Genomic DNA, 57,671 nt, shown 5'->3' on the forward strand with positions numbered 1-57,671 from the left:
TTTACACTATCAATTGTTCTTCAATACTAACGTTCTTAGGCTTGGCCGATAATGCGAACTTCTGGTTCTAAACGGACACCTGAATGAGCCTCGACTGCTTCAATGACATAAGCGATCAAATCTTCATAGTCCTTAGCTGTTCCATTGTCCACATTGACCATAAAGCCAGCATGCTTTTCAGAGACTTCAACACCACCGATTCGATAGCCTTTTAGTCCTGCTTCACTAATCAACTGACCAGCGAAATGGCCTACTGGACGCTTAAAGACCGATCCACAAGAAGGGTATTCAAGAGGTTGCTTGAGCTGACGAAGATGGGTCAAACGCTCCATCTCCTGTTTGATTTGCTCATGATTACCTGGAGACAAAGCAAATTTGGCAGAGATGACGACAGCACCTGTCTCTTGAATCTTTGAGTGACGATAGCCAAAAGCCAACTCTTTCGCCGACAAGGTTTCAATTTCCCCTTCCTTGGTCAAGACCTTACAAGATACCAGAACATGAGCAATCTCTCCCCCATAAGCTCCAGCATTCATAAAAACAGCCCCACCGACACTTCCTGGGATACCACTTGCAAACTCAAATCCCTTTAAACTATGGTACAGGGCTACATGAGTCGTTTCGATGAGTTTTGCACCTGCTTCTGCTTCGATCACATAGCCATCTACACTAATGTCCCTCAAGCGATCAAACATAATAACAAAACCAGGAATGCCCCCATCTCGGACAATAATATTAGAAGAATTCCCCAGGACCATCCATGGAATATTCTCCTGGTTCGCAAAGCGTACAATGCGTTTTAATTCGTATTGATTGCGAGGAAAGGCCAGAAATTCAGCATTTCCCCCAACCTTTGTATAGGTATAATGTTTTAATGGTTCTTGAAAACGGATATCAATCCCTTCAAGAATTTGGTTCATTTTTTCGATCATCTTTCAATATGTTCTCTCTCTATAAAATACAAACTATTATACCAAATTTTTGACTTTTTTTCGACCCCCAATAAAGAAAGAGGCTGGTAAATTCACCAGCCTCTTCAAGCCAATTTAAAAAGTATTGGACGCACTCACTACTAGGAAATAGCAAAAGCTGGACACGGCCTGCCCAGCTTTTTTCTTTTCTAATAAATTAGGCAATTTTACGTGCGATGGCACGATTCTTTTTCCCTTCCAGAGCTGATTGAACTGAAATCCAAGCACCACCAAGAGTGAAGACAGCTAACAAGCCTAGATTCAAATAAAAGTTATCTGGGACGTCCCCTTGGAATGTCGCTTCATTGAGAAGCGTCCAGGTCATATCAAATGGCAAATCCAGTTCACTCATAAGCGCCAAAGTATAATCTAATTGGTTGACCAAAAAGACCGTCAAGACCATTAAAATTGCTGAAACTACCACACCTTTTTTAGTCAATTTTTTACCAAGAATCTCATAACCCTTGATGGTACAAAAACCGAGGGCTGCACCTGCCAAAACAGATACATAGCCGAGACGCGCTACTAAGAGGGCAACTGCTCCACCGATGATCACACCGATTACGGCCCCAACTATCCCCAAAAGGAAGTTTTCTTTCCGATCGTCGTATGCTTGAACCGTATCTTGAACCTCTGCATGGTAGTCCTGGAAGGTAGCATCATCGATTAAATAGATGGTATCACCGATTTGATACAGACCAATTGGTTCTTCCTCACCCGTTGCCGCATTGACTTGCACGAATTGGTGGTTGAGCAAGAAATCGACAATATCTTGGATGGCTGTCCACAAGGTTTCGACAGCCTTCCCTTTGGTCATCCCACCTTTGACGACGACAGTTGTTAGATAATCATTGAAGGAAATCGCATGAATGGCTTTTGATTGTGTTTTTAAGTCATCCCAGATGTCTTTTCCCTCTTCGATCAAATCTCCCTCTGATCCTTGCTTAGCACTGAATGAAATGTTAAAAACATTTTTGGTTTCCGTTCCTTCAATGACTAATAAAAATCCCTCGCGCTCTCCATACATGACACGCGCTTCACTATCAAACTGCAGACCAAGATCTGTAGCAATATTATGTAAATATTCTGGTTTCATTTTTCCCCCTACATGATTGGGAAAGCTTGAGCATTTCCCCATACAGTTCCTTATTCTACCATAGGATCAAGAAAAAGGACATATACAAATGTATACATCCTTTTTTCAATTGTGTTACATTTAGTCTTATTTCTCGACACGAACGCCAAATGTGTCGATTTTAAGTTGGAAAATCTGACCATCTAGCCCAAGTGCTGTGAGAGCTGCTACAAAGGATGCGGTATACTCCGGTGCCAAAAGGTTCATGATCGTTGGCCCTGCACCAGAAAGGTAAGTGGCATAAGCATCGTGTTGATGCGCAACTTCTTTCACCTGAGGGAACTCTGCAACCAACTGTTGGCGGTAGCGTTCATGGAAGCGATCCGCTTCGATAGCTTTTCCTGCGACTCTCAAGTCTCCCTTAGCAAGGGCAGCAATGGCCACGTTTGCAATTGAACTAGCTGCCACAGCTTCCTTATACGTCCACTCACTAGGAAGGACATTTCGGCTATCACTGGTCTTAAGTTCGTAATTGGGAACAAAGGCTACCAAGTCACACTCAGGGAATGGAAGGACCAAATGATTGGTCTGCTGATCCACATAGCTAGCTACGACCAGATTTCCAAAAATAGCTGGGGCTACGTTATCAGGATGACCTTCGATTTTTGTCGCAATTTCTAGTTTATCTTCATCACTTAGAGCTAGCTTACCCAGTTGATTGGCCAACTCAATCCCCGCTACGATAACAGAGCTAGAAGAACCAAGTCCACGCGCCAAAGGAACTTCACTGGTCATCTTGAGACGATGAGGAGGCAAATCGGCTGCGACTTTGAGAGCCGTTTGAAGCAAGAGATTCTCTTCATCGCTTGGAATCTCCTCTCCTAAATCGTGTTCAATCCACCAGTTTTCTTGCGCTTCTAACACATCAATGGTCAAATACTTAGAAACAGCGATACCAACAGAATCAAATCCGGGCCCTACATTGGCACTGGTTGCTGGAACAATAATCTTCATGCTTATTCTCCCAAGACCTTAAAGGTATTCAAGAGTTCGAAATTCGGCTCTGAATCCAGTTTTTCAACCAAGTTCTTGAATTGTGTCTGGTTGACTTGGTGGGTAATGATGACCACACTTGCATAGTGACCATCTGTGTCTTCTTGAAGGATTTGTTTGAAGGAAGCTCCTTCTGCATTAAAGATCTCCGCGAGACGCAAGATTTGACCAGTCGCATCTGGTGCCTTAATTGAGAAGTAATAATTGTTCTTCACATCTTCAGGCTTAGCCAATTGAAGAGGACGACTGTATTCATTGAAGGCTTTACCGATCGTTCCTTCTTTTAGACGACGGACAATACGAACGATATCGGCAACGACACTTGTCGCAGTTGGTTTTTGGCCAGCACCAGGTCCATAGTACATAGACTCACCAATCCCGATGGATTCCACATAGACCGCATTCATGACATCGTTCACACCAGCAAGTGGGTGTTGTTTTGGAAGGAAGGTTGGCGTCACCTCTGCTGCAATCCCTGAATGCGTTTCAACGATCGAGCCGACCAGTTTGATCACATAACCAAGGCTTTGAGCAACAGAGACATCTTGAGGAGTGATCTGGCTGATCCCTTTGTGACCTACTTGGTCAAATTGGATGTTCATCCCAAAGGCAAATTGACTCAAAATCACCATCTTGTAGGCAGCATCGATCCCTTCGACGTCATTGGTTGGGTCACTTTCAGCGTAACCAAGGCGTTGCGCTTCTGCTAAAGCATCTTCATAAGTCCAGCCTTCTTCCACCATTTTGGTCATCATGAAGTTAGATGTTCCATTGACCACACCGAGCACTTTGGTCACCTTGTCAGAAGCCAAGGAATTCACCAAAGTTCGAAGGATTGGGATCCCACCCGCTACGGCCGCTTCATAATAAAGAGCTACTTGATGTTTTTGAGCAACCTCTAACAATTCACTTCCATGAACAGCTAGAAGGTCTTTGTTAGCAGAAACGACATGCTTACCTGCTTCAAGAGCACGGGTGATAAAGGTCTTCGCTGGCTCAATCCGGCCCATCAATTCAACCACGATGACAATCTCTTTATCTTCAATGATCTCATCGACATTGGTCACAAAGTTATAGTCATGACCAGCAGCTTGCAAGCTTTGCTTTTCCGCATCATCGCGAACCAATACCTTAGCAATCTCGATTTCATCTTGAGCTGCCTGGGTAATTTTTTCATGGTTTTCTTTTAATAAAAATGGTACGCCACTAGCAACAGTACCAAATCCTAGTAAGGCAATCTTAACAGACATCCTATGGGTCTCCTTGAATTTTCTATAATAGGTCCATTATAACAAAAACTTGGGCTTTTGACAGCCAATTGCCTTAAAAAGTCTGAATTCTCATGACAGAATCTGCCTGTAGTAAGTTCTGGAAAAAAACATAGAATTTGTGGTACAATAAAGAAAACAATGAAAGCGGTGACACCATGAGTAAACGAAGAGTCCCTAAAAAAATCAAAATCCTCCTTGGGATCAATGCCCTTCTTTTGGTCTCTATCTTTATTTGTAGCTTTCTTCTGATCAAGCGCATCACTCAGCCGAGTGACAGAAATACAAGTAACACTGCCATGACGCGCTCACTAGATGAACAAAGCTCCTCTATCGAGTGGACCCGAGTAAAAAAGCCGGTCAAACTGCCCATCCTCATGTACCACTCTGTACATAATATGGCTGAGTCCGAAGCTGCCAATGCCAATCTGATAGTTGATCCAGAAACCTTTGAAAGCCAACTGAAGGCCCTGAAAAAAGCGGGTTACTACACACTGACCCCTGAGGAGGCCTATCGGATCCTCGCAAAGAACGAAGTTCCAAAAGGAAAGAAATATGTCTGGTTGACCTTTGATGATGGCGTCGAGGATTTCTATACCATTGTCTTTCCACTTCTTAAGAAATACAAGATGACAGCCACCAACAATATCATCACGGACTTTACCCAACAGGAAAAAGAAAATGTCCTGACCTTTGACCAAATCAAAGAGATGAAACATGCTGGCTTAACCTTTGAAAGCCATACGGTCAATCATCCAGACCTAGCCAATTCCAGCCTTGAGACCCAAAAGAATGAGCTCGTCGCTTCTAAACGCCTGCTGGATAAGGTGCTGGATCAAAATACTAGCGTTATCGTCTACCCATCTGGTCGCTACAGCCAGGTCACAATCGACCAAGCCAAGAAAGCCGACTACAAACTAGGCCTCACCACTAAAAATGGACTCGCCAGCTCCGCTGATGGCCTCTATTCCCTCAAACGAGTTCGGATCCTTCCAACCACTACAGGAGAGGATCTCCTAGCCATGATCCAAGAATAAAGAAAGACCCCTGTCTGAGATCATTTCAGACAGGGGGTTTTTGTTACTTCCTTATAAACAATTCCTTTTTAAACCGTCGGTTTATAAACTATAATAGGATTCAAAAATTCCTAAAAAAGCTTCATCATTGATTAGCTATCGTCTTTGACTTTCTTGTATAAATGATTAAAACAATTGCAAATGACAACAACTGCCACAGAAGAATTCTTACTATCTGCAAACTATCCCCTTCAGAATTTGAGACAACATGAACCAGATTTGAAGCTAGATTGTTGAAAAGATGGTCTCCTAATCCTAGCCACAAGGAACCTGTCATTTTGTAGAGTAAGGACCATTTGATGCTCATCATTCCCGATAGGATGACATAACCAATTCCCATAACAATAAGATTTGTGAGGGAAGATTCTCCTTGAAGATAATCTCTGAACGGCATTGCCAAGTGCCATATTCCAAATAGGAAGGCTATAAAGAATAGACTCTTACGGTAAGAAATCCCTTCAAGAATTTTGGTGAAAAGGCCACGAAAAACTCCTTCTTCCATCCACACGTTTATCAGGTTAAATAAGACACTTAACAAGATAAACAAGATGCCTGCTTGTGTTCCTTTTTCATCAGTCAAAGAGAAACCACTCGCATAAAATGATAAGTGAACATTGCCATGAAGAAACAAGAGAACAATACACTCAACTGTATATGCAAAGATGGAGCACACTAAACCAAAGATCAGGCCATTTCCTATACCACTTATAATTCCGTTTCGTGTAAAACCAATATCTATCCATCATAATTTGCTAATTGAAAGAATTCCCCACAATAAAAGTATTCCAAATAGCTTGTGTAGAAAATTCTCCGATAAAAAAGTTTCATCTGTCCTTATATAGAAGTATTCGAATAGCCTTGCTGCTGAGCAGATAACAAATATCATTGAACAACTTAAAATAGGGCTTTTTAATAGTCTATTTAGCATATCTTCCTTTCAAATAAGTCTTTTATAAAAGTTAATTTCAATATTTTACTCAGTCCAATTATCTATTTTTCAGATTTCGAGAGAACGAACGACCCTATTTTTTTGATAACTGCTACTACGACTAAAACCATCGCATACAATAAAAACGGCGGAATTAAAAGAAGTGCGAGTTTCCAGCCTTTGAAAAAAGCAAGCCCTTTTGTGGATTTAGCAGATTTAGATGGTTTCACTTCTATCAGCTTCATTCGCAATAGTTTCACAGTGACTTCTTCTTGTCTTTCATCAAGTGAAACACTCTTTTCTCCCGAGTTTTCACTATCTAGATAGGCCTGAGCCATTCGGACCAGATACAATCCCTCATCTTCTTTCGCAATGGTACGAAATAGCTCCATTGCCTTATTTCTATTCCCTTTGAGGTACTCATTGACTGCCTTCAGATACATAGATTCCAATTGTGAGAACTTGTTGTTTGTCACTTCCTTTAGAACGGCATCATTGGGCTCTTTTTTGACCAGTAGATCATAGCGAGCTCTGTATGCCATCTTGAGTGGTTCAACATCTGCTAAATAGTCAGAGAGCAATTCCTCGAACTCATCTTCCTTCAAATCAGGTCTAGAAAATAGGTACGCATTTAATAAAATTTCGTTTAATTTTACTTGTTCAGCATCTGTAAACTTTTGATTCTTTTTGAGTTCGTCTACAACCGCTTCAATGGATCCAAAGTCACCAATCCTATAGAAATAGAAAATAGTGGCAACCTGTACACGCGCTTTAATAGTTTTGATACTCTTTCTTTTTTGGTTCAGAATATAGCTTGCCATCAAGTCAAGATTTATTCCCTTATAGATAAGACTATTCAACTTTTTGATTAAAAGAGTATCTTTAATGATAACTAGAATCAGCTCCATCAGTAAGTAAATCAAAAAACAAATGGTCGCGATCCTTTTACTTTGGGTCACTTGCACGATATATAAAAATGGTAGAGCTAGAATAAGCAGAATGACTATCGCTGGAATATTGTAACGTCTTCTTAGTTCTTTATAATCTTTCACCATAAATCTCCTTAGTTAGTAGCTTGTTGTGATTTAGCATTTGTTTACTCTGTCTTAAAATAAATCACTTAAAAGTCCAACTTAATGGTTTAACTTTACAAGTTAACTCTTACCATGATACCGAAATTTTGCGACTGGGGCAACTTCCTCACTAGTTGGAAATAGTTGCAAGAAAAAACCACCTCTCGGTGGTTCTTACTTCTTCTTTTGTGGAAAGAGGGGGAGCCCTAGAGTCGCGATCTTCTCAGCGGGGATCTTCATGCCATCCTTGATCCACTTGGAGATGACAGAGACGATGGCGGAGCTCCAGAAAGAATTGAGGTAGCTGCCAGCGCCATTTGAGGAGCTGCCATTTCGTTTTTCTAGAAAATCATAGACTGCCTTGGTCAAGAGTCGCTCAAAATTATAATCAATGGCTAGGCTAATGATTTTGGCTTCTTTCTTGACTTCCTTAAAGAGGTAGACCCAGACCTGGTAGAGGTCTGTCTTAAGGTTGTAGCCATCTAAAGACTTGGTAATCTTTGCGATACTAGATTGAAAGATGGACTCTAGAATCTCTTCTTTTGATCCATAATTGCGGTAAAAGGCCGCGCGAGAGACACCTGCACGCTGAACCAGCTCAGAGATGGTGATCTTTTTCAGATCTTTTTTCTCCAACAATTGCAGGAGAGAGATTTCGATGGATTCTCGTGTAATCGCATTGTTTTCTTGGTTAAATCGTTTGAGATTTTCCAAGGATTTCTCAGATATTTTTCTTTCTGCCATAACATTTACTTTCTATCTGTCTCACCTGATGATATCTGCTTGGATAGCATTGTACTTCATGATATAATTGTAAAAGAAGACATACTACTTGTCAATGTACATTTTTATATAACTATGAGGTAATTACTAATGAAATGGAAAATTATTGCGGATTCAGGCTGCGACTACCGCTCTTTGGACAATCTGGCACCAGATACAGAGTTTATCAGTGTTCCATTGACCATCCAAGTGGGCGAGACCATCTATACAGATGACGCCCACCTCAATATCGATCAGATGATGGAAGAGATGTATGCGACTGCGACTGCTTCTAAATCTGCCTGTCCAAGTCCAGATGACTATATGAAGTCTTTTGAAGGGGCGGATAATATCTTCGTTGTTACCATCACAGGTACCCTTTCTGGTAGTTACAATAGTGCTGAGGTGGCCAAGAAAATTTATCTGGAAGAGCATCCGAATACCAATATTCACGTCATTAATAGCTTGTCAGCTGGGGGCGAGGTGGACCTAATCGTTCGCAAGCTCAATCAGTTGGTCGCTGAAGGTCTCGATTTTGATCAAGTGGTCGAAGTCATCACCAAATATCAAGAAAAAACCAAGTTGCTCTTTGTTTTGGCCAAGGTTGATAATCTGGTCAAAAATGGGCGTCTCAGCAAATTGATTGGAACGGTTGTCGGGCTCCTCAATATCCGTATGGTTGGGGAAGCTAGTAAGACGGGTACCCTCGAGTTGCTTCAAAAAGCACGGGGCCAAAAGAAAGCGATCAAGGCTGCTTTTGATGAATTAATCAAGGCAGGCTATAATGGCGGGCATATTACCATCGCCCACCGCAACAATGAAAAATTTATCGAGCAATTCTCTGAATTGGTTCGTGAAAAATTTGCCCGTGCAAACATCGAAGTTCTTCCTACTTCCGGACTTTGTAGTTTCTACGCCGAAGAAGGCGGCCTCCTCATGGGCTATGAGATCTAAGTTACCACTAAAAAGAGGCTAGGACTTTTGTCCTAGCCTCTCAATTGTTTTTGGATTGTCGAGCAAGACGCAGTGGTTGAGTGGGCTCTACTACGCTGATTTCATCAGCTGTTACAGCCCTACTCAACTGTGCGGAGGTGGAACGACGAAATCGAATTCTAACGAATGACCGATTTCTGTCCCACTCTCTCTTTTTATTCTCCGATCTCTTGGTAGAGAGTGCGGATTTTTTTGCGGTAGATGCTATAGCTGATTCCTGCTCCGATTAGCAGGATGATACTATAAAGTATCACAGCCAGGAGGGTGCTGACGGAATGATAGGTCCAAATGAAGCTGCCAATGATTAAGAGAAACATCACAAAGAGAAAGACAATCAAGAGAATAGACTGAAGAGCTGCATTCCCACGATGACGGGTCATCAACTCCGTGATATTGGTCCAATTGGTGCTAAAATTTTGAAAATCTTTAACATAGTCTCGAATGCAGATCGGAATAGTCGTTACGACCCAGATCAGCAACATGGCTAGGATGGCTAATGGATGGACGCCAAAATAGAGACAAACACCAACCAGAAGAATGACAGGAAGAATGGATTGCACTAGATAGAGCAACCAAAACTTCATGAAGAGATAGCGTTTGAAATCAATAGGGAGCGATCTCAAATACTCAAAGTTTTCACGCTCCAGCGAGATACCGATACTGGTCAAGCCTCCAAAACTATTGAAAACACCGATCAAGAAGGCAACGAGAGCCAGTGGCACCAAATACTGGGGCGTCAAGTAAGGACTGAGGCCTCCTATATTTTTCGATGCTCCTGCTGCTCCACTGAGTAGGAAAATATAAGGCAGAATGCTCATCATCAAGAGTACTTGCACCATAAGGGTTCCATCAAGCAAGAGTCTGCGATGATACTGAATGACAAATCGTCTAAAGGAGTCTTTCTGACCAACATGGAGCACTCTTACGCGCTCTTTGACAGTTTGGTTGGTCGCAACTGCAAGGGCTGCATCATAGAATTGTGGGATCACGATTTTGCGAACTAGGCCGATCAAGACCAACAGCACCGCTATCCAGCCCAGAAGGCCAAGGATCGCTCCACCATCAAAAGGATGGAGAATGAACTGATGAAAGGCCGTAAAAGGTGGAAATAGAATGGGAATCTCTGCGCCACCCGTCACTTCTACCCGGTGAGTTTGGACTAGATTTAGATAAAGATAAGCCCCTAAACTCAAGAGGGAGCCGATTCCGACCATGAGATTAGAGACCAAGGTCGTGTGTTTTTTGAAAAAGAGGGTCTTGGTGATCAGATGGGATAGGATGATCGTCGCTAAAAAGAGAACGGCTAAGAGAATCAAAGCACAAAAGAGACCTAGTAGGATCCCTAACGGATTAAAGCCACCTGCCTGTACAGGGAGGATCAGAAAATAGCTGATCAAGGGAAGGATAGCCATGAGAAGAGTCAGGATGACTGAGATGCTCTTTCCTGCTATGACTTCTGCATCTGAGAAAGCATAGGGCCGGTAAAACTGCAGGTCCTTGCTTTCATAAAAGACATTGTAAAAGCTCATAAAACCTTGGGAAATGGTCATCAAGGAAAAAAGGGCCACTATGTTGACAAAGAAGGCTGGTTGATGGACAAAATCATAGATACTAAAGAGCAAACCAAACAAGACGAAATAGAAAAACCCTAAAGAGAGATAGTTCAATACCGATCTTCGGGCAACATTGAGTTTGACGTCCGGTCTTTTGGCCTGTTTGGCACGTAATTTTGCGATCTGAGCTGGCTGGCTGGCATAGATGATATTGACATTGACCAACTGTTGGATGATCTTAAGACGCATGATCGCCACCTTCTTCCTTCCGCCCCGCTAGACTGAGATAGATACTTTCCAGGCTTTGTTCTGGATGTTGTCCCTTCAATTCCTCGATCGTCCCATAGAAAATGAGATTGCCTTTTTTGAGAATGGCGATCTTATCACAGAGTTGTTCAGCTACTTCTAAGACGTGGGTAGAGAAAATAACCGTCTTTCCGCGATCCGCATGCTGCCGCATCATTTGTTTTAAATCATAGGAAGCCTGTGGGTCCAACCCGGTCATCGGTTCGTCCAAGACCCAGATATCTGGATCTGATAAGAGGGCTGCAATGACGAAGACCTTCTGGCGCATCCCATGTGAAAAGGATTCAATCACTTCATAGCGGTGACTCTGAAAATCAAAGATCCTGAGAAGCTCTTCCAAGCGTTGATCACAGTCCTTCTGACTCATATCATAAGAGGTCGCAACCAGCTCCCAGAATTCATTAGCTGTGAGACGCAAGAATAGATCCGGTGAATCTGCCACATAACCGATCTTCTTTTTGACCGCTAGCCGATGGCTATAAAGGTCCTGACCATCTACCTCAATGGTCCCAGTGGTTGGGGTGATGACACTGACCAAACTCTTGATGGTTGTCGACTTGCCGGCTCCGTTGTGGCCAATCAGGCCGACAATTTGCCCATCTTCGATGGTCAGATCCAAGTGGTTGAGGGCAATGTGCCCATCGTAATCTTTGGTAACTCCGTGAAATGTAATCATGCTAACTCCTTGTGCGATCCTCATTGGGATCGTGTTTGTTTTCTATTGTCATTAGAGATCATCGAAATGATAGAGCAAATCTAGCAGGTAGGTTGGAATGGTCGCCAAGAAATCTTCTTGGTAAACCCGCTCTCCTCGCTTATGCAATTCTTTGCCCCAGGGCCCGAGATTGATCGCTGGAACCTGAATTCGAGCAATTTTTTCCAGATCCAGATCATAAATTTGAGCCGGAGTGGCTAGGCTGTCAAGGACGACTTGGTAAGAGGCCACATCCTTTTCCAAGGCACAATAGCTGGTGTCGTTAATCCCCATAAAGTATTCTTCGACTTTTAAGGTATAACCCTTTTGGTCCAGATACTGGCGGTAATCCTCGATCAAGGACTCGATTTTGAGTTCTGAATTGTCCAAAAAGCGACAATTCATAGAAGGATAATATGGGGGCGCAAAACCAATGACCACCATTGGATCCTTATCTCCGAGAAACTCTAGCAGTCGCTGGATTTGCTGGATGGCAAGGCTCTGGTAGCTGGTCCCATTACGAAAATCGTGTTCCGCTTTTTGGTTAGAAGCTTCCCTAAAGGCTTGGTAACCCTCTAAGGCTTGGCATCGTCCCTCTAGCTCTTGGTAGGTGATGACTCTTGGCCTTGCAATCATATGGTCTTGGCCAGCCCGATCCTGCAAGTGCTCATACTTCTTGTAAAAGGCATCCAAGGCCTCCTGACTAAGCTCATAGATTCGTTGCAAGAGCTCTTGGGGTGTTTTCTTCAAATGCAGCACACTGAAATAACCAGCCGCATAGAGTACTGTCGATACATCGTACTGCTCCTTCAAATCTCTGAGATAGGACCAAGAAGGAAGGGGAGACGTTTCTCCCAGCGCCTGATCTGCCATATCGGGATGAAGATCTAGCTGGCTTGCGATGGCCACTAAGAGCGACAAGGCATTGATCCCTTTAAGAGGCTCCTTCATATGGGATAAGACGCCTTGCGCCACAACGACTGGCATGAGTTTACCCACTGTGCCAATGTGAAGGACTTTTTCTTTTTCTAGATCCGATTCAAAGGGCTCCGAATCTACTGCTAATACATAATCCAGATCAAACTTTTCCTGCAAATCTGTCAGGAGCCCCAAAGCTCCCCGCATCCCACGTGAATAGGATTCCTCGTCTCCAACAGAGAGATAGAGCAGATTGACCTGACCTCCTGAGGGATCCGCCGCATAGGCTTCAAGAACCCCTAATTGAAGGGCCAAGGCTGCTTTCATATCGCAAGATCCTCTGCCAAATTTCCAATCCCCAGAAGCTAAATCAGCCTGCATATCTGGTCGCATATCTAGTGTTTTCAAGGCTGCTGCTACTTTATCAGAATCGAGCGCTATTTCCGACAAATGTCCATAGTCTTCTAGATCGACTGTATCATGGTGGTGAAACAAGATAAGAGTTTTTTTCTTGCCTTTATCGACCAAGGCCCAATTGACCGACCGATGCAAATGATCCTGTGGCACCTGATAGCGCCCAAAGTGGTCCGGATGTTCCTTAAAATAGGGGATTTGGGCAATCCGTTGATCCAGGAAGGCTTCGATTCCTTGCTCTGTCTCCGTGTTGGTGAAGCTTGGAATCGCCAAGGCTTGGGTAAAAATCGCTTTGATGCTCTCTCTATTGGTTCCTTTCACTTTTAAAACCACCCTTCTTTGCTACTATAATATAAATAAAATAATGGATATCCCTACTATCAGACTTCTATGTCTCTGTGGCCAACAGGTAACCCTGACTCTATGCCATTATCTCCCGACTTCACTTCTTTCCTGTATGCGATTTCTTTTCTAGAAAGGGCTTGCTTCCAGTGCAAACGTTTGTCGCATCCAACTATTTTTGGTAAAATAGGAACATTCACATGAAAGAAGAAATAACAATGGAAAATCAAACCTTAATGCAATATTTTGAGTGGTACCTGCCAGCTGATGGCAACCACTGGACGCGTCTTGCAGAAGATGCGCAACACTTAGCAGACTTGGGTATTCGTAAAGTCTGGATGCCACCTGCCTTTAAAGCTACTTCTAACAATGACGTTGGTTACGGTGTCTATGACCTCTTTGATTTGGGAGAGTTCGACCAAAAAGGGACGATTCGTACCAAATATGGCTTCAAAGAAGATTATCTGCAAGCCATTCAAGCCCTCAAAGCTGTGGGTATTCAACCAATGGCTGATGTCGTTCTTAACCACAAAGCTGCAGCAGATGGTCTAGAGGAGTTCGAGGTCGTTGAGGTCGATCCCATGGATCGAAACAACATCCTCACTGAGCCCTTCACCATTCAAGGATGGACTAAATTTACCTTTGATGGCCGAAATGGAGCCTATAATGACTTCCACTGGCATTGGTACCACTTCACCGGTACTGACTACGATGCTTCTCGTAATAAGAATGGGATCTACCAAATCCAAGGAGACAACAAAGGTTGGGCTCATGGGGATCTGGTGGACAAGGAGAATGGAAACTACGATTACCTCATGTACGCCGATATCGATTTCAAACACCCTGAGGTTGTAGAAAATCTCGATCAGTGGGCTGAATGGTTTATCGAAACGACTGGTGTAGAAGGTTTCCGTCTGGATGCCGTCAAACACATCGACTCCTTCTTTATGAAGAATTTCATCCACAATATCACTAAAAAATTTGGAGAAGATTTCTACGTCTTTGGCGAGTTTTGGAATGGGGATAAAGAGACCAACGATGAGTATTTGGAAAGTATTGATTACTTGTATGACCTGGTCGACGTAGCTCTCCACCAAAACCTCTTCAGAGCTAGCCAAGAGGGTGAAAATTTCGACCTGCGAACCATTTTTGATGGAACACTGGCCCTAAATCATCCGGAACAGGCTGTAACCTTTGTGGACAACCATGATACCCAGAGAGGGCAAGCCTTGGAGTCTACCATTGAAGAATGGTTCAAGCCTGCAGCCTATGCCTTGATTTTACTTCGTGAAGCTGGTTTGCCTTGTGTCTTCTATGGAGACTACTACGGTATCGAGGGCAAATTTGCGCAAGAAAGTTTCCAAGAGGTTCTCGATCGTCTCTTATGGGTTCGTAAAGATCTGGCCTACGGGGAAGAAACGGACTACTTCGATGATCCAAATTGCATCGGTTGGACACGCTCAGGAAGAGAAGATTCCGCACCAATTGCCTGCTTGATTTCGAATAACCAAGCTGCTACAAAAGTCATGGAGATTGGCTCATCATACGCAGGTCTCACCTACTATGACGTCCTAGAAAATTGTACTGAAACTGTCCAAGTTCAAGAAGACGGTACTGCTGAATTCCCAGTGGCAGAACGCTCCATCAGCGTCTGGCAAGCCCAAGATACAGAGGGACAATAACCTTTATATGTAATTTTCTCCTAGGACCTATAGCTTCCTAGGAGATTTTTTTCCTGTAAAAATTTTATAGGAAATACAGTTTCATTTTAGCACTATGAGAAAACGCTGTCAATGGGTATCGCGTCTATTTGAGAGAAATAAAGAGCATCAAAAAAAACTCGTTTTCCAGTTTGGAAAACGAGTCTTCTTTTTAGCTCAATTCTGCAATGATTTCTTTTAATTGGGCTTTCGTATGAACTCCAGCTACTTGTTTGACAACTTGTCCATCTTTTTTAAAGAGAAGAGTTGGGATCGACATGATACCGAATTGACGCGCTGTGTTTGGATTTTCATCGACATCCATCTTGCAGATTTTCAAATCATCTTCATGTACTTCTTCTGCCAACTGATCCAAGATTGGAGCTTGCATGCGGCATGGACCACACCAAGTTGCCCAAAAGTCAATCAAGACAAGCCCTTGGCTGGTTTCTTGTTCAAAAGTTGCATCTGTAATTACGTGTGCCATATTTCCTCCTTTTTCAGTAGTGACTACTGATTCTGCATTTCTACTTTTATTTTACACTAAATGATGCCATTTTAGAAATATTTGCTACGGTTACTCTTTACGCCTCTTCTTTCTTCTTGCGCCAAAAAATGAGACTAGAAGCTGTCAAGGTAATCACACCTAAGAGACCCAGAGCATGGTCTTTGTTCCCTGTTTGTGGAAGCGTATGGTTTAGATGTTCTCCTCCTGCTGTAGAGTTGGTAGCAGGAAAATCTTCTACCAATCCTGGTGAAACAAATTGAGGGCCATAGGATACTGTTACTGAATGATGAGGTTGCTCTTGTGTAGCTGATCCTGTCTTCATCTCCTCTACCTTGTCAGGAATAGTTGGGCTTGGTTGGACAAGATGTTCTGGGGTTGGAAGGATATATTCCTCCTTGTCGTGTACTTCTGGTGCTACTAGAGCAGATCCTTCAACTTCTGGCAGGTTTGCATAGTCTGTATCGCTTGCACTTGGTAAATAGCTTGCCTTTTGGGCGCGGGTCTTTTCGACAATTGGAATCGCCGCCTGGATAGAATCTGTCTTGAAGCTCACTTCATATGGATGCTCCACCGTTAAATCAGACGGGTCATAGGTGTTAAAGACTAGAGCTAACTTGTGACCTTTTTTAACCGTATAGAGATTTGGTTGGAGATAAACGGTGTAATCGTGGTATTCCCCAACTTTTGGCTCGATACTAGCTCGTGAACTTGCTGAATCGTAGCCGGACTCAGGATTGGCAAGGTTGATCCATCCTTTAGCGATCACCTTGTACTTGGTCTTGATGGTTTCGTATTCGGCTACAGATAAGTTGCTTAAATTGCTTCCCATCCAGAAACCATCTGCTGTTTTATCTTGCTTGACGCTACCATTTCCCACCACGTCAAAGTCCTCATCTGCCACGTCTATCAAGAGGGCGTTGATTTGGAAATTCTTTCCTTGACCCTTGGCTAGAGCTGCCTTGAAACGAACGGGAATATGGCCCTTGATCGTAGTGTCCTCAGTGACATCCGAAACAAAGGTCAGATTAGCCTTAGAAGAGGCTTTGCTGACTGTTTCATTACGGTTAGCGATCTCAACACCCGCAGCCGCATAGTCACTTGAAATGGTTTCTTCCAAGCGTTTCGACTGAGCATTCAAGAAGAGACGTTGACTGCTCTTCCAGTTATCATAGCTGGTCCACTTACTTGGATCATAGTTGTTTTGAGCTAGAACTGCTGGCAAACTTTCGATGTGATTGTCCACACCATAGAGGTAATGGGTCAGCCAGGTATTGAGTAGGTCATAGAAATCTTGGCCCTTGGCGGTGATCCCATAGCCACGAGACATCGCTGCTGGATAGACGTGATCCCCTTGGTGGAGATAGAGCTTGACATCTTGGCCTGCTTTCTTGAGGGCATCGTACATAAGTTCAAAATGCTTGGTCTTGACATTGTCATCATTCAAGCCATGGACGATCAGGGCGCTGGTCTTGAGATTTTCTGGATGAAGGGTATAATCCCGCTCCTTCCAGACATCACTGTAGTTGCGATCATGAGCGTACTGGTCCTTATTCAATTGGTTGATGTAGTTGGAATAGTTTTGCCAAATCCCTGCCCAATCGTCTTGGTCCAGCATCCGCGTGCTAACGTAGAGGGAGAGCCATGAAAGGTCACTATAAGGTGCATTGCCAAATTGGGTCCCTTGGCTATTGAAATAATCATACCAAGAAGCAATCCCTGCTGCTGGAACGATGGTCTTTAGGCCTTCTACGCCAGTCGCTGCCACACCAAAGGTTGTGGTGCCAGCCCAGGATAGACCGGTCATTGCGACATTGCCACTTGCCCAGTCTGCCTTGATTTCGATATTGCTTGTCTTATCGGTGTAGGCTTTGCGTTTGCCATTGACCCATTCGATGATATTCTTGAAGGCATTGATTTCGAGGTCAGACCCTGTCGTGTTAAATCCTTCTGATCCCTTGGTCCCAAGTCCAGCGCTTGAGATAAAGGCATAGCCTCTGACCAAGAAATAGTCGTACCAGTTGAGATCTTCGTAGTCATAGATATACTCGTAGGGACTGTAGTAGTACCAATCCGATGCTTTGGCTTTTTTCGCTGCTTCTACTGTTGTTTCACTGGCGACTGCTTGGCGTTTAGCTGGTTGCTCCCGCAACTTCTTCATGTCGTAGGATCCATCTGTCGGCAAGCCCAGACTTTCAAGAGTCACATAGTTTTCATCCAAGGTTCCCGCTACGTAAGGACGCGCTTCCAGAATGGTTGCTGCCTTAAAATCCCCTTGAGCGACTGCTTTTGGTAATTGAACAATGGCTTTGACTAAGTCAGGCTTGCCATCTGCATCGGTATCGTAGTCCGTTTCGACATAGACTGGGAAGCGTACAATTTGGCTGTCTTCATATTTGTAGTCTTGGTCTTCTTTTTCTCCCGTCGTATAAGGGAAAATCGGCTGGGCACGACCATTTAAAAAGAGCGGGCTTTTCTTTTCAGCACGATAGGCATCGTAGAGTTTCTTAGCTCTTTCGTACATCTTGGCCAATTCTGGCTGACTAACCTTACGAGTCAGATCTTCTGATTTTTCAATCAAGCCTAAACTCTTGGCAAAGCGTTCGCGATCTGCTTGGCTTTGGCCCAATTGGCTAGGATCTGTTGCTGCCCATTGAAGCAAGCCATTAACAGCATCCTGGACAGTCAACTCTTTAGAGCTCTGATCCGCTGCAAGGGTCGAATCTGTGACCTTTGCCAAATCCTGACTTGTTGCCGGTGCTTCTGAAGTAGGAGTGGATTGAGGTCCAGCTTCCCTATTTGTTGCTGCTGGAGTTGCTACTGGGACAGTAGGCTCACTTAGGGCTGTGTGGGCTTCTCTTGTAGGAGCTACTTGATTGGCACCTGCCGCCCGAACCAACGAGGCCTCACTTGAGCTTATCCCTTCTTCACTAGAGCTAGTGCTTGTGTCGCTTGCTGTCGGTGTTGCTTCAGTAGATGGAGCATGGACCACTTCTGTCGATGGGGCTAACTCTTCTGTCTGCTCATCTGCTGCTACTACTTGGTGCAAAACCATTGGCGCGAGCAGTAAGCTTGATGCGACAATGGAAACCATTGTTTTCTTTTTCATGTCAGTCTCCTTACATTTTGTAATCAATATAGCTATTATACTATGTAAGCGCTTTTATATCAATTTCTTTCCAAGAAAAAATCGAGGCAAATTTGCCTCGATCTAAAGATACTTATTTCACATGATCTTTTAATTCTTCTTGAGCTTTTTGGTTAGACTCTGCTTGCTCTTTCTTCCATTTTTCAAGAGCTTTGTTATAGTCTTCGGTTGTTACAGGCTTGTCTTGAAGCTTCATGCCTTTATAGACAACGTTGTCTTTCCCTTTACCACCGGTCCAGCCGAATGGTGCTGAGAATGGTTCTACACGAGTCAAGAATGGACGACCAGTCTTAGATGTTGTAGGAATTACCAAGGCACTATCTGTCAACCAAGCTTGAGCTGCTGCATATTTCTCAAAACGTTTGTTAAGATCCTTTGTTTCAGCTCCTGCTTCCGTTATCATCTTCTCAAAGTCGTACAAGCCAACTTTCTTAGCTGCCTCATTGTTTTCGCTTGGATCAAATCCAAGGAAAGTCTTAGTATTTTCACCAGATGAAGCTTTCAAGATATCCATGTAAGTTGATGGGTCTTGGTAGTCAGGGCTCCATCCAACATTATCTGAGATATCCCAGTCTTCGTCTTCTGCTTTAGCAGCAAAGAGGGTTACGTTCAAGAGATCTTCTTTTGATATCATATGGATATCGACAACAACGTTGTCTTTTCCAAGTGAGCTTTCAACTGATTGTTTGAAGGATTGAGCACGTTGTACTTTAGATGGGGTCGATTGGTCTACTGGCATATCCAAGTGGATTGGGAATTTCACACCATCTGATTCAAGTGCAGATTTAGCTTTCGCAAACTCTTCTTTGGCTTGTTTTGCGTTGTAAAGACCATTTTGACCATCATCAAGATTTGCATCTTTCCACTCGTCTCCATAAGTCACCAACTCAGTTTTAACCATTTCACCAAAGGTCTTGCCATCTGCTTGAACGAATGTAGGTGGGATGTAGAGGTTACGGATCAGTTTGCTTGCTCCATCTTTACCATTTGCTTGGGCAGCATAAGATTTACGGTCAAAGGCAAAGCTGATCGCTTGACGGAAGTCCTTGTTCAAAAGAGCTTTCTTAGTAGATGATTTTTCTTCATCTGTTGTTTTTTTAGTGTACTTGTATGACTGACGGTCGATATTAACCCCGATCACGAAGGTGCTGGCATCTTGTGGAGTGTAGATGATTTCATCTTTAAACTTCTTAGCTTGGTCTGTAAATCCAGGTCCAGTTGGGAACAATTTAGCAAGGCTAAGAGCGTTGTCCTCAAATGAATTGGCCATTTTACTTTGGTCTTGACCATCATAATACTCTAGCTTAACATCTGTGACGTGAACATTGTCTTTATCCCAGTAGTTTTCATTCTTGCTCATCTCGATAGATGATTTAGAAGTGAAGCTCTTCAAGATGTAAGGACCATTGTAAAGAAGGGAGCTTGTATCACTTGCTTGGGCGAATTTATCCCCTTTTGATTTCACGAATTTCTCGTTGACTGGGAAGGTAATTCCAAGAGTCAACTTAGAATTCCAGAAAGGCTCTGCCTGGTTCAAAGTAACTTGAAGGGTATGATCATCAACTGCTTTAATTCCTACAGCAGAGAAATCTTTATTTTTTCCGCTGACGTAGTCATTCAAGCCTTTGATAGAATCTTGGATAATGTAGAGCATTTCTGATTTGTTATCAGCCGCATATTTGATTCCTGTTACGAAATCTTTAGCTGTTACATCTGCGTACTCTTCTCCTTCTGAATCATACCATTTGGCATCATCACGAAGTTTATAGGTATAAGTCAAACCATCTTGAGAAACTGTCCAATCTTTTGCAAGAGAAGGAATCAAATTTCCATACTTGTCATTTTCAAACAAACCATCAATCAAGTTCCCTGTGATTTCATGGGTTGCTGCTTTACCAGATGTGATATAGTTCAAGTTTTCAGGCTCCGTCTCATAGACATATGAGAATTTTTGGCCGTTGCTTGAACTAGATGATTTAGAACCACCAGAACAAGCCGCTAGGATACCTGCTGAAAGGAGAGCAACTCCCGCAAGTGCGATGACATTTCTTTTTTTCATGTAAAACTCCTTAAGAAATTTTAAGTTTATTTTAAGATTATACCACAAAGAATTTCAGAAGGAAAGAAATTGTCAGAAAATTATTTTTTTTTCGAAAAAGAGAGTGGGACAGAAATCAGTAATTCGTTAGAATTCGATTTCGTCGTCCCACCTCCGCACAGTTGAGTAGGGCTGTAAAAGCTGATGAAATCAGCGTAGTAAAGCCCACTCAACCACTGCGTCTTGCTCGACAATCCAAAAACAATTAAGAGGCTAGGACTTTTGTCCCAGCCTCTTTTTATTTTCGGTTAAAACTAATTTGAGACTTTCCTTAGGTGAGTACGGACGTCAGCGAACTTCTACCAAGTCGCTCTTGAGGTAGGCATCGACCATGCGCTCTGTTGCGACTACAGAATCCAAGTGGGTCCGCTCATATGAGTGGCTGGACTCGATCCCTGCCCCGAGAAGAGCGTGTTTCACTTCTGCTCCTGCGCTCATAGCTGCAGAGGCATCTGATCCATAGAAAGGATAGATATCCAACTTATAAGGGATTTCTTGGGCTTTTGCCAAGGCTACCAAATGCTGACGGAATTCGTAGTGATACGGTCCTGAAGCGTCTTTGACACAGATGGATACCGTGTATTCATCTGTCGCTTGGTCATCTCCCATAGCCCCCATATCCACTGCCAAGTACTCTACCACTTCAGACGGGATACTAGAATTAGCTCCATGCCCCACTTCTTCAAAGACTGAAAAGGCAAAGGTAGTCGTTACTGGCAATTGAATATTCTCTTCCTTGTAGACGCGCAGAAGATTCAAGAGAATCGCTGCACTCACCTTGTCATCCAAGTGACGAGATTTGATAAAGCAGGTGTCTGTCACAATGGTCCGTGGATCAAAGCTGACAAAATCACCCACTTCAATGCCAAGGGCACGGGTTTCTTTCTCATTGGTCACTTTTTCATCCAGACGGACTTCCATATTGTCCTGAGTCCGCTCGACAGTTCCCGCATCCTTGTAGACGTGGCAAGAAGTCTGATGGACCAAAATTGTCCCCGAATGGGTCTTTCCTGTATTGGCTACATGGACTGTACAATTTTCCCCTTCAATCATATTCCAAGGGAAACCACCGATACGGTCTAGTTTGAGGCGACCATCTGCTTTCACAGCGCGGACAATAGCCCCTAAGGTATCCACATGGGCTGTGACATAGCGTTGCTTGTCTGTGATCACACCAGGCACGGTCACATTTACCCCACCCTTAGCAGTCCGAGTTACTTCGTACCCAAAGCCTTCAATGGTGTTGACCAAGTAGTCTGCGATCTCACGTGTAAAACCGGTCGGTGAAGGAATGGCTGTCAATTCCTGCAAATAAGTCACTGTCTGATTCATAATGCCTCCAAATGTGTTTTTCTTTATTCTAGCATGAAATAGGTAGAATAGCTAGAGGAGAGGTTACAGGTTGGAGTTTTTCAACTCTTCTCACACTTGCATTAGGAGAAGGCCAGAGTTCTATTTATATTTTCAACACATTTTGGGGGAAATTCATCTAGTGCACCTAAAGTAAAAAAAGAAACTTGTCCACAACTAACGGTGTCTAAACAAGTTCCACGCAGGCTATTTCAATGGTGATACATAATTATCAGGATAAAATATGATGTAATTTTTGACAATATCTGTTATACTACCTCAGTTATGTTTCTCCACTTATGGAGATAGAAGGTTTCAGACTTGAGAACAGAGTGAAACCATTCGATACAGCCATTATCTGCTATTTCGCCTCTTTTCTGAGAATTCTTACACTCCTGTTTCCAGCGATAAAGGTGGAGCGTTTGACGCCGAAACATTCTAAAATAATAGATACAGGACACGTTTTCTTATACTCTTCTACTAGCTTGATAAGACTTACTTTGTCGATTCTCTTATCAAGTTCTGATACTTTTTTAGTAATTCTACCTGCAAACGTAACTGTTCTACTTCAGATAATTGTTTCATCCCTTTACCATAAGTATATTGTTTCCCCACAGGTTGGTGGAAACGGTACAATTCATCATTCTGATACCATTGCCACCAAGTCTTGGCCTGACTAGCATTTTTGATGCTGAGGGTATCCATGATAACTTTATTTGATTTGCCTGCCTTCTTCATTTCGATACAGGCTGCTTAGTTTCTACTGAATATGCTTTTTGACCATAACAAAACACCCCTGTTTCTAGTTTACCAGAATTCAACAGGAGTGTTTTCTTGTGTCTCATTTTATGGGTGCAGTGCCGACCCTAGGGATTCTTTCGTTCTCATATATACGTCATTAGTATAGGCTAATTTGATTTAAATTCCAAGAGAAATAACATTTTACATAAAAATCAGTGGGTATTTTACAATTTTTGCATATAATAGAGCTAAAAAACAACTGGTTTTAAGAATTCTTATCTGAAACATTCGGAAATTCCCCTTAACCGTAGCGGAAAGTTGTTTTCTTCTCCTATTTATAATAGACTATCACTAACATTAGATGAAAAGGTGACTCTATGACTATAAATCAACTGCTTCAAAAGCTGGAGCCTACTAGCCCTATCCTTCAAGCTAACTTTGGAATTGAACGCGAAAGTCTTCGTGTCGATAGACAGGGAAAATTAGCACATACGCCTCACCCTTCCTGCCTAGGAGCTCGAAGTTTCCACCCTTATATTCAAACAGATTTTTGTGAGTTTCAGATGGAACTCATCACACCAGTTGCTAAATCTACCACTGAGGCTCGTCGATTTCTTGGAGCCATTACCGATGTAGCTGGACGTTCCATCAGTAAAGATGAACTTCTCTGGCCCTTGTCCATGCCTCCTCGTATCAACGCCCAAGAAATCCAAGTTGCCCAACTGGAAAATGAATTTGAACGCCATTATCGTAACTACCTGGCCGAAAAATACGGAACTAAACTACAAGCTATCTCAGGTATCCACTATAATATGGAACTAGGGAAAGATTTGGTTGAAGCCCTATTCCAAGAAAGTGACCAGATTGATATAATTGCTTTCAAAAACGCCCTCTATCTTAAGCTGGCTCAGAACTATTTGCGCTATCGTTGGGTGATTACCTATCTCTTTGGTGCTGCACCTGTTGCTGAGCAAGGCTTCTTCGACCAAGAAGTGCCAGAACTCGTGCGTTCCTTCCGAAACAGCGACCATGGTTATGTCAATAAGGAAGAAATACAAGTATCTTTTGCAAGCCTAGAAGACTATGTCTCTGCCATCGAAAACTATATCGAACAAGGTGATTTGATTGCGGAAAAGGAATTTTACTCGGCTGTTCGTTTCCGTGGACAAAAGGTTAATCGCTCCTTCCTTGACAAGGGAATCACCTACCTAGAATTCCGCAACTTCGACCTCAACCCCTTTGAGCGTATCGGTATTAGCCAAACTACCATGGATACCGTACACCTACTCCTTCTAGCCTTCCTCTGGCTGGATGCCCCTGAAAATGTTGATCAGGCTCTGGCTCAAGGTCACGCGCTGAATGAAAAAATTGCCCTCTCTCATCCTTTAGAACCTCTACCTTCTGAAGCTGAAACTCAGAACATTACGACAGCTCTAGACCAACTGGTGCAACATTTTGGGCTTGGTGACTATCATCAAGGTCTGGTCAAACAAGTTAAAGATGCCTTTGCAGATTCCAGTCAGACACTAGCTGCTCAACTTCTTCCTCATATCAAAGACAAGTCCCTTTCTGACTTTGCCCTTGACAAGGCGCTTGCCTATCATGATTACGACTGGACTGCCCACTATGCCCTTAAGGGTTATGAGGAGATGGAACTTTCTACCCAGATGCTGCTCTTTGATGCCATTCAAAAAGGGCTTCATTTTGAAATCCTAGATGAGCAGGATCAATTCCTTAAACTCTGGCATAAAGATCATGTTGAGTACGTCAAAAATGGTAACATGACCTCAAAAGACAACTATGTAGTTCCTCTTGCCATGGCTAATAAAACCGTGACCAAAAAAATCCTGGCTGATGCTGGCTTCCCTGTCCCTGCCGGCGACGAATTTACCAGTCTAGAACAAGGTCTAACCTACTATCCTCTTATCAAGGGCAAGCAAATTGTGGTTAAACCAAAATCAACCAACTTCGGTCTGGGCATTTCCATTTTCCAAGAGCCTGCCAGCCTTGATAACTATAAGAAAGCTCTCGAGATTGCCTTTGCAGAAGATACAGCTGTTCTTGTTGAAGAATTTATCCCAGGAACCGAATACCGTTTCTTCATTCTGGACAGGAGTTGTGAGGCCGTCCTCCTTCGTGTCGCTGCTAATATTGTCGGTGATGGCAAACATACCATTCGTGAATTAGTCGCTCAGAAAAATGCCAATCCATTGCGAGGCCGTGACCACCGCTCACCTCTGGAAATCATTGAGCTAGGAGACATCGAACAACTGATGTTAACTCAGCAAGGTTATGCACCTGATGATATTCTCCCAGAAGGGAAAAAGGTCAATCTCCGCCGTAACTCCAACATCTCTACAGGTGGCGACTCTATTGATGTCACTGAGACCATGGATTCATCCTATCAAGAATTAGCTGCAGCTATGGCGACTAGCATGGGGGCCTGGGCTTGCGGGGTTGACCTCATCATTCCAGATAAAACTCAGCCTGCTAGCAAGGAAAAACCTCATTGCACTTGTATCGAGCTCAACTTCAATCCCTCTATGTATATTCACACCTATTGTGCTGAAGGTCCTGGACAAGCTATCACTCCAAAAATCCTAGACAAGCTTTTTCCAGAAGTTGCCACGAGTCAAACCTAAAACCTCATTCTTAGGAACAAACAAATCACCTTTATCTCGATGATATGATACCTCTTAAGTAGACAAGGTAAATACCTAAAATCTACGGCTCTTTGTCAACTGTAGTGGGTTGAAGAAAAGCTAAGCTCGAGAAAGGACAAATTTCGTCCTTTCTTTTTTGATATTCAGAGCGATGAAAATTCGCTTCTTGCAGTTTTCAAAGTTCCGAAAACCAAAGGCATTGCGTTTGATAAGTTTGATGAGATTATTAGTCGCTTCCAATTTTGCGTTGGAATAGGATAACTGAAGGGCATTGATGATTTTCCCTTTGTCCTTTAGAAATGTTTTAAAGACAGTCTGAAAAAGAGAATGAACCTTCTTTATATTGTCTTCAATGAGTCCAAAAAATTTCTCTGGTTCCTTATTCTGAAAGTGAAAAAGCAAGAGCTGATAGAGATTATAGTGGTATTTCAAGTCTTCTGAATAGCTCAAAAGCTTGTCTAGGATTTCTTTATTGCCTAAATTGTCAAATTAAGTTAGACTTTTCAAGTAACTCAGAAAAACTTGGTAGGGTGATTGAAATAGTTCTAATGGGAATTCATAAACCACACGCTGAGGGGCAATTCCTCCCTCCTCATCAACATAATAAAGATGATTACCATCTCTCCAGATATGCTGACCGTATCCTTTTACCTCTTCAAATTGGATAACATCTTCCCATTGTAGTCTTGTTGGTTTCATTCTATACCTCTTTTACTTAAGTGGTAATACATAATCATCTGGAAGTTTGCCTTCAGATTCAATCCACTGTTTCTCCGCAATTGGAATCAATTCTTCAAGTTCTTCCTTAGAGAACAGTTTCCTATTTTTAGGGACATCTATCAAAGAAGCTGGATATTTACTTATAAATTTTCTTCTAGACTCTTTTCTCTCTTCTTCCGTCGGTGGCTAAGAGTCATTCTGAACTTTCCAGGAAACTTCTTGGAACGTTCTCTCCCCACTCTCTAATAGAGCAAATAATTCTTGTGGGAGTTCATAGATTACTAACCAAGAAGCTACGGTGCCTTCTTCTAAAACTAAATAATATTTGTCCTCATTTTTCCAAATGGATTTTCCATATCCTTCAATTTCCTCAAATTGGGTAACATCTTCCCATTCAAATTTTGTTGGTTTCATTTTATACGTTCCTTACTTAAGCTGCGATTCATAATCATCTGGAAGTTTGCTTCTTCAATCCACATTTACTTAGCAATCTGAATTATATAAATTATGAATGCTCTCTTTCGTACCATGATGTATATAATGGGCTGATCTTTTCAAATAATTCCTTTTCATATCTATATCTATTCTCTTTTACTTTCTCAACCAATTGACTAACTTTTTCAAATTCATTATTTTTGATCAATTTATCAATTAAATCTACATCTTTTTCATCAATGTTATGTGATGAAATATTTTTCATGATTATCTTTAAAATTTGATAAATTACCTCGTTATCATCTAATTTAGAAATCTCAGATCTTATTTCCCCTCGTTCAGTAAAAGCCAGATTATATCTTCCATTTCCATCCTCTATTACAGAAATTCCTTCTGGAAAGTAGGGAGGTTGTTCGGAAAAATAAATTCCAAATTCATCTAATTTTAAATTTCCAATTTTTGCAACTTCGGATTCAATTTTGTTTTTTAATTTTATTATCATTTTATTATTTCTATTTCAATCTAAGTAAAAATCTACTTTTTTAATTCATCATTCGAGTTCTAATTTTAATGGCTTTACATAATTCGTTAATATCAGCAAAGGTTACCGTTCCAATAAATAATTAGCAATAATCATCGTTAATTCAGCAATAGTCTCGTTAGTCTGTTTTCTTATTTCAATATCATTATTCCAATAGTAAATGTCAGATAATCCCCCATGTGGTGGAAAAAGGGCTTGATAAATTGTCAATTTATCCCTTAAACTCATTTCTTTATTAGTATTTACATATTCTTTCAAAATATGTAGCTCATCCACTTGTGGACCAATATTTTTAATATTATATTTGTCAATGATAGACAACAAATGATCGATCTCTTCTAAAAAAATTTCTTTCATACTACTGTTCATCATTAGAAAAACCTCATTAACTAATGCTATTTTTTCATACTACAGTTAAGTTAAATTTCTTTAAACTCACTTTTGTTTAAATCCTATTCTACCAAAATATGGCCATGAATTCATACTAAAACAAAAAGAGAGCAGCAAACTGAGCTGCTCTCCATTTTGTTTATTTTTCTACCATTCCGCCCTTGATCAGACTGTCTTTCGTTACTGAATAACTGACTGTATTGTCATCTAGCGGATTAAAGCCTGGTACGATTTCTTTTAATTTTTTCAAATCGATTTTTGTGTAATCAATGGTATTGCGAATATAAAAGATTCCATCTTTATATTCTGATGTCAGTTCAAATCCATGGCCCATCAGATCTTTGAATGTTTCTTGGCTCTTGGCAACGGCTTCTTTCATGGATTCAAGAGGGTTCTCACCAGGCACTTTTGAGACGTCGTAATCATCAACTTTTTCTTGTACCAACAAGGTATCTCCCTTGTAATACAAGGTTACAGTGGTCTTACCTGCTTCATCACTCGTTTCAAGAACGGTTTTTTGAGCACCTGCTAGTGCATCTTCTTTTTTGCTTTCATCAGTTGATGACTCTTCTGTCTTTTCTTTAGCGGATGATTTGCTTGTTGCTTTACTCGTCGCTTTACTGGACGATTGACTAGTAGATTTTGTAGTCTCTTTTTGTGCGCAACCAGCTAAAAGAAGACCCGCTGTCAAGAAGACGGCTAACAATTTTGTGGTTTTATTCATTTTGAATCCCTCACTATTTTATGATGGTTAAGGAAATGACTGACGTCTGAAATGAGTCATTTAGCAAGATCAACTGTCGTTTTAGATGTTATTAGAAAAGCCTCAAAATGATGGTTGCAGTCCCCTCCTTATCGATCATTGTAGCCATCTGGGTGGCTGAAATGCCAAGCCCAGGCTGTTTGGATGATGGTTTCGATATTATCAAATTTTGGTTGCCAGCCGAGAATTGCACGCGCCTTCTCAGAGGATGCGATCAGGGTATCTGGATCTCCTGGTCTACGATCGGCCAGCTCAAGTGGAATCGGATGTCCCGTCACCTTGCGGGCTGCTTCAACGATTTGAAGATTAGAGAATCCGGTCGATGAGCCCAGATTAAAGGCAGTCGATTCATTCCCTTTTCTGAGATACTCCACCGCAAGCAGATGGGCATCTGCCAAGTCAAATGGATGGACATAGTCCCGAACATTGGTGCCATCTGGTGTCTTGTAGTCATCTCCAAAAATTGCGATCTTCTCACGTTTGCCTTGGGCTACTTGCAAGACGATTGGCAAGAGATGGGTCTCTGGTCCATGGTCTTCGCCAATCGATCCATCTGGCTTAGCACCCGCTACATTAAAGTAACGAAGGGGCACATACTTGATGCCATAGGCTTGATCGGCCCAGCGCATAATGGTTTCCATCATGAGCTTGCTTTCGCCATAAGGGTTGATTGGTTTTTGTGGAGTGGTTTCAAGAATCGGAATTTCTTCTGGAATACCGTAAGTGGCAGCGGTTGAAGAAAAGACGATGTAGTGCACTCCACATTCATGCATGACTTCCAAGAGTTTGACCATGCCAGCTGTATTGTTATCAAAATACTTCAATGGATCTGCCATAGATTCTGCGACTAGTGAGTAGGCCGCAAAGTGGATGACCGCATCAATATCTGCATGTTCCTTAAAAATCCTGCGCATGAAGTCTTGATCCGCCAGGTCTCCTTGGTAAAAGACAGCATCTGGATGCACCGATGCACGGTGGCCTGTGACTAGGCTATCGACCACGACGACTTTTTCCTTTCCTTCATTGACCAAACGGTCTACCATGTGGGAGCCGATATAGCCAGCTCCTCCGAGTACGAGTATTGCCATTTGTTTTCCTTTCGCTTCTTTGTCTTCTCTTTTATTGTACCAAATTTCTGCCTCTTCTCCACACTTAAAGTGTCGCAACAAAGCGTCTAAAGGCTGCTTGGCCTTCTGCTGTTCGCTTGTAGACACCGGCATCTTCGAGCACGCGCGCAAAGATTTGACCAACTGATTCACGAACAATAGTTTCTGCTTCTGCTTCGTCTGTGATGGATGGGTGAGTGGATTTCAAGTCAGCAGCCCAGTCCTGGTGGTAACTAGCCACACTGCTTTCTCGTCCAAGCAGATAGTCTTGAACCTGCTTGAGCTCTTCCTTGAGTCGAGGTGGTAAAATGGCTAGACCCATGACTTCGATCAGGCCGATATTTTCTTTTTTGATGTGTTGCACATCCGCATGCGGGTGGTAAATGCCTTCTGGATGCTCTGGTGAGGTTTGGTTGTCACGGAGCACCAAGTCCAGTTCATAATGCCCATCTCGGATTCGTGCAATGGGGGTAATGGTATGATGGGGTTGACCGTCAGATGTGGCTAAGACTTGCACAGCTGGATCCGAGTAACCTCGCCAGCTTTCTAAGATATGATCTGCCAAGTTAATCAGCTCTTCCTTGTTATCTGACTGCAGACGCAAGACCGACATGGGCCAACGAACGATGCCCACTTGAACCTCTTCGAAGCCAGGAATGGTAAAGGTTTGGTCAAGTTTTGCTAGCTCCATAGGGAAGGTGTGGCGTCCGCCTTGATAATGGTCATGAGTCAGGATGGATCCCCCTACAATGGGTAGATCTGCATTGGAGCCTGCAAAATAGCCTGGAAAAGTCTCTACAATGGTCATGAGTCGCTCAAAGGTCTTGCGGCTAATGGCCATAGGAACATGCTGGCTATCGAGGAAAATGCAGTGCTCATTGAAGTAGGCATAAGGGGAATACTGGAAGCCCCAGTCATGACCGTCCATGTCAAAGCGGATGATCCGATGATTGGCACGGGCAGGATGGTCTAGGCGACCTTGATAGCCTTCATTTTCAAAGCACAGTTGGCAGGCTGGATAATGACTAGCTTTAGCCAGCTTCGCGGCTGCGATGTCTTTAGGATCTTTTTCAGGTTTTGACAGATTGATGGTGATTTCAAGGGAGCCATAGGGAGTTTCTGCCTCAAAAGCGATATTTTGCGCAATCGCCTTGACCTTGATGTAATCATTGCGCTTAGAAAGGGCATAGAAATCCGCAATCGCATCTTCCTTGGACTGACCGTAAGTCTCCCAGAAATAGCGGTTGACCTGACTAGGACTGGGGGTGATCCAATCCATCAACTCTGCACCCAAGCTGTCCTTTGCGGCCATGCTATCTTGGATCTTATTATTCGCAACCGCAATTTCCACCAGCTGATCTTTGAGTGCGATCAAGTCAGCCTGATGAGCTGGGGCCTCTAGCCCTTCTTCTCCAATGCGACTCATAACGCGGTTTTTTAGATAAATCCGATCCATCTCTTCGTAGTCACTCGCCGCAATGATGGCTGTGACAAATGCATCTAATACCAGTTCTGTCATCCTATCTCCTTTTTAATCAAACACTCGTGTCCCCGCAGCAACCTCTGCAATGTAGAAGCTTGGCGCATAACCGACAACTTCCTCATAGCGTTTGCCGACAGCTTCTTTAAATGCTTCAACCTTATCTTTGTTGACGAGGGCAATGGCGCAACCACCAAAGCCTGCTCCCGTCATACGAGCACCAAGCACTCCTTCTTGTTCCCAGGCTGTATGCACCAAGGTATCCAATTCTAGACCAGTCACTTGGTAGTCATGCTCCAAGGATACGTGGGAAGCATTCATGAGACGGCCAAAGCCTTCCAAATCACCTGCTTCAAGCGCCTTGCGTGCTTGGAGGGTCCGTTGGTTCTCAAGTACAGCATGACGAGCCCGTTTGATGCGATTTTCATCCTTAATCAAGTAGCTGTAAGCATCAAAAGCCCAGAGATCCAATTCCCCTAAGGTTTGGATGTCTAGTTTTTCTTGGAGTTCAGAGACGGCGGTTTCACATTCCGCACGACGTTCATTGTATTTGGAATCCGCTAATTCCCGGCGTTTGTTGGTATTCATGATGACCACGACATTGTCTTTAAGATCGAGCGGTACCAAATCATATTCTAGGGTGTTGGTATCGAGATAAATCGCCCGTTGATCAGCCCCCATACCGATGGCAAATTGGTCCATGATACCTGAGTTGACACCGATGAAATGATTTTCGGTTTGTTTGCCGATCTTGACTAGATCTAAGCGGTCTAACTGAAGATCAAATAGTTTCTCAGCGATGACGCCAATCAAGAGCTCTAAGGAAGCTGAAGAAGAAAGACCGGATCCGTTTGGAATATTGCCGTAGACATAGACGTCCATGCCGCTATCAATGACGTGACCCGCTTCTTGCAAGAAGTGGAGCACACCTTTTGGATAGTTGGTCCAGTTGTGCTCTTTTTCAAAACGAAGATGATCCAGTGGGACTTCAATAATCCCTTTGTCTTCAAAATTTCCTGAGAAGAAACGCAAGACCTTATCCTCACGCTTTCTTGCAGCTCCGTAGGTACCAAGCGTAATGGCTGCCGGGAAGACATGCCCTCCGTTGTAGTCTGTGTGTTCACCGATCAAATTAATCCGTCCTGGTGAAAAGAAGGTATGATCAGCCTTCTCGCCAAAGACAGCCTGAAACTTTTCTTGTAGATCTTGAGACGTGATTGATGTAGTCATGAGAAACTCCTTTTTGTTTTGTAAACGTTTTTATACTTTTATTATAATCGATTAAAAGTAAAACTTCAAGTGTTTTTAGTAAACTTTTATTTATTTTTTAAATTGTCTTCAAAAAGCATACAATAGAGCTTTCCTGCCCTATCTATACCTCTTCTACTATTCTATTTAATTTAATTTTAGTAAATTTTTACTAAAAAATCTCAATTGAGAGTGACCCAATTGAGATTCTTCATTCTTTAGTTTTTCTTTCTTGGATAGACAAAAGATCCAAGGAAGGTTAAGAGGCTGACACCCATAAGGGCTAGGAGGTTCTCGGTTTGCCCGGTCTTTGGCAATACCGATGAAGCAGGACTAGCGGATACACTTTCAGGAGCCTGAGCAGTGTCATGTGACACAGAGACCGGACGAACTTGTGGACCATCAAGAGAGCTTGCGTTTTCTTGTTTGCTAAGAAGGACCTGTGTCTCTGTGTTTCCAACCACTACTGGTTTTGTCTGATGGGTTGGATCTAGAACTGGTGAAGTTGGGTCTTGGGCTTCTGGTGTTGGTAATGGAGCAGGTGCTGGATAGAAGAGACCATGACCAATACGGTAAGCATACTCTGTTTCCGACATTTTTCCATCTACAATTTTTGGAATATCCACCGGCAAGGTACCTAGGTGTTCCTTGCCATTGAAGATGACTTCCACTCCTGCAGGAATATTAGGACCGAAGGCATTGTCTGGTTTGAGGGATTCTGTCGGATCCATTCCCTTATTTCCATAGACTGCTAGAATAGCTTTGGCTGCTGGATAGTTGGCTACATCATAAGGTTTCGAGATGGAAAGGACAGCTGCCTTCTTATGGTTGGTGTTGGCATATTGGACGATTTCAGTTGGGATCTTGGTCCGCCAGAAATTTTTATCCAGTTGCCCTTCATAACCGATCTCTGAAATCACTACGATGTGAGTGGCTTTTTCGAGGTCTTCTTTTAGACTATCAAGGGTGGATTCTTTGGTGAAGTTCTTGGCCACAAAGGAGGTATCTTTTGGAAGCACCCCATCTGCCATTAAGCGACGCATACCCAAATTTAGTCCAGGGACTTCATTTTCAAACGCTCCTAGGAGGAGGACATGATCTCCTTTTTGAACCTTAAATGGCAAGGTGTGGTCTTCATTTTTTACAACCGTCACCGCTGCTGCCGCAATCTTGCGTTCCAAATCACGATTAAGGTTGGAGCCGACTGCTTCTTCTGCTTTTTCAGCCGTCCGAGCACTCGGATCAAAATTCAGGACCCCACGTTTTTCTTTGAGGGTGAGAATCCGACGAACTGACTCATTTAAACGTTCTTCTGAGATGTCACCCGTTTGCACCGCACGCACCACTTCATCGACAATGGTATCAATCTTGGTTAAATCGGTTTTACTGCGAAGGGTCGTTGGCATCAAGACCAAATCAACTCCTGCCTTGATGGCCATTTTTACAGCTTCGACTTCACCGAAGTTCTTAGCGATAGCATCCATTCCCATGGCATCAGAAACAATCACACCCTTATAGCCGTATTTCTTCCGTACCAAGCCCGTTAAAATATCATCAGAGAGTGTCGCCGGAACATAAATTTTCTCACCAGTTTCTTTTGACACAACCTGATCTTTTTCAATTTGTGGGTATTGGATATGGGCCGTCATCAAGAGGTCTACGCCAGCATCCATGGCTTTTTTGAATGGAAGGAGTTCCAATTTTTCAAGTTCGGCAAGAGATTTATCCACCAATGGGAGACCTGTATGGGAATCGACCGCTGTATCTCCATGACCTGGGAAATGCTTAGCAGCTACAGCGACATTGTAGTCTTGAATCCCTTTCATCATTGGAATTCCTAAGTAAGCAACCCGGTTTGGATCAGAGGAGAAGGAACGAAGCCCAATGACAGGGTTTTGAGGATTGTTATTGGTATCCAATACAGGTGCGAAGTCCACATTCAAGCCTAGTGCAGAAAGTTCACGTCCGATGATTTGACCAGCCTCTTTAGCTAGTTTAGGATCATTGGTCGCTCCAATGGCCATATTTCCGGGGAGAGCTGTACCGCTACCCAATCGATAGACGATGCCCCCTTCTTGGTCAATCGCTAACAATAGCGGAATCTTCCCGTTATTGGCCTTGTTTTCAATAGCCGCCTTTTGCATATCTTGTGTCAGAGCCAGTGTCTGCTTGGTTTCTTTGACGTTTTCAGCGAAAAGAATGACACCTCCAAAGTCATACTTATCAATAGCTTCTGCCACTTCAGCATTGACCTTGGTGAGATCTTGTGGTGACTCCTGACCTGCCTCCTGCCACTTACGGAAGTCCGGCATGATCATTTGCGTAACCTTTTGCTTGAGAGGCATGTCTTCAAGCAGTTTTTCCACTTAAGGAGATGCCTTCTCCGTTGTTGTTTCCGTTGGGGAAGTTGCCGGGACTGCTTCACGATCAGTCACAGTTGACGTATCTGCTACCCCTTCCTGATTTTCTGTAGAGGTTTCTGGAGCTGGAGAAGCCACAACCTCTTCGACTGTTGCTGCCGGTTCATTGCCTTGATCCGGTGCTTGAGCTGTGTCTGCTTTTGCCGTTTGGACGGACAATAGAGCAAAAGCTGTTAATAGGGCCGCAGATGGATACATGATTTTTTTCATAAAGCGACCTCCTTTCTTCATAGATATTGTACCATGATTTTATAGTCGTGTAAACGATTTCAATTCTAAATCATAAAAAGCGACTATCTAAAATTAGATACTCGCTTCTCTTATTATGTTACTTCTTCAAACACCCAAATGTGAGAGTCAAAATCACAACTCAGTTTTTCTTGATTTAAAGGCTGTCCACAGGAAGCGTCTGAAAGACTAAAACCTGCTAACATCAGTTCTGCACCGCTAAACTGTTTCCCATCCACTTCATAGAGAGCATCTGCATTCAGTCCTTGCAGATACACACGATTATAAGCACGGTTCACTTCATTCAATAGTTTATACTGAGCCAGAATCACTCGGGAACGATTGTGACTGACAACCGACCATACGACTTGATTTGAGTCAAAAGGAGAGCGCAAACGGTAAAAATTTCCTTGATGAATCAGGGATCGCTCTTTTTTGTAAAAAGCAATTTGCTCTTTTACTATTTCCTTCTCAGCCTGCGTCAGGTCTGCTAGATCCAACTCGTAACCAAAGACCCCAAAATAAGCGACATTTCCCCTTGTCACAAGCGGTGTGATTCGATTGGTTTGATGGTTAGGTACAATGGACACATGTGCTCCCATCGTCGAGAGTGGATAGACTAGACTGGTTCCGTATTGGATCTTAAGCCGTTCAACTGCATCTGTATCGTCACTGGTCCAAGTCTGGGGTGCATAATAAAGCAAACCTGGATCAAATCTACCGCCTCCCGAAGCGCAAGATTCAAAGAGAACAGAAGGGAATGCTGTCGTTAAACGATCATATAAGTGGTATAATCCTAGAACATAACGATGAAACACTTCTCCTTGCTGATCTGGAGCCAAGGATTTAGAAAAGACATCTGTAAGCGGACGGTTCATATCCCACTTAATATAGTCTAATTTCGTCTCTTCAATCACACGCGCCATTTGCTCATAAATTTCATCTACTACTTCTTCACGGCTAAAGTCTAAGACAAATTGATTTCGTCCATGACGTGGTGAATGACCTGCTACTTCTAGGATCCAGTCTGGATGAGAACGGTAAAGATCACTATCTTTGTTGACCATTTCCGGTTCAAACCAAAGACCAAATTTCAAGCCCATATCATGAATTTTCTCTGATAAAGCCCCGATTGTATCTGGAAATCGCTCGCGATTGGCAACCCAATCTCCAAGACCAACTCGATCATTAGTTCGTTTTCCAAACCAGCCATCATCCAACACAAATAATTCAACACCAACTTCTTTGGCATTTTGCGCAATCCTGAGCAGTTTTTCCTGATCAAAATCAAAGTAAGTTGCTTCCCAATTATTTAGTAGAATCGGCCGCTCCTTATCTCGCCATTCTCCCCTAGCTAGACGGGTACGATAAAGACGATGGAAAGTTTGACTCATATCGTTTAAACCATTTCTACTGTAAACCAGAACTGCTTCTGGACTTGTAAAGCTAGCAGCAGGGGCTAATTTCCAACAAAATTGGAAGGGATTGATTCCCACTTGAAGTCGGGTGACATCGAAAGTATCCACTTCTGCTTGAAGGAGGAAATTTCCTGAGTAAATCAGGCTGAGTCCAATAACCTCCCCTTGATTCTCAGTGGTTTCTGGCCGTTTTAAGGCAATGAAAGGATTGTGCAGATGACTAGAGATTCCACGCGTTGATTCAATCGACTGGATTCCTTGACGTAACGATGTGGAATGAATATGCCTTTCACGAGCCCACGCTCCAGAAAGCTGTATCATCTCATAGTTTCGATCAGGTAGGTCTAAAGAAAGACTAGTTACTCCTTCGATGGATAGAGGTCTTGAACCTTGATTGTTGATCAGGTGACTTCTCGTTATAACAGGGAAGTCTCGGAAAATACTATACTGAATACTCACCTCCACACCCGACACCGAATCGGTCAGATTGACTTGCAAGGTCTGACATTCATCCTCATTTTCAACATAAGTTGCTGGTAAACCTTCTAATCTTGGTTTTCCATTTGAAATTTCATGATCCTTATAGATAAAATCTGTCAGCCGAGAACCATTTTCCAAAGACAGTTCCAAGGCAGGATGGCGAAAATCTGTCGCCCCATACTCTGGAAATTCTTGCTGCAGGTGTTCGAGTGAATACAGAAGATCCCCTTCTTGCCGGTAAGTGGTCATAGGGCGGTGCTTCATTTCCACCAAATGACGATAATCCCCTTCTGGTAAGGTCGGTCCATAATAAAGATGGAGCAACTTCCCATCATGGGAAATCATAAAGATATAAGAAATAAAATCATTTCGCAGATGAAACTGCTTGTATGTTTCCTGGTAGAGAATGAGATCCCTCATATTTATCCTTTCTTGTATCAAAGTTCCTAGTATCATACAAAGCTTTTAAGATAGATAGAGACAAAATTTGCGAAGATCATAGCAGATCTTGAATGGTCAAACCCTGACAAGGTCAAAGTAACAAAAGGATCACTTGCAGGGTAGAGATGCTACTAGAAAGGGGTGCAACATCCTTTGTTTTAAAAATATTGGAGAAAAACTGTAAAATCATAAAATCTCCAGCAATCTGTCCAAGCAAAAGGGGAATATCCGAAACATGTCTCGCCTGACTTTAATTGTTTTTAAAACATAATGTCTTGACCGTTTTCTGTCACTTGGTAAGTCCCGTCAGCAAGATTGATTCGGGCTGTTGCTGTGACAGTCTGGTCCTTGTTTTGACGCGTGATGACAATGGTATGTTCATCTGGTGTTTCCACTTCAATGCTTCCTTCTAGGTCAAAAGCTTGCGAGTTGTTCCGGAAACTAAAGAGTTTGAGAAGGGATTTCACAACTGGACGCTCTACTTCTTGAGCAATTTCTTCATTGCTGTAGTAATGACGGTTGATATTGCGGCCTTCCTTGGTGTTTTCTAAGAGTTCCAAATCATTCTTCCCAGCTAGGAATCCAACATAATACACTTGTGGAATGCCTGGCGCAAAGGCTTGAATCAAACGGGCTAGGAAATACTTGCCATCATCATCTCCAAGCGCTGAATAGTAGGTCGAATTGATTTGGTAGATGTCCAAGTTGTTGTATTCTGCTGTTGAATATTTGCGTTTCACATTCGCTCCTACCTTGTAGAGCTCATTTGATGCATAGTCAATTTCTTCATCTGTCAAGATATCCTTGACATCAACCACCCCAATCCCGTCATGGGTGTCGAGTGTCGTGAATTGCTTCATTGGACTCATCTTCAACCACTTAGCAAGGCGCTCCACTTTTGAGCTATAGAGGGTATAGAGGGTCACCATTGGAAGGGCAAAGTCATAGACATAATAGTCGTGATCGGCAATCTTAAATTGGATGGAATAGTGTTCATGAATCTCTGGCAAGAGCTCAGCACCGTAGCTGGCTGCCATATCGCGCACCTTATCCAACAAATCCCAAATGTCTGGCTCCACGAAGAAATCATTGGTGTCCAACTTCTTGACTGCATAGGCAAAGGCGTCCAAACGAATGAGGTCACAGCCATTGCTTGCCAGGTGTTCGATAGTCTTGCGAATAAAGTCCATGGTCACTTCCTTGGTCACGTCCAGGTCAATCTGCTCTTCCCCGAAGGTATTCCAGAGATGCTCAGTTGTCCCATCCGCAAAGGTAATTTCTTGCTTAGGAGCTCGGTCTTTGCGCTTATAAATCAAGTCTACGTCTGCTTGAGTAGGACGATTCTCCGGCCAGAACTTGTCCCAGTTTAGGAAAAGATCCTTGTAAGCACTTTGGTCGTGCTTTTCTTGATAATCTTTATAATACTTAGACTGACGGGAAATGTGGTTGATCATAAAGTCAAACATGAGATAGTACTTGTCGCCCAAGCGTTTGACATCTTCCCAATCTCCAAAGGCTGGGTCCACTTGATCATAGTCTACAGGCGCAAAGCCACGGTCACCGGTTGATGGGAAAAAAGGCAAGAGGTGAACCCCACCGACTGCATCTCCAAAATATTTCTCCAGATTTTCATAGAGATCCTTAAGGTTATTTCCTAAGCTATCTGAGTAAGTAATTAACATGGTTTTGTTTTGAATTGGCATAATGGTTTCCTTTCCTTTTTTGAAAGCCAAGTCTGAAGAGACCTGGCTTTTATGAGTTTATGTATTTTAAGAATTGCTTCATCGGATACGATTTAAATCAGCAAGCTGAATCGTCCATTTGTATCTTAAATTGAACACGCCCTAAGCTCTGTGTGAAAAAGATGAATCCTCCAAGAAGCCAAGGCTTCTTGGAAGATTCCCTATATTTCCACAGCCGTTACTACTTCAGTCGTTTACGGATGTGGATGCCCTAGGGTACACTGTGAGCTTTTAACGGGCTTTGTATCTTATTATTTCACTGCGCCGTTGCTCATTCCTGCGATGATATGGCGTTGGAAGAAGAGATAGACAATGGTGATACTGATAATGCCGACAACGTAGGAGGCAAAGCTTGGTCCGTAGTCGTTGAAATATTGGCCTGCGTAGTTGTATTGGAACAATGGCAGAGTCCACATTTTGGAATCCCGGTTCAAGACAAGGAGTGGCAACATAAAGTCATTCCAGAACCAAAGGGCATTGATGATCATGGTTGTCGCATGCATGGGTTTCATCATTGGGAAGATGATGCGGAAATAGGTTGTAAACTTATTAGCCCCATCGATCTCTGCTGCTTCATCCAGACTTTCTGGAATAGAGATTTTGATATAGCCCACATAGAGGAAGAGGGTCTGTGGAATCGCATAAGTCAAGTAGAGCAAGATCAAACCAAAGGTGTTAGCCAAACCGAGTTTACTCATCATAACCGTAATCGGAATCATGATGACTTGGAAAGGTACGAAAATCCCAAGAATCAAGAGAGTGTACATGATGATAAAGGCTTTTCTCTTACTCATATTGCGGGCGATGGAGTAGGCCGCCATGGGGATAAAGATCATTACTGCAAGTAAAGACAAGACAGTGATGACGACAGAGTTCCAATAATAGCCTCCGATGCCATCCGCCAAGAGACGGCTAAAGTTGTCCCATGTGAAATTCGTCGGGAATCCAAAGAAATGGTCTACGATATCCTTGGTGGGTTTGAAGGAACTAAAGAGGGTGGCAAGGAGCGGCACTAAAATCAGAACCGATCCTAGAATCAATAGAATGTATTTGCCAATCAAGGCTTTTCTTTCATCTTGTTTCATCGTGCTTCTCCTCTTAAATTTCAAATTTCTTAGATACTCTCAATTGGATGATCGAAATCACTACAATTAAGAAGAACAAGATTACGGCAATGGCATTGGCATAACCGAATTGGTTGTTTTTAAAGGCATAGTTATAAACCAAGAGCCCAAGTGAGGTTGTGGCATTGTTTGGACCACCACCGGTCATGGCAAAGACTTGGTCAAAGGCAGTCAGCCCACCTTTTAGGGCTAGGATAAAGACCATAGAGACACTTGGTAGCAAGTAAGGCAATTCAACATTCCAGAAGACTTGCTTGCTCGTCGCACCATCGATCTTCGCAGCTTCTGTAATTTCAGTTGGGATAGATTGCAGACCAGCTAGGAAGATGATGATGGGCATGGCCACCCCTTGCCAAAGAAGGACAAAGACAGCCGCAAAGATCGCTCCCCACTTAGTCCCTAAAAGACTGGTTTGGAGAAATTCTATATGAAGGGCATTCCCAATCGCTGGAAGACCGTAGTTGAAGACTTGCTTGAAGATCAAAGCTACTGTCAAACCAGACAAAACAGCTGGGAAGAAGAACCATGCACGGAAGAAGGTTTGACCTTTGATTTTAGAGTTCAAGACACGCGCAATGAAGATCCCAAGGGCAATCTCACCAACCACCATGGCAATGGTGATAATCGCGGTAAAGCCAATCGCATTCATGAATTTTGGATCCATGAAGAGGAGTTTAAAGTTGTTCAAGCCGACAAACTTGTAGTTATAAGTCAATCCTGTCCAGTTGGTAAAACTGTAAAAGGCTCCTTGGAACATCGGCACATAGAAGAAAATTGCTTGTAATAAGAGGGGAATGACCACAAAAGCCCATGCCCAATATTTTTGTAATACTTTTTTCATAGTCTCTCTACTCCTAATCCACATCCGCTTTCATCGGGTTAAAGAAGGCATTCAAATCATTGACCATGCCTTGTTTATCTCCTGTCAAGACATAGTTCATGGTCAAGGTATGGAAGTCTGCTTCACTGGTCCAGTATTGTTGCAGCCAGACCAAGTGACGATCCGTAAAGGCATATTTGGTCATCCCAGCAAGCGGTGAATCTTCTCCTGCTTGTTTGACCCCTTCGATCGCTGTTGGAGATCCGTCCACGTCGTAGTATTTTTGCATGACTTCTGGACGGGTCATGTATTCCACAAAGGCATTGGCTTCTTTTGGATGTTTGGTAGTAGCTGAGATAGACCATGCCAAGTCACCTGCACCAACAGTTAAGCTTTGTCCTTTTTCTTTTCCTGGAATCATGAAGGTTCCAACCTTAAAGTTCGGTTTTTGTTCATTAATCGCTGTGATCGCCCAAGACCCATTTGGTGTCATGAGGACATCCCCACGTGCGAAGGCTCCGATAACATCGGTATAGCCAGCACCTTCCCAGTTCTTTTGCTTCGAACCTTTAATGCGAAGAATATCCATCACCTTGATGTCATCTTTCATAATCGGATCAGACAATTTAATGGCATTTGGTTGAGAATAACGAAGGTATTGATTGGCTTCTTTTCCTCCACCTGTTGCTGTCGCAAAGGCTAATTGATTGTAACCATTGAGTGTCCAAGCATCTGCACCTGCAATTCCAAATGGTGTTTGTCCTTTAGCAACGATGTCTTTGACTAACTGTTCAAATTCATCCCAGGTTTCAGGAACCTTCAAGCCCAGTTCTTCGAATTTATCTTTGTTGTAGTAAATTCCATAAGCATTAGCTGTAAAAGGAACGTTGTAGACTTTTCCGTTCACGGCATATTTTTCAGCATAGCCATTTTTCACGCGTTTCAGATAGTCTTTATTGCTCAAATCTTCAAAGACACCTGCTTTTGCCCATTCTTGCAGTTCGATGGACTGTGGGTATATATTAACCACATCCGGCACATCTCCTGCGAGGACACGTGTTTTCAATACTTCACCACCGTTCGGTACATTGACAACTTTGACCTTGACCTTTGGGTTTTCCTTTTCAAAATCACGCGCGATTTCTTCCAAGGTTTTGGTCATTTCTTTTTTCTGGTTGAAATACTCGATGGTCACTGTACCATCCGCAGATTTTCCATCGTTAGAGCAAGCACCGAGCCCAAACAAGGCTAAGCCTGTAGTCGCAAGAAGTCCGATTTTTTTATACCATTTCATTTGGCTGTCTCCTTTTATTTTTTGACAAAAACATATTGTTTAGTGAGGAAATCTCCCTGAGGAAGAACGACGGTTAAGCCAGCATACATGAGCTCAGCTCCTGAATAGACTTGATCTGTCCCTTCTAAGCTATAGAGCGCATCTTCTTCCAAACCTTTGAGCTTCAGAGTTGGCTCGATCTCCTCAACTGTTGATAAGACCCTTACATAGGTTACAACCGTACGGTCTTGATAAGTGAACTGGACGGCTGCTTGATTGCTACCATGACCTGGATTGATCAAGCGGTAGTGTTCCCCGAATTGGACAAGGGGTCGAATCGTTTTGTAATGAGCAACTTGAGCTGCGATCCGATCCAACTCTTCTTGAGAAAGGCTGGTCAGATCCAATTCATAGCCTAGATTTCCCATCATGGCTACATGGCCACGTGTTTCTAGTGGTGTGATCCGTCCCATCTGGTGATTTGGCACCGCTGACACGTGAGCTCCCATAGAAATAGTTGGATAGAGATAACTAGATCCATACTGGATCGGAAGTCTGGCAATGGCATCCGTATTGTCACTCGCCCAGACCTGTGGGAAGTAACGCATCATCCCCAGGTCATTGCGACCACCACCACCTGAGCAAGACTCAAAGAGGATGTGCTCGTATTTCTCCGTCAAGTACGAAACCACTTCATAGAGACCCAAGATATAAGCATGGGATTGCATCTTAGTTTCCAGGTAGGTTTTCCCATTTCCAAGCTTGGTGATATTGCGATTCATATCCCATTTGATATAGTCGATTTCATGGTTTGCAAGCAAGTCATCCAAGACCTGCTTGATATAAGCTACCACTTCTCTATTTGCGAAATCAAGCACCAGTTGATTCCGTGAATAGGTGTGTTCATAGCCTGGGACTTGAATAGCCCATTCCGGATGAGCCCGATAAAGGTCGCTATCAACAGAAATCATTTCTGGCTCCACCCAAAGGCCAAATTGAAGTTTCTTGTCATGGATGCCTTGGATCAATTCTGCTAGACTTCCACCTAATTTTTCTTCATTGACGGTCCAATCACCAAGGGCCCGATTGTCATCATAACGATTGCCAAACCAGCCATCATCAAGAACAAAGAGTTCGATCCCCACTTTTTGAGCTTCGTCTGCTAGCTCCAATAATTTGTCTTTCTTGAAATCAAAGTAGGTCGCTTCCCAGTTGTTGATAAGAATTGGACGTTCTTTATGGGCAAAGGGACTAGGAATGATATGGTTTTGGACAAATGCTTGACTCTCTTGACTGAGACCGGACAATCCCTTATGGGAGCATGTGATCATGGCTACTGGCGTATCAAAGCTCTGATTTGGTTCCAATTCCCAGGAGAAGTTTTCAGGATTGATCCCCAGTCCAACCCGAACTTCATTGAGTTGATTTTTCTGAACAAATCCTTCAAAATTCCCACTGTAGAGTAGTTGGAAAGCCAGAGCAGAGCCCGCATCTTCTGTCACTTCATGATCGGCAAGAATAAGAGCCGGGGTCTGGGCGTGTCCAGAAGCACCACGGTTGGAGCTGATGGAGAAGATTCCTTGCTCCACTTGCTGACGGCGGACTGTTTTTTCTCTCGCATAAGCCCCTTGAAGGGTGATGACATCATAGTCACCTGCTGGGACATCGGCCAACACACTGAGAGCCTTGTGGATCACAACGGTTTCATCACTGCAGTTTTCAATCTTTGAAAAGCTAGTGATGGTTGCCCGATCTTCGTAGGCTGTGTAATAGAGGGTCAAACGCAGGGCCGCTTGATCATCTTCAAAGACCAAGGCCAAGGTTTCAGCCTGATCTACCGAGTGAGGATTGGGAAGACCAGTTGCCTCGACACTGCCAGAGTAGATATTAGCTCCGACATAGAGGAAATCCGTCACCTCTGTAACGCCGTGCTGGATTTGAATCGACGGCTTTCGGAAATCTCCAAGCCCGTGCTGTCCCAAGACCTGACGCTGGGTATCTAGACTAAAGATGCGATTGTCAGGTGTTGGATTTCCAGAGAAGGCATGATCTTTTTCATGTACGGTATTGGAAAAATGATAAGACGGGATCGGACGCCCCAGATGCTTAAGCATCAGGTAGCCATCTCGATTTTCAAGGATCAGGCTCAGTCCCTTACTTTCTACATAGAACAAATTCTGTTCAATACGAATTGCCATATCTTCCTCCATTGGGCCCGAAATAATATCACTATGTATTTTTAAATTCGGTTCCAATAACTTTCTTTTTTAGCATGTCTTTATTTTACTTATTGTAAACGCTTCCGAAAATAGAATTTTGTTGCACATATATGGTAAAATGTTAGGTAGGAGGTTCAACCATGTCAGTCTTTTCTGAATACCAAACCGACACTATTGACCTAGCCCTTGATTTTTATGGCTACGAAGATTGTCCGAAGAATTATGAATTTGGTCCTAGCGTCCGAGATAATTTTGTACTGCATTTTGTTACCAAGGGAAAGGGAGTCTTCCACTTTGAAAAAAAAGAAATCCACCTAGAAGCTGGGGATCTCTTTCTTCTTCCAAAAAATAAGGTGACCTACTATCAGGCAGATGCTGAAGAACCTTGGTCCTACTACTGGATTGGGATTAGTGGCACCAAGGTGAGTGATTTCATGCGCTTTTCAACCTTACATGCCAAAGGCTTTCTAAAGAAAACAGAGGTGGACACAGAACGGATCGGGCTGTTTATGGGGCAGCTTGTCCACAAGGCAGAGGCTTCCAAGATGACCTCGCACTACCAACTCCACCTTCTCTCTCAGATCTATGAACTGCTATTTCTTATCAGTGAAGTGGCTCCCGATATCCATCGGAGCCATCCATCTCCAACCTATCAACTCTACCTGACCTGCAAGCATGTGATTGAGACGCATTACAATAAAGAGCATCTCAGTATTCAAGAGATCGCTGATGACCTCAATGTTCATCGCTCTTACCTGACAACTGTTTTTAAGGAGTTTCACCAGATCTCTCCCAAAGAATTCTTGCACTCGGTCCGCATGCAGCGTGCCCAACAGTTACTGACCAACACAGACGAAAGCATTAAGATTGTAGCTTACTCGGTTGGCTTTTCAGATCCCCTCTATTTTTCAAAGGCTTTTAAGGCCTATAGCCAACTGACTCCCAGCCAATATCGTAACAAACATAAAATTTAGTAAAAATTTATTTCTTTTTACTAGTATTTAGAGTATACTGGAAGTAGAAATCAATAAAGGATAAACTATGGCAACGATTAAAGACATTGCGGAAAAAGCAGGCGTTTCTCAGGCAACGGTCTCTCGCGTCCTCAACCAGGATGCGACCTTATCGGTCAGTGAAGACACGCGCAGTCGGATTCTTCGCATCGCTGAGGACCTGCATTACCAAAAGAAGAGCCGCAAAACAGCGCCTCAACTAGTCGAAGACTCTCATAAAATCGTCATCTTTGAATGGTACACGCGTGAAGAAGAATTAGATGACCTCTACTACTATGCCATTCGGATGGGGTTGGAAAAACAAGCCCAGGAATTAGGCTATGAGATCTTTCGTATCTTCAATAATGACGATTGGTCCTTGATTCATGAGGCAGACGGCATTATCGCTCTTGGGAAATTCAGTCCCAAGACCATTCAAGATCTGGAAAGCTACGGCAAACCCCTGATCTTTGTCGATAGCAATACCCTCTATCTGGGGCATTCTTGCGTGACGACAGATTTAGAAGATTCTGTTATCACCGCTCTCGAGCATTTCCTTGAACATCATCACAAGGAGATCGGACTCTTGGTTGGTCAAGAAGAGACCGCAGATGCGACACCGCTTCAGACGGATCCTCGTCAACGAGTCTTTCAACAGTTTCTCACGGAAAAAGGGCTTTATGAAGAGCGCTTTGTAGCTGTCGGTCAGTTCTCAACTGAGTCAGGCTATCAGATGATGGAGCAGCTGATTCAAGCACTGGGCGACGATTTACCAACTGCCTTTTTCATGGCCAGTGATGCCATAGCTGTCGGAGCCCTTCGGTCCCTTCAGGAGCACCAAATCACAGTACCTGATCGCGTCAGTCTCATTTCCTTCAATGATACCTCGATTGCTAAGTATGTCTTTCCTGCCCTCTCTACAGTGACCGTCTACACAGAAGAAATGGGCAAGCAAGCCATTCAGATGTTGCGGCAAACCTTTCAAGGGAGTCAACCAAGTGTCCCCTGCATGGTCAAATTAGCCACCAAACTGACGATTCGAGACAGCAGTCGCTAGGAGGTCTTAGTCTTATGAAAACACACGAAATCCTCTTTCAAACCCTTTCTCAGGCAGATGATTACGTCAACGGGGAACAGTTGGCAAAAGAATTAGGTGTTTCCCGCACCTCCATCTGGAAGGCTATTCAGCGCCTGGAAAAAGATGGGGTCGTCATCGAATCCCTAAAAAAGAAGGGTTATAGACTGGTCTCAGGCGATATTCTGCTTCCTGAAGTCATCGCCAGCAATACCCAGTTGACCGTTACTTTGAATGAAGAATGTCATTCTACCCAATTGGACGCAAAATTAGGCATGGAAGCCCATAAAGAGGGCAGGGCTCTCTACCTGGCCAAGTCCCAATCTGCTGGAAAGGGCCGCTTTGGTCGCGACTACTACTCTCCCGATCAAGGCGGCATCTATATGTCTCTTCATCTCAAGCCCCAACTCCCACCTGCGGAGCTCCCTCCTTATACCCTCATGGTCGCAGGAGCCATCTATAAGGCTATTAAAAATCTGACCCTGATCGATGTCGATATCAAATGGGTCAACGATATTTACTACCGCCATAAAAAAATTGGGGGAATCCTAACCGAAGCCATCACATCCATCGAGACTGGCCTTGTCACAGATGTCATTATCGGAGTCGGTCTCAATTTAGCCATCCCTACTTTCCCAGAAGATCTAGAAAGCAAGGCTGGTTCCTTATTTGAAGGCCCTTGTCCCATCACCCGCAATGACCTCATCAGCGAGATTTGGAGGGAATTTCTTCATACGGATATCGATGAACTAGTCTACCTCTACAAAGAGCGCTCCCTGGTCTTAGGACGAACTGTCACCTTTGAGCAGAACCAGCAGACCTATCAGGGCATCGCCAAAGACATCTCCGATACCGGCCAACTCTTGGTCCAGTTAGAAAATCAAGAAGAAATCTGGCTCAATAGCGGAGAAATCTCCTTGACCAAATGGTAAAATCAAGTATAGAAAAAGCCACCCGAGGGTGGTTTTTTGATTGTTTCATCTAGTTGCTATTATGCTCTCTTTGGAAGGCTTCCATGGCTTTGAACTGTTCTAGTTCTTTTTCATTAGCTGGTTGTTTGCCTAGGTATTTATATTGGAAAAAGGAGGTTCTTGCACTTGGCCCAAAATCACTTTCGAGCCAAGGTGCATAATCAAAATCGACTGACAGATTGTTATTTTCATCCAAATGAATCACCCCCGCTGACCAATCACTCAATTCATTATCTATAAATACTTTTTTTAATTCCTGTGCTTTTCCAAATAATTTATCATGCTCATCAAAAAATTCCGACTTAGAAACACCAAAATCTCGCGGTATATAAAAGAAATAATGATATTCTCCATCATATTTAAAGAAAAAATTAATTCCACCACTTAGAGTTCTATCTACTTCAAAATTGATATAAAGATCATCCCACTCAACTGGAATCATATCATTCACTTTATATACAATCTCTGTCATTTTTTCATTAATTTGTTTTTCCATTTTATCCTCCGATTTGGGTTCTAGCATCGTTTCTCTACAATCCCAGTATACCACAAATCATATGTACCAGCTTTGATCAAACCACAAGAAAACCACCGCGAGGGTGGTTCTTTTTTATCAATCGTCAAACACTCCGCCTGTGAGTTGGTACATGAGGTAAATGTGCTCCAGAACTTTTACTTTATCCATGTGATCCACATCTTTAAAGCCTCCTAATGCCAGGAGCGGGACAAAACCAAAACACTCATCGTAGGCCAGTTGACCATGTTTGGCAACAGCTTTTTTGTAGAGTGGAATATCGAAATAATCGTCTTTGAAATCTTCATCATCAACATACTCTATGAAACGATCCATACGCTTAATCATAATATCCAAATCTTGAATATTATATTGGACAATTCCCACATAGGCATTCTCTTCCCAAGTAATAATATCTCCAAATGCTGTTACGAACATCGGAAAAGCGATATCTCCTCTGAAATAACTATCTTGGAGAAGTTCAAGATAATCGTCTGGATTGATGACTTTTAGATAACCATCTAAGAAGGTTCCTAGACCATCCTCCTGCCAAATCTGAACCAACTCAGCAGGGACTTGGTCCTTGTATTTTTCAATCACTTCTTGGGGCATATCTGCTACTTTTACAAAGTTTTCTAGCATGTTTTCCTCCGATTTATTTTCTATTCACGTTTCACTCTGCCTCTAGTATACCATAAACTATATGTACCAGCTTTGATCAAGTCATAAAGAAAACTACCTCAAAGGTGGTTTGTTCTTTAGATATAACTATTTGCCATTATTCTCTCTTTGAAAGGTTTCCATATCTGCCGTTGGAAAATTATTTATCATATTTTACCTATCTTTTTAAGAGGCATATTCAATAGCATCTGAAAGAAAACTTTCAAGTAAATCATCCAAAGAATTAAATTTCTCTACTACCTCCGCAGATGGCATATCTAATTCCAAATATTCATCGTTACTAGGATTATGTACAAACCAACTAATATTGTTCTCTCCGATAAAAACAAACGGTTTATTTTCTTCAACTTCATGCCAAATATTATTATACTCAAAGAAATCATAAACCTCAGCAGAACAATTATCATCTGTTTTTAAACCATAAAGTACACTCCCATTAAAATCAAGACCATTTACTTTTGTTAAAAATCGTGAATATTCTTGTTCTATAAATATTTTAACTTCGTTTATTTCATTTTTGCTAAGAGATTTAATTTTATCTAAATTAATTGGAGAATTTAACTTTTCCCCATAACCAGATTCAATTCTTTCTATTTTTTCTAAAAGTTCAAGCCACATTTATTTACCTCACTAATTATATATGTTTTTTTACAATGATAGACCACAAAACTTCCTTACTGTCCCCGATTTTCATTGTTCTAGCAATACTGTTTTGATAATTGGTAATAACTTTATGGTAAAGTCCATTCTTTATCAAGACCAAAATGCTAAAGTCGTTGGTTCCACTATCATCAAGTGGCAATTCATGGTGCAGTTGATAACCTTTCAGCACCAATCCATCTTTCAACTTTTAACTACATCCGATGTTCTAATAATAGACTGATGATCTAGCATTTCCTGTATTTGTTTTTGAATCATTTCAGCCTCACGGTTGTTACTTTCGTGCTTTTATTATATTGTATCAAAAGCACGAAAGTAACATTGATGATTATTCATAAAAAGATGTCAGACAAATAGCTTCTGACATCACTTTTCTCATAGTATATTTTATCAAAAATATAATGTAGCCGTTGATGCCTATAGTACTGAAAACCACTGAAAGATAATAACAGAACTACTAGTAACGAATAGAATACAAAATTTCTCTTCTTCATCCGAATTTCATAATACACAGCTACAAAAATTCTGCCTCTGCTTCCCAATCTTTATCTGTATTGGCACGAGTAAACTCTATTTTAAGACCTACTTTGGATTATTTTTATTCAAAAACTTTTCTACTATACATTTATTCATCTAATCAATTAGATATCAATAGTTTCTCCAATAGATAAAACCGTATAGTTTGCGTCTTCGACTTCTTTATTTGTCGTATTGTAATGACTATAGTCTTCAATATGAATTGGATAAATATTTTTAGGTTGAAGTAGATCATTCATTTGGTTTAGCATTTTCAAATCCATTGTAAATGGTCCACCAAACGAATCAGATTTTACAGCACCTAAATTAGCAAAAATAGCATCTATATTTTTTGGAACACTTTTTGTTAAATTTGAATAGAAAATAGTATCACCCGTAAAATAAATCACCTTAGTTTCTGATGAACTTGCAATCGATATTTGATAACCATTAACTTTACCAACTATTTTTTGCATAATGAAATTACTAGCATGATAGGCTGGTAAGGCTTTGATAGTAATAAGATAGTCCCCGACAGAAAACTGCTTTTCTTCGCCCCATTTTAAAACAAAGTTATTTAAGCCAGATAACCCATTTAAGATTTTCTTATTAGGAGAAATTACAGTTTTACCCTTTAAATAATTTCTTCCTACATCATCTAAATGATCATGATGACCATGAGTTATTAGCCATACATCAACTTTATTAAGAAGAGACTTATCATTATTGACATTAGTTTGTTTCTCGGACACAAATCCTTTAAACTGAACTAAAGTTCCTTTGGGAGATAAATCAGGATCAATTCCTATATAAAATTTATTATCAATAGAAAGGACTCCACATGCAACTCCACAATAAGTAAACGAAATAGACATAATACCTCTTTTTTTTATATAACGATATTTGTTCAATTTATAAGTTGAAATAAAATTAATTATCAGCTTAATCCACATTAAGAAAACAACAGCTACTACCATTGATCAAAGTTCAAATTCACAACATGACTAGTATACCATAAACCATATGCACCAGCTCTGGACAAACCACAAGAAAACCACCGCGAGGGTGGTTACTTATTATCAATAAAGTCCAAAAGTTCAAGTTCCCTTTGGGCTATTCTTCTATCCACCTGTCACCTGCACTTCAAACCTAATATCCCTGTCTGAAATATTTGTTATTTTTATTTGTTTTGAGTTTGGAATCTCAAATTCCCAAGATTCTTTAGATTGAAGAACGACACCTTCTTTTGATAAATAGATACTATTATCTGGATCATTTTTGATTATTTTTGTTGGAATATTGCTTGATGATGTGTAGATTTCGCTAATTTCTTGCTTCAAAACATCATAGTTAGTTCCTACGAGGTTACCTTCTCCCTTCTGCCACCATGAGGTTTTCCCAGATAATTCTAATTTCCCTCCAGAAATCTTAGATAGATATAATTTTGGGGAAAATTCTTTTTGTTTTGAGGTTGGAACTTTTAAAACTATGTAATCACCTGGTTTCAAGGTGTAACTCGCATTTTTGAAATACAAATAAATACAGCATGTAAACACAATTGCTACAATAGCAACTACTCCAGAACATCCTAGATTCCATTTATTCAGTTGTTCTCTTTTGTTTTTCACACGCACTGCTCCCTCATTCCTCCTCAGCAACTCAGATTGAGACATATCACTAGTCTGCTCCAAAATCCTCTCTCCAAATATCCTTGACGGTCACGTCGCCCCAGTTCTTTGGGGTAAAGCGAGTAGAGTAGATAGAGGTACAATTTACCGATCCACCACTCGCGCTTTAAAGTGGGCCGGTTTATCGCCTACATTGGTGATGGTGATGGTGAATTTCTTGTTATTCGTGACATCAAAAACTTTCTCGCCTTGGTAGGTGACCTCAATCCCATCTTCTACCACTTGAATATCCTGTTGATTGTTAGGAAGCTCCTTAGAAGCATTTTCAGTATCACCGATCTTCACGACCTTTTGTCCTTCTACTTCAAATAACACATCACCAAATTGTTCAGACCAAACAGTCATTCCAGATAATTTGATTTTTTGATCATCCTTCTTTTCTAAAATCAATTCCGAACTATACTCCAACTGGTCCGTATTGGGATAAACTCTCAATTGAACACTTTGACCAGGCTGGAGGGTGTAGCTTCCATAAGTAAGGAACGAATAAACAAACCAGACTGCAAATGAAGCATATAAGAAGCCAATGATCTTTCGTGAACGTTTGCTTTTAAAACGACGTAAAAGTAAGACGAGAGAAATAATAAAAATCAGGGGTGTTATCATTTGTCTTCCTTTCTTGCAACTAGAACGAGGCACTTGTGGATCAACTGTTTATAATTTCTAAAAAGTTACCGATCCACCACTTGCGCTTTAAAGTGGGCCGGTTTATCGTCTACATTGGTGATGGTGATCTTGTAGGGCTTTCGTTCCGTCACCCCAAATACTTCCTCTACTTCCCCTTGAACCACTATTCCATCGTTTTCTAAATAGATGCCCTTACTTTTATCATTCGGTAAGTCTTTACGCTCTGTTTTGTCTTTTAAAAAAATGAGCTCCGTTATTGTTTGCTTTTCAACACTATAGACTATATTACTATCTTTCATCCCCCAACCTTTTCGACCGGACAATTTTAACTTCGCATCATCTAATTTTTTAAAATGGAGTTCCGAATTGTACTCTAGTTGGTCCGTATTGGGATAAACTCTCAATTGAACACTTTGACCAGGCTGGAGGGTGTAGCTCCCATAAGTAAAAATCGAATAAACAAACCAAACCGCAAAGGAAGCATATAAGAAGCCGATAATTTTTCGTGAACGTTTGCTTTTAAAACGACGTAAAAGTAAGACGAGAGAAATAATAGAAATCAGGGGTGTTATCATTTGTCTTCCTTTCTTGCAACTAGAATGGGTACTCACACTTTAAGATTCATTTTTAAACTGTCATAAAAGCGATTCCTACTCTTTATGTTCCTTCTATTTAATCTGCTCCAAGATCCTCTCTCCAAATATCCTTGACGGTCACATCCCCCCAATTATTGGAGCTAAAGCGACTAGAATTGATGGAGGTCCAGTCTTTCAGGACTTTATTACGGAGCACCTCATCTGCTTCCTTGCGAATATCTTCAACAGTCTTTCCATGCTCCGCCAGAAAGGCTTCCACTTGAGATTTGCGAAAATATCCTGAACTCTCATCATCATAGTACCACATATAACGATCAAATGTAGCGGATTTAGGATAATAATAGTAATTTACATTGATAGAATGATCTGTACTAGGAACTTTCAATCGAATGTCTATGAGCATATATGGACTCTTGGGGTCTGAAAAATGGAAAGAATAAATGAGATAAGTAACGTTATCTGGTAAAAATTTATCATCATATTCAACTCGATGTCTTTCAGACTCTTTCGAGTCAACATCAATAATTTTCATTTCTTTCAAATCTCTAAATGCCCTTCGGCGCCATAAAAACTCAACAGCATGGTAATCACTTTCTTCATAGTATATTTCATCAAAAATATTGTGAATCCGCTGATTCCTATAGTACTGAATGCCAGAAAAAGATAGGCAAAAAACTATAAACAGTGAAATTAAAAGCATTCTTTTCTTCTTCATGTTCTCCCTATCTCTTCTTTTTAATCTGAGAATAAACGAAACTGATTGTGGCATCCAAAAGAATTGCATATCCAAAAATTCTTATGGTTGCTATGAGCCAAATTGGGCTATTTTCAGCATCTATATTCAATAGTTTTAAAGACACTGCTAAAGTCAAAAATAAGACAACTTCTGTAATCAAGCGGTGCTTGGCCTTTTTGAGATCTATGGTTTTCAAAAAGAACTGACCCTGGTCTTTCTTCGGTCCTTCTTCCCAATAGGTCTTATCCTTACTTCTCAGATAAAGGAGATAGCCAACTTCGACGATTAATCTTGAAAAAGCTGAAGTAAAGACTATATTGCTCACAATCCCAAATGTTTGCACATAATAACCAGATAAACTAGACAACCCTCCGCCTAACACAGTGATTCCGAAAATAATCCAGAGGGAGGATTTGCTATAGACACTAGAGGCGGCGATAGAATTCCCAGCAGCTCGTTTTTCTGAAAACCCTCGTCCTAATTGCTTTTTTAACCAGCTGACATTATAAACCGTCAAACCGATAAATAAAACAGTGAAACTCAACCAATACATCAGCGAGTAGATCAGCGAATCTTTTAGAACCTCATTCGTTAAAATAGTGAGAATATAATCCATTAAAACTAATGAGAGATGGATCCCATTGATCAGTACAAAGAGCATCGTAGTACTAAAGAATTGATGCTTGTAGATGAATGGTTTGCTGAATGACATGATTTGACAGACCAGCATGAGTAATAGAAGGAGACACAGAAAGCGAAAAGGGACATTCGAAAAGGGATCTACTGTGAATTGCTCCTTGATAAAAAAGTATAGATGAGTCAGGTCGATGCTCCATACAAACAAACCCGCCCAGGCCAAACTCAACATTCTAACAGAAGCTCGCGTGGAACCCAGCGCTTGAAAATATTCCTTATTTAATGCTTCTGACTGACGGTTCATACCCCACTACTCCTCTTCTAGCTGACCGCTTTTGATTAACTTCTTATAATAGCGTTTGCTGTACCAGTCGCGGTCGCTAATTTCCAGATATTCCTTGTATTCCATCGGATACTTATGGATATAGTAGGCTTGCACAATGTGGGCATTGATAAGAAAGGCCACTAAATAAGCATAAGAAACAAACAAAACAATTAACAACAAGCCGAAAAGATAGAAATACCACAAAATCGGTAACTTATTTACCAGATGATCAACTAAAGATACAGAAAAAAGAAGGGCCATCATTCCTAGTGTCATCAACACGACTTTCTTCAGAATTGGTTTTGGCTCCTCATCATTTAATCGTCTCTTGAGATTTTGAATACTATTGATAACTATCCAAATAAAGAAAGCAATTCCCACTATCAACTGAAGCCAGAAGCCCAGCATAGTATAGGCATCGAAGGCTGCAGCACATGCTAAATAGAAGACTGCTAAAAATACAGAAGATGCCCACGGAAAATAGAAAGGGAAATAGGTAAAGACCTGACTGCTTAAGCGCTTCTTCGGCCAAAAAACAGGAATAGAAGCGAATAGATAAGTTAAGTAGAATAGCAGACTTATAGGTTTTAAAAACACCGCCATTGAACGAATCAAAACTGTTGAAGCATAAGAAATATAATATACTTCACCTTCTAAACCGATGTTACTTGGCATATGAATTGATATAAAATATCCTACAATGCCAAAAGCAAAAAACATACAAAAACCAACTGTAAAGAGCCGATTGAGAAAGCTCATATGAATGGGATTTGGCATTCCTGCTGTTAATGAATACTTCCCATAGGTTACGATCTTTTTACTGTCTTCGAAGTCAGCTCCAAATAAACTGGTTCTTTTCATTCCTTACTCCTCAATTCCTTCATTACTCTGGATTTACTCCTCTTCTAGCTGACCACTTTTGACCAACATTTTGTAATAGCGTTTGCTGTACCATTCACGGTCGCTAATTCCCAGATATTCTTTGTATTCCATCGGATACTTATGGATATAATAGGCTTGAACAATGTGGGCATTGATAAGAAAGGCCACTAAATAAGCATAAGAAACAAACAAAACAATTAACAACAAGCCGAAAAGATAGAAATACCACAAAATCGGTAACTTATTTACCAGATGATCAACTAAAGATACAGAAAAAAGAAGGGCCATCATTCCTAGTGTCATCAACACGACTTTCTTCAGAATTGGTTTTGGCTCCTCATCATTTAATCGTCTCTTGAGATTTTGAATACTATTGATAACTATCCAAATAAAGAAAGCAATTCCCACTATCAACTGAAGCCAGAAGCCCAGCAGAGTATAGGCATCATAGGCTACAGCACTCGCAAAGTAAAGTCCTGAAATAAACGCCCCAGATAACCACGGGAAATAAAAAGGAAAATAGGTCCAGAGTTGACTACTCAAGCGCTTCTTCGGCCAAAAAACTGGTATAGAAGCAACAAGAAAACCTACATAAACTAGGAGGCTAACAGGCTTTAAAAAAGCACCTATAGACCGAATTAAGATAGCAGCATCATAAGAAAGATAACGGACGTCTGTACCTTTCCCTAAATTACTAGGCAAAGAGATTAATAAAAAATAGACCATGATGCCAAAAAAGAAAAATACACAAAAAATAACTGTAAAGAGACGATTGAGAAGGCTCATATGGATAGGATTCGGCATCCCTGCTGTCAATGAATACTTCCCACTGGTTACAATTTTCTTACTGTTTTCAAAATCAGCACCAAATAAACCAATTCTTTTCATTCTTTACGCTCCACTGTCGTCCTGCTCTTTCTTAAAGAGCACTTTCCCTTGGCTGTATAGTTTCATAATTTTCACAAAACGAACTGGATTGTTTTGATTATACATTAGCACGAGTACATAGAATAATAATCCACCCATCCAGAATTCATTACCTAGTTCAATCTCCTGACCAAATTTTTGAGTACAGCTATAAAAAACATAGAACAAGTAGATATTAGTGGCAATGATTAGAAAACGAACGAATCGGAAGATTTTCGTTGACAACTTAGCTGGATCAAAGTTATCTTCCCCCACCATCAAGTTATGAGAAGCCGCATAGTAAAAGACCTTCTCTGTCGTCGGCCGGGCCTTGCGAACATTTTTATATAGCCCTCGTTCAAGAATCGCAAACAGGAACAAAAACTCTGCCAACCACAATAATAGGATAAAAGTCAGACTGGTCCAATTATAAACTCCTATACTCATTGCCGCAAGGAAGCCAAAGCCACCTGTTCCACCAGCCATGAAGAAAATCACCAATTCAGGAATATAGGCGTTGGTCTTTCGAGCCCCTTCAGTATTGAGCAAGACACTCTTGGGAGCAGCTAAAGCCTCCCGCGTCTTTTGGTCATAATAGACCGCCTGACCATCACATTCGCCGATAAAGACACGACGTCGTCCGAGAAAAAACATACATACCTCTTTCTAATCATGAAAATAAGTTCTTAAAATTCCCTAACCATTAGGAACAAGCTTCAAAATGAAAAATCTACTCCTCATATTCTGGGTGTTTGCGTACATAGCGTGCCGCCTGAACTCCGTCCACTATAAGAGCTGGGAAAACGAAGTTCATCAAGATGCCCAAGAAAACACCAAAAATACTCTCAATGTAGCCAGTAATAATAGCTGGCGCTAACAATACAGCCACAAAAGCAACTCCAACATTAAACAATCGCTCTTGCTTCTTGGCATTGTCTTTACCACCATAAGTCTCCCATCGGTTGAAAGCCCAGATTTTCCCCTGATTTTTAGGAAGATAATACCAGGAGTAGAGACCAATAGAAAAAAGTAGGATACAGAGAGCTACGAGATCGTAAATAAGTGCCCAGACTGAATAGATCCCGTCATCACCAACTAGCATAATCAAGCCTATAAAAGTCATGTCAACGATAAAAATCAAAACAAGTAAGGAAACAAAAAGATAGATAAAACTCTTAAATCTCACAATAAAACGATCAAAGAAAGAGAGTGGGATAGCTATACCACTAATAACCATGCAAACAATGAACAAGATTTTATAAATGCCGATATGATCGATATAGGTCGTACCAAAAATTCCTATAAAAGAGACTGCTAGTGTAATCCAAGGTAGAAGCTTGATATAGCCTAGACTAACCCCATCTGTAATCAAAGGGCCGTGGTAGCG

The 57,671-nt window shown here is 41.9% G+C and carries 47 protein-coding genes and 4 pseudogenes (1 of these 51 cut by a window edge); 7 read left to right on the forward strand and 44 right to left on the reverse strand.

Annotated elements, in window-relative coordinates; all coding sequences use genetic code 11:
• Positions 1–35 precede the first annotated feature (35 nt).
• From murB to HMPREF9186_RS02460, 4 genes are all read right to left on the reverse strand, one after another.
• Positions 36–932: a UDP-N-acetylmuramate dehydrogenase gene (gene murB / locus HMPREF9186_RS02445; RefSeq protein WP_009731239.1), complete on the reverse strand. Its 897-nt coding sequence runs from the start codon at positions 930–932 to the stop codon at positions 36–38.
• 196 nt (positions 933–1,128) lie between these two features.
• Positions 1,129–2,067: a hypothetical protein gene (locus HMPREF9186_RS02450; protein WP_232198424.1), complete on the reverse strand. Its 939-nt coding sequence runs from the start codon at positions 2,065–2,067 to the stop codon at positions 1,129–1,131.
• Positions 2,068–2,193: 126 nt separating this feature from the next.
• Entirely contained in the window at positions 2,194–3,060 is an 867-nt protein-coding gene (thrB, locus tag HMPREF9186_RS02455) for a homoserine kinase (RefSeq protein WP_009731241.1), read from the reverse strand.
• 2 nt (positions 3,061–3,062) lie between these two features.
• Positions 3,063–4,349, reverse strand: coding sequence for a homoserine dehydrogenase (locus HMPREF9186_RS02460; RefSeq protein WP_009731242.1), 1,287 nt, complete (start codon positions 4,347–4,349; stop codon positions 3,063–3,065).
• 176 nt (positions 4,350–4,525) lie between these two features.
• Here HMPREF9186_RS02460 and HMPREF9186_RS02465 point away from each other — a divergent pair, with 176 nt between their 5' ends.
• Complete coding sequence (locus HMPREF9186_RS02465; RefSeq protein ID WP_009731243.1) at positions 4,526–5,404, forward strand: polysaccharide deacetylase family protein; 879 nt, start codon at positions 4,526–4,528, stop codon at positions 5,402–5,404.
• Between the two features lie 124 nt (positions 5,405–5,528).
• Here HMPREF9186_RS02465 and HMPREF9186_RS11610 read toward each other — a convergent pair whose 3' ends face one another.
• From HMPREF9186_RS11610 to HMPREF9186_RS02480, 3 genes are all read right to left on the reverse strand, one after another.
• On the reverse strand, positions 5,529–6,023 hold the full coding sequence (locus tag HMPREF9186_RS11610; RefSeq protein ID WP_232198425.1) for a CPBP family intramembrane glutamic endopeptidase: 495 nt from the start codon (positions 6,021–6,023) through the stop codon (positions 5,529–5,531).
• Positions 6,024–6,433: 410 nt separating this feature from the next.
• Positions 6,434–7,426 carry a hypothetical protein gene (locus HMPREF9186_RS02475; RefSeq protein WP_009731244.1) on the reverse strand — a complete coding sequence of 331 codons (993 nt, stop codon included), beginning with the start codon at positions 7,424–7,426 and terminating at the stop codon, positions 6,434–6,436.
• A 192-nt stretch (positions 7,427–7,618) separates the two neighbouring features.
• Entirely contained in the window at positions 7,619–8,188 is a 570-nt protein-coding gene (locus HMPREF9186_RS02480) for a TetR/AcrR family transcriptional regulator (RefSeq protein WP_037599347.1), read from the reverse strand.
• Between the two features lie 129 nt (positions 8,189–8,317).
• Here HMPREF9186_RS02480 and HMPREF9186_RS02485 point away from each other — a divergent pair, with 129 nt between their 5' ends.
• On the forward strand, positions 8,318–9,160 hold the full coding sequence (locus tag HMPREF9186_RS02485) for a DegV family protein (protein WP_009731246.1): 843 nt from the start codon (positions 8,318–8,320) through the stop codon (positions 9,158–9,160).
• Between the two features lie 194 nt (positions 9,161–9,354).
• Here HMPREF9186_RS02485 and HMPREF9186_RS02490 read toward each other — a convergent pair whose 3' ends face one another.
• From HMPREF9186_RS02490 to HMPREF9186_RS02500, 3 genes are read right to left on the reverse strand one after another with little or no spacing between them, the layout of a single operon-like run.
• Complete coding sequence (locus tag HMPREF9186_RS02490; RefSeq protein ID WP_009731247.1) at positions 9,355–11,001, reverse strand: hypothetical protein; 1,647 nt, start codon at positions 10,999–11,001, stop codon at positions 9,355–9,357.
• Positions 10,991–11,734: an ABC transporter ATP-binding protein gene (locus tag HMPREF9186_RS02495; protein ID WP_009731248.1), complete on the reverse strand. Its 744-nt coding sequence runs from the start codon at positions 11,732–11,734 to the stop codon at positions 10,991–10,993. Before HMPREF9186_RS02495 ends, HMPREF9186_RS02490 begins: the two co-directional genes overlap by 11 nt.
• Before the next feature lie 51 nt (positions 11,735–11,785).
• Positions 11,786–13,405, reverse strand: coding sequence for a M20/M25/M40 family metallo-hydrolase (locus tag HMPREF9186_RS02500; protein WP_009731249.1), 1,620 nt, complete (start codon positions 13,403–13,405; stop codon positions 11,786–11,788).
• A 221-nt stretch (positions 13,406–13,626) separates the two neighbouring features.
• On the opposite strand from HMPREF9186_RS02500, the gene HMPREF9186_RS02505 reads away from it, so the two are divergent.
• A complete protein-coding gene (locus tag HMPREF9186_RS02505) occupies positions 13,627–15,108 on the forward strand; it encodes an alpha-amylase (protein WP_009731250.1) in 1,482 nt (493 codons plus the stop codon).
• A gap of 190 nt (positions 15,109–15,298) precedes the next feature.
• Here HMPREF9186_RS02505 and trxA read toward each other — a convergent pair whose 3' ends face one another.
• From trxA to HMPREF9186_RS11535, 5 genes and pseudogenes are all read right to left on the reverse strand, one after another.
• The gene (trxA, locus tag HMPREF9186_RS02510) at positions 15,299–15,613 is read right to left on the reverse strand and encodes a thioredoxin (protein ID WP_003002728.1); all 315 of its coding nucleotides are present in this window, start codon (positions 15,611–15,613) and stop codon (positions 15,299–15,301) included.
• Positions 15,614–15,710: 97 nt separating this feature from the next.
• Positions 15,711–18,740 (reverse strand): CocE/NonD family hydrolase, encoded by a 3,030-nt coding sequence (locus HMPREF9186_RS02515; protein ID WP_009731251.1) that lies wholly within the window; start codon positions 18,738–18,740, stop codon positions 15,711–15,713.
• A 112-nt stretch (positions 18,741–18,852) separates the two neighbouring features.
• A complete protein-coding gene (locus tag HMPREF9186_RS02520) occupies positions 18,853–20,838 on the reverse strand; it encodes a peptide ABC transporter substrate-binding protein (protein WP_009731252.1) in 1,986 nt (661 codons plus the stop codon).
• Between the two features lie 327 nt (positions 20,839–21,165).
• Positions 21,166–22,209, reverse strand: a complete 1,044-nt coding sequence (locus HMPREF9186_RS02525; RefSeq protein ID WP_009731253.1) for a M42 family metallopeptidase — start codon at positions 22,207–22,209, stop codon at positions 21,166–21,168.
• 549 nt (positions 22,210–22,758) lie between these two features.
• A pseudogene (locus tag HMPREF9186_RS11535) lies at positions 22,759–23,021 on the reverse strand (IS3-like element ISBt2 family transposase); the annotation flags it as partial.
• Positions 23,022–23,345: 324 nt separating this feature from the next.
• Between HMPREF9186_RS11535 and gshAB the strand changes: the two are divergent.
• Entirely contained in the window at positions 23,346–25,610 is a 2,265-nt protein-coding gene (gene gshAB, locus HMPREF9186_RS02535) for a bifunctional glutamate--cysteine ligase GshA/glutathione synthetase GshB (RefSeq protein ID WP_009731255.1), read from the forward strand.
• 120 nt (positions 25,611–25,730) lie between these two features.
• Here gshAB and HMPREF9186_RS02540 read toward each other — a convergent pair.
• The 16 genes and pseudogenes from HMPREF9186_RS02540 to HMPREF9186_RS02615 form a co-directional block, all read right to left on the reverse strand.
• Positions 25,731–26,114, reverse strand: a pseudogene (locus tag HMPREF9186_RS02540) (ISL3 family transposase); the annotation flags it as partial.
• 6 nt (positions 26,115–26,120) lie between these two features.
• A complete protein-coding gene (locus tag HMPREF9186_RS02545) occupies positions 26,121–26,330 on the reverse strand; it encodes a hypothetical protein (RefSeq protein ID WP_009731257.1) in 210 nt (69 codons plus the stop codon).
• A gap of 12 nt (positions 26,331–26,342) precedes the next feature.
• Positions 26,343–26,765: pseudogene (locus tag HMPREF9186_RS11330) on the reverse strand (hypothetical protein).
• Between the two features lie 91 nt (positions 26,766–26,856).
• Complete coding sequence (locus HMPREF9186_RS02555) at positions 26,857–27,288, reverse strand: hypothetical protein (RefSeq protein ID WP_009731259.1); 432 nt, start codon at positions 27,286–27,288, stop codon at positions 26,857–26,859.
• A 102-nt stretch (positions 27,289–27,390) separates the two neighbouring features.
• Positions 27,391–27,699 (reverse strand): hypothetical protein, encoded by a 309-nt coding sequence (locus HMPREF9186_RS02560; protein WP_009731260.1) that lies wholly within the window; start codon positions 27,697–27,699, stop codon positions 27,391–27,393.
• 157 nt (positions 27,700–27,856) lie between these two features.
• A complete protein-coding gene (locus tag HMPREF9186_RS02565; RefSeq protein WP_009731261.1) occupies positions 27,857–28,441 on the reverse strand; it encodes a DUF1307 domain-containing protein in 585 nt (194 codons plus the stop codon).
• A gap of 128 nt (positions 28,442–28,569) precedes the next feature.
• Positions 28,570–29,568 carry a UDP-glucose 4-epimerase GalE gene (galE, locus tag HMPREF9186_RS02570; protein WP_009731262.1) on the reverse strand — a complete coding sequence of 333 codons (999 nt, stop codon included), beginning with the start codon at positions 29,566–29,568 and terminating at the stop codon, positions 28,570–28,572.
• A 64-nt stretch (positions 29,569–29,632) separates the two neighbouring features.
• The gene (gene galT, locus HMPREF9186_RS02575) at positions 29,633–31,105 is read right to left on the reverse strand and encodes a UDP-glucose--hexose-1-phosphate uridylyltransferase (RefSeq protein WP_009731263.1); all 1,473 of its coding nucleotides are present in this window, start codon (positions 31,103–31,105) and stop codon (positions 29,633–29,635) included.
• A 12-nt stretch (positions 31,106–31,117) separates the two neighbouring features.
• Positions 31,118–32,296 carry a galactokinase gene (locus HMPREF9186_RS02580; RefSeq protein ID WP_009731264.1) on the reverse strand — a complete coding sequence of 393 codons (1,179 nt, stop codon included), beginning with the start codon at positions 32,294–32,296 and terminating at the stop codon, positions 31,118–31,120.
• A 236-nt stretch (positions 32,297–32,532) separates the two neighbouring features.
• Positions 32,533–34,944: pseudogene (locus HMPREF9186_RS02585) on the reverse strand (glycoside hydrolase family 3 N-terminal domain-containing protein).
• Between the two features lie 113 nt (positions 34,945–35,057).
• Positions 35,058–37,280, reverse strand: coding sequence for an alpha-galactosidase (locus HMPREF9186_RS02590; protein ID WP_009731267.1), 2,223 nt, complete (start codon positions 37,278–37,280; stop codon positions 35,058–35,060).
• 281 nt (positions 37,281–37,561) lie between these two features.
• Positions 37,562–39,004, reverse strand: a complete 1,443-nt coding sequence (gene gtfA / locus HMPREF9186_RS02595) for a sucrose phosphorylase (RefSeq protein WP_009731268.1) — start codon at positions 39,002–39,004, stop codon at positions 37,562–37,564.
• A gap of 290 nt (positions 39,005–39,294) precedes the next feature.
• Complete coding sequence (locus tag HMPREF9186_RS02600; RefSeq protein WP_009731269.1) at positions 39,295–40,128, reverse strand: carbohydrate ABC transporter permease; 834 nt, start codon at positions 40,126–40,128, stop codon at positions 39,295–39,297.
• A gap of 13 nt (positions 40,129–40,141) precedes the next feature.
• The gene (locus HMPREF9186_RS02605) at positions 40,142–41,008 is read right to left on the reverse strand and encodes a carbohydrate ABC transporter permease (protein WP_009731270.1); all 867 of its coding nucleotides are present in this window, start codon (positions 41,006–41,008) and stop codon (positions 40,142–40,144) included.
• A gap of 13 nt (positions 41,009–41,021) precedes the next feature.
• On the reverse strand, positions 41,022–42,281 hold the full coding sequence (locus tag HMPREF9186_RS02610; RefSeq protein WP_009731271.1) for an extracellular solute-binding protein: 1,260 nt from the start codon (positions 42,279–42,281) through the stop codon (positions 41,022–41,024).
• 14 nt (positions 42,282–42,295) lie between these two features.
• Positions 42,296–44,458, reverse strand: coding sequence for an alpha-galactosidase (locus tag HMPREF9186_RS02615; protein WP_009731272.1), 2,163 nt, complete (start codon positions 44,456–44,458; stop codon positions 42,296–42,298).
• Positions 44,459–44,619: 161 nt separating this feature from the next.
• Between HMPREF9186_RS02615 and HMPREF9186_RS02620 the strand changes: the two genes are divergently transcribed.
• The 3 genes from HMPREF9186_RS02620 to birA all read left to right on the forward strand — a co-directional run bounded on the left by HMPREF9186_RS02620 (position 44,620) and on the right by birA (position 47,478).
• Positions 44,620–45,453 carry an AraC family transcriptional regulator gene (locus tag HMPREF9186_RS02620; RefSeq protein WP_009731273.1) on the forward strand — a complete coding sequence of 278 codons (834 nt, stop codon included), beginning with the start codon at positions 44,620–44,622 and terminating at the stop codon, positions 45,451–45,453.
• A 67-nt stretch (positions 45,454–45,520) separates the two neighbouring features.
• Entirely contained in the window at positions 45,521–46,528 is a 1,008-nt protein-coding gene (locus HMPREF9186_RS02625) for a LacI family DNA-binding transcriptional regulator (protein ID WP_009731274.1), read from the forward strand.
• Positions 46,529–46,542: 14 nt separating this feature from the next.
• Positions 46,543–47,478 (forward strand): bifunctional biotin--[acetyl-CoA-carboxylase] ligase/biotin operon repressor BirA, encoded by a 936-nt coding sequence (gene birA, locus HMPREF9186_RS02630; protein WP_009731275.1) that lies wholly within the window; start codon positions 46,543–46,545, stop codon positions 47,476–47,478.
• A 49-nt stretch (positions 47,479–47,527) separates the two neighbouring features.
• On the opposite strand, the gene HMPREF9186_RS02635 is transcribed toward birA, so the two are convergent.
• The 13 genes from HMPREF9186_RS02635 to HMPREF9186_RS02700 all read right to left on the reverse strand — a co-directional run.
• Complete coding sequence (locus tag HMPREF9186_RS02635; RefSeq protein WP_009731276.1) at positions 47,528–48,013, reverse strand: TIGR01741 family protein; 486 nt, start codon at positions 48,011–48,013, stop codon at positions 47,528–47,530.
• 117 nt (positions 48,014–48,130) lie between these two features.
• Complete coding sequence (locus HMPREF9186_RS02640) at positions 48,131–48,673, reverse strand: T6SS immunity protein Tdi1 domain-containing protein (protein WP_009731277.1); 543 nt, start codon at positions 48,671–48,673, stop codon at positions 48,131–48,133.
• A 204-nt stretch (positions 48,674–48,877) separates the two neighbouring features.
• Positions 48,878–49,330 carry a YrhA family protein gene (locus tag HMPREF9186_RS02645; protein WP_009731278.1) on the reverse strand — a complete coding sequence of 151 codons (453 nt, stop codon included), beginning with the start codon at positions 49,328–49,330 and terminating at the stop codon, positions 48,878–48,880.
• 683 nt (positions 49,331–50,013) lie between these two features.
• The gene (locus HMPREF9186_RS02655; protein WP_009731279.1) at positions 50,014–50,763 is read right to left on the reverse strand and encodes an MBL fold metallo-hydrolase; all 750 of its coding nucleotides are present in this window, start codon (positions 50,761–50,763) and stop codon (positions 50,014–50,016) included.
• 246 nt (positions 50,764–51,009) lie between these two features.
• A complete protein-coding gene (locus HMPREF9186_RS02660) occupies positions 51,010–51,561 on the reverse strand; it encodes a hypothetical protein (protein ID WP_009731280.1) in 552 nt (183 codons plus the stop codon).
• Positions 51,562–51,660: 99 nt separating this feature from the next.
• Positions 51,661–52,182, reverse strand: coding sequence for a hypothetical protein (locus HMPREF9186_RS02665; protein ID WP_009731281.1), 522 nt, complete (start codon positions 52,180–52,182; stop codon positions 51,661–51,663).
• Positions 52,183–52,247: 65 nt separating this feature from the next.
• The gene (locus HMPREF9186_RS02670; protein WP_009731282.1) at positions 52,248–52,778 is read right to left on the reverse strand and encodes a hypothetical protein; all 531 of its coding nucleotides are present in this window, start codon (positions 52,776–52,778) and stop codon (positions 52,248–52,250) included.
• Between the two features lie 97 nt (positions 52,779–52,875).
• Complete coding sequence (locus tag HMPREF9186_RS02675; protein ID WP_009731283.1) at positions 52,876–53,514, reverse strand: TipC family immunity protein; 639 nt, start codon at positions 53,512–53,514, stop codon at positions 52,876–52,878.
• A gap of 7 nt (positions 53,515–53,521) precedes the next feature.
• Complete coding sequence (locus HMPREF9186_RS02680) at positions 53,522–54,475, reverse strand: hypothetical protein (protein WP_009731284.1); 954 nt, start codon at positions 54,473–54,475, stop codon at positions 53,522–53,524.
• A gap of 6 nt (positions 54,476–54,481) precedes the next feature.
• Positions 54,482–55,357 (reverse strand): hypothetical protein, encoded by an 876-nt coding sequence (locus HMPREF9186_RS02685; protein ID WP_009731285.1) that lies wholly within the window; start codon positions 55,355–55,357, stop codon positions 54,482–54,484.
• A 33-nt stretch (positions 55,358–55,390) separates the two neighbouring features.
• Complete coding sequence (locus HMPREF9186_RS02690) at positions 55,391–56,266, reverse strand: hypothetical protein (protein WP_009731286.1); 876 nt, start codon at positions 56,264–56,266, stop codon at positions 55,391–55,393.
• 3 nt (positions 56,267–56,269) lie between these two features.
• Positions 56,270–56,938: a hypothetical protein gene (locus HMPREF9186_RS02695; RefSeq protein WP_009731287.1), complete on the reverse strand. Its 669-nt coding sequence runs from the start codon at positions 56,936–56,938 to the stop codon at positions 56,270–56,272.
• A gap of 76 nt (positions 56,939–57,014) precedes the next feature.
• Positions 57,015–57,671, reverse strand: partial view of a hypothetical protein gene (locus HMPREF9186_RS02700; RefSeq protein ID WP_009731288.1) — the 3' portion only. 42 nt of this gene lie beyond the right edge of the window; 657 of the gene's 699 nt are visible here — the last part of the coding sequence; the start codon falls outside the window, past its right edge; the stop codon is at positions 57,015–57,017.

It is taken from the genome of Streptococcus sp. F0442 (genome assembly GCF_000314795.2).
GTDB lineage: Bacteria > Bacillota > Bacilli > Lactobacillales > Streptococcaceae > Streptococcus.

Bases quoted from the DNA above. Each gene is read 5' to 3' on its own strand.
- HMPREF9186_RS02505 (WP_009731250.1), top strand. From the start codon at position 13,627: ATGAAAGAAGAAATAACAATGGAAAATCAAACCTTAATGCAATATTTT.
- HMPREF9186_RS02690 (WP_009731286.1), bottom strand. From the start codon at position 56,266: ATGAAAAGAATTGGTTTATTTGGTGCTGATTTTGAAAACAGTAAGAAA.
- HMPREF9186_RS02460 (WP_009731242.1), bottom strand. From the start codon at position 4,349: ATGTCTGTTAAGATTGCCTTACTAGGATTTGGTACTGTTGCTAGTGGC.
- birA (WP_009731275.1), top strand. From the start codon at position 46,543: ATGAAAACACACGAAATCCTCTTTCAAACCCTTTCTCAGGCAGATGAT.
- gtfA (WP_009731268.1), bottom strand. From the start codon at position 39,004: ATGCCAATTCAAAACAAAACCATGTTAATTACTTACTCAGATAGCTTA.
- HMPREF9186_RS02670 (WP_009731282.1), bottom strand. From the start codon at position 52,778: ATGATAACACCCCTGATTTCTATTATTTCTCTCGTCTTACTTTTACGT.
- HMPREF9186_RS02615 (WP_009731272.1), bottom strand. From the start codon at position 44,458: ATGGCAATTCGTATTGAACAGAATTTGTTCTATGTAGAAAGTAAGGGA.
- HMPREF9186_RS02450 (WP_232198424.1), bottom strand. From the start codon at position 2,067: ATGAAACCAGAATATTTACATAATATTGCTACAGATCTTGGTCTGCAG.
- HMPREF9186_RS02580 (WP_009731264.1), bottom strand. From the start codon at position 32,296: ATGACTACATCAATCACGTCTCAAGATCTACAAGAAAAGTTTCAGGCT.
- HMPREF9186_RS02480 (WP_037599347.1), bottom strand. From the start codon at position 8,188: ATGGCAGAAAGAAAAATATCTGAGAAATCCTTGGAAAATCTCAAACGA.
- HMPREF9186_RS02520 (WP_009731252.1), bottom strand. From the start codon at position 20,838: ATGAAAAAAAGAAATGTCATCGCACTTGCGGGAGTTGCTCTCCTTTCA.
- HMPREF9186_RS02605 (WP_009731270.1), bottom strand. From the start codon at position 41,008: ATGAAAAAAGTATTACAAAAATATTGGGCATGGGCTTTTGTGGTCATT.
- HMPREF9186_RS02655 (WP_009731279.1), bottom strand. From the start codon at position 50,763: ATGTCTATTTCGTTTACTTATTGTGGAGTTGCATGTGGAGTCCTTTCT.
- gshAB (WP_009731255.1), top strand. From the start codon at position 23,346: ATGACTATAAATCAACTGCTTCAAAAGCTGGAGCCTACTAGCCCTATC.
- HMPREF9186_RS02490 (WP_009731247.1), bottom strand. From the start codon at position 11,001: ATGCGTCTTAAGATCATCCAACAGTTGGTCAATGTCAATATCATCTAT.
- HMPREF9186_RS02555 (WP_009731259.1), bottom strand. From the start codon at position 27,288: ATGATAATAAAATTAAAAAACAAAATTGAATCCGAAGTTGCAAAAATT.
- HMPREF9186_RS02620 (WP_009731273.1), top strand. From the start codon at position 44,620: ATGTCAGTCTTTTCTGAATACCAAACCGACACTATTGACCTAGCCCTT.
- HMPREF9186_RS02515 (WP_009731251.1), bottom strand. From the start codon at position 18,740: ATGAAAAAGAAAACAATGGTTTCCATTGTCGCATCAAGCTTACTGCTC.
- HMPREF9186_RS02680 (WP_009731284.1), bottom strand. From the start codon at position 54,475: ATGAACCGTCAGTCAGAAGCATTAAATAAGGAATATTTTCAAGCGCTG.
- HMPREF9186_RS02635 (WP_009731276.1), bottom strand. From the start codon at position 48,013: ATGGAAAAACAAATTAATGAAAAAATGACAGAGATTGTATATAAAGTG.
- HMPREF9186_RS02610 (WP_009731271.1), bottom strand. From the start codon at position 42,281: ATGAAATGGTATAAAAAAATCGGACTTCTTGCGACTACAGGCTTAGCC.
- murB (WP_009731239.1), bottom strand. From the start codon at position 932: ATGATCGAAAAAATGAACCAAATTCTTGAAGGGATTGATATCCGTTTT.
- HMPREF9186_RS02545 (WP_009731257.1), bottom strand. From the start codon at position 26,330: ATGAAACCAACAAGACTACAATGGGAAGATGTTATCCAATTTGAAGAG.
- HMPREF9186_RS02600 (WP_009731269.1), bottom strand. From the start codon at position 40,128: ATGAAACAAGATGAAAGAAAAGCCTTGATTGGCAAATACATTCTATTG.
- HMPREF9186_RS02625 (WP_009731274.1), top strand. From the start codon at position 45,521: ATGGCAACGATTAAAGACATTGCGGAAAAAGCAGGCGTTTCTCAGGCA.
- HMPREF9186_RS02685 (WP_009731285.1), bottom strand. From the start codon at position 55,357: ATGAAAAGAACCAGTTTATTTGGAGCTGACTTCGAAGACAGTAAAAAG.
- galT (WP_009731263.1), bottom strand. From the start codon at position 31,105: ATGACAGAACTGGTATTAGATGCATTTGTCACAGCCATCATTGCGGCG.
- HMPREF9186_RS02465 (WP_009731243.1), top strand. From the start codon at position 4,526: ATGAGTAAACGAAGAGTCCCTAAAAAAATCAAAATCCTCCTTGGGATC.
- HMPREF9186_RS02475 (WP_009731244.1), bottom strand. From the start codon at position 7,426: ATGGTGAAAGATTATAAAGAACTAAGAAGACGTTACAATATTCCAGCG.
- trxA (WP_003002728.1), bottom strand. From the start codon at position 15,613: ATGGCACACGTAATTACAGATGCAACTTTTGAACAAGAAACCAGCCAA.
- HMPREF9186_RS02565 (WP_009731261.1), bottom strand. From the start codon at position 28,441: ATGAATAAAACCACAAAATTGTTAGCCGTCTTCTTGACAGCGGGTCTT.
- thrB (WP_009731241.1), bottom strand. From the start codon at position 3,060: ATGAAGATTATTGTTCCAGCAACCAGTGCCAATGTAGGGCCCGGATTT.
- HMPREF9186_RS02495 (WP_009731248.1), bottom strand. From the start codon at position 11,734: ATGATTACATTTCACGGAGTTACCAAAGATTACGATGGGCACATTGCC.
- HMPREF9186_RS02665 (WP_009731281.1), bottom strand. From the start codon at position 52,182: ATGATAACACCCCTGATTTTTATTATTTCTCTCGTCTTACTTTTACGT.
- HMPREF9186_RS02645 (WP_009731278.1), bottom strand. From the start codon at position 49,330: ATGTGGCTTGAACTTTTAGAAAAAATAGAAAGAATTGAATCTGGTTAT.
- HMPREF9186_RS02660 (WP_009731280.1), bottom strand. From the start codon at position 51,561: ATGTCTCAATCTGAGTTGCTGAGGAGGAATGAGGGAGCAGTGCGTGTG.
- galE (WP_009731262.1), bottom strand. From the start codon at position 29,568: ATGGCAATACTCGTACTCGGAGGAGCTGGCTATATCGGCTCCCACATG.
- HMPREF9186_RS02590 (WP_009731267.1), bottom strand. From the start codon at position 37,280: ATGAGGGATCTCATTCTCTACCAGGAAACATACAAGCAGTTTCATCTG.
- HMPREF9186_RS02695 (WP_009731287.1), bottom strand. From the start codon at position 56,938: ATGTTTTTTCTCGGACGACGTCGTGTCTTTATCGGCGAATGTGATGGT.
- HMPREF9186_RS02485 (WP_009731246.1), top strand. From the start codon at position 8,318: ATGAAATGGAAAATTATTGCGGATTCAGGCTGCGACTACCGCTCTTTG.
- HMPREF9186_RS02560 (WP_009731260.1), bottom strand. From the start codon at position 27,699: ATGATGAACAGTAGTATGAAAGAAATTTTTTTAGAAGAGATCGATCAT.
- HMPREF9186_RS02675 (WP_009731283.1), bottom strand. From the start codon at position 53,514: ATGAAGAAGAAAAGAATGCTTTTAATTTCACTGTTTATAGTTTTTTGC.
- HMPREF9186_RS02640 (WP_009731277.1), bottom strand. From the start codon at position 48,673: ATGCTAGAAAACTTTGTAAAAGTAGCAGATATGCCCCAAGAAGTGATT.
- HMPREF9186_RS02525 (WP_009731253.1), bottom strand. From the start codon at position 22,209: ATGAATCAGACAGTGACTTATTTGCAGGAATTGACAGCCATTCCTTCA.